We start from the raw sequence: 57061 nt of genomic DNA on the forward strand, positions 1-57061 counted from the left end.
TTATTATCCTTGGGAGATGGAGTGGTTTTTCCGCTCCTGGTTTACAAAAAAACCTCTCGTGCAAACTAAAAAACCACTCACGGTTAAGATGTTTGCGGAATCAGCCAGGGCTGGGAAATGGCTTTATGATTAAGGGGCTTTCGCCCCTTTACAATTATTACGCTATTGCCCGTTCATTCCATGCATCTGTAAACTGGATATTCCCGTCGCAATACTTCCAGGTAATTTTCTCATAACGAAACTGAACGGATTCGATATGACCGGTGCCTGTAACAGAAGAAATATCGTGCATAATGGGCGTTATCGATACGACCTTTACGCCTTCCATGAACATATTGAAATATTCCACTTCCTGACCGGCATCATTGATGCGATACCACTTTAATTCTGCTGAATGGAATGTCTGGCCAGAGGCGACTGCTTTATAGAGATAAGGGCTTGATGAATCGAACTCTTTTTCAATCAGTATCGCTGCGTGTTTACGGGTTCCCGTTAGCTTCCCCGTATTGTTGTCAGTGGGGATATTTAAATTATGAGTAAACCCACGTACCTCAATACTTCCTTCGCGCTTCATGACATCAACAGAACCCTTGATATCCGCTCCGCCATCATCTTTAAGCCATAAATAAGCTGGAATTGCCATTCGTAAAACTCCCTATAAATTTGAAGTTTTACGTTATGCCTGCGAGCAGTCATAAACAATTATCGATTCGTGATTTAGCTTATTTTTCAGAGGTTTGTTATACGCAAACGCATTAGCCGAAATGATTATTTCCCGCCCAGATTCACAAATCCTGCTCCCTTAGTGTCTTCCCGACATTTCCGCCGGGATGCACCTTCAGAAGCCTTTGCTGATCGAAACCGTTGCGCAGCATGATGTTGCCGCACAACGCATCGAACACCGCCAGTACCAGCATGATAGAAGTCGTGGCCAGCATATTGAGCGGGTCGATTTCCTGCTGAATATGCGTTTTTACGACCAGTGTGGCGGCGCGGGCAATGGCCGAATCCAGATTTTCCGTGACGCTGATGATGGCCACGCCTTTGGTTTTCAGCGTCGGTAACAGACGCGTCAGCTCTTCGGAATTCCCGCCGCGGGAAATCAGGATCATCAGGTCGTCACTGCGCAGAAAACCCAGGTCGCCGTGCGCGGCGTCGGTGGCGCTGAGATAGACCGACGGCTGTTCGACACACGCCAGCATGTGCGCAATTTTACGTGCTGCAATGCCGGATGTGCCGACGCCGGTGACGGCAATTTTGCCTTTGCAACCGGTCACCAGCGTCAGTAACTGACGCCAGATATCGGCGTCAAGATGGTTTTGCAGCGCCAGCAGTTCCTGGCTGTACGTCCGCCAGCTCTGGCACGCCAGCTGAAATTCCTCGTCAGCGGTCATTGTTCTTCCCCCTGCATCAGGCGGCGGTATTTCATGCTGTCGTGATACATCTCGTGGAATACGCGGTATTTGCGGTCGTAATACTCTTTGATTTTGTTGGTTTGCGGCGTGACAGTTTTGCCGATGCGGCTCATGGCGGCCATCGCTTCGGGCAGTGAATCGTACGCGCCGGCGGCCACGGTGCCCATCATAGCGCTGCCGAGCAGCATCGCTTCGCTCTCTTCCGGCAACAGCATCGCGCAGCCAGTCGCGTTGGAATGCTCCTGCACAAACACCGGGTTTTTGGTGCCGCCGCCGCTCGCCATCATGGTATCAATGCGGTAGCCGCTCTGATTCATGGTTTCAATGATATGACGGGTGCCGAGTGCCAGCGCCTGGATCGTCGCGAGATAATGCAGCGCCATGTCTTCCGGCGTACGCGAGAGTTTCAGGCCGGTCAGCGTGCCTGTGAGCGTTGGGTTGGCGCGTGGCGAACGGTTGCCGTGGAAGTAGGGCAGCATATGAATGTCTTTGGTCAGGAACGCGATGTTTTCCGGTTCTCCCGCCATTTTGCGCAGCAGACCGTTCAGTATTTCATAAATGGTTTTGCCGCTGTCTTTGCCCTGTTTCAGTAAATCCTGATAGCACGGATGCGACTGAATCACGTGGTCGATCAGCGCGCCGGTCGTGGATTGCCCGCCTTCGTTCAGCCAGTAATCCGGCAAAATCGCAGAATAGTACGGCCCCCAGATGCCGCCGATGTAGCGTGCGCTGCGGGACATGGCCATATGCGCGGTAGAAGTGCCGCCAATCAGCGCGATGCGGTTGTCGAAATCGGCGGACTCACCGGATGCGCCGCTGGCACCGAGAATGCCGAGACTACCCGCGTGTGCATCAATAATTGAGACGCTGACCGCGGTTCCGGCCATCAGCCCCATTTCAGCGGCGGCGCGCTGGGTCAGGCCGTGGCCCAGCGGTTCGCCCATGGTTTTGACTTCGCTGCCGATTTTAGCGGCATTGTTTTCCAGCAGGTCTTCAAGTCCAATCTGGCGGAAATAGCTCGGATCCCAGCGGTCTTCGTGGCCGATATAGGTCCATTTACACACCGTGGAACACAGTGAACGTGTGGTGCTTTGCGTGGCGCGCCAGGTCAGGAAATCCGGCAAATCAAACAAATGCCCGACGTTATTCCACGTCGTCGGCATATGTTGTTTCAGCCACAGGAGTTTGGGCGTCTGCATTTCCGGCGAAATAATCCCGCCGACAAATTCCAGCACGCGGTGGCCGGTGGCGTTGATGCGTTCGGCCTGCGTGATGGCGCGGTGATCCATCCACACGATAATGTTCTGCTCGCTGCGGCCGGACGGGCTGACGGTCAGCGGTTTACCTTCTTTATCGAGCACCACCAGCGAACAGGTGGCATCAAAGCCGATGCCTTTTACCTGAATCGGGTTGATGTCGGCCTGATTCACCGCGTCTTTAACGGCGTTGCAAACGGACTGCCAGATCTCATCGGAAGATTGCTCGACGAAATCAGCTTTCGGGCGGTACAGCGTAATCTCACGGCTGGCCTGACCGACCATGCGGCCGGTCATGTCGAAGACGCCCGCACGGGCGCTGCCGGTTCCTACGTCAACTCCAATAAAATAACTCGCCATGTTTTTTCCCTTCGGTAAAAGCAATTCGCTTAAGATTTTCTGTTTTGTAAGGCGATAAACAGGATCAGGACGCCGCCCCAGAGTGCCATCGTCAGGTAACTGCTGACGCCCATCAGGTTCAGGCCGCTTTCCAGCATTTGCAGGACGATCAGCGCCAGGACCAACCCGATGACCCGCCCGAATCCGCCGTCGGGGTTGATCCCGCCAAGCACGGACGCAAGAATAGTCACCAGCAGATACGAGTCGCCGTAGCCCGCTTTCGCCGAGTTGAATTTTGACATCATCAGCAGCGCCGCGCCCCAGCCAAGCAGGGCGGAAAGTACGTACACCGCGATGGTGACTTTATGTGTGTTGACGCCGCTAAAGCGCGTGGCCTGTTCGTTGGAACCCATCAGATACAAACTGCGGCCGAGCGTGGTGTGTTCCAGCAAAACCCACAGCAGCAGCGCCACCAGCAGGAATAAGAGCAGGGCGACCGGAATACCCAGCAGGCTGCCGTTGCTCAGATACTGAATTGCCGCCGGGAAGCCGGAAATCACTGCGCCGTTGGTAAGTAAAATGTTTAGCCCGGCAATCAGCGTCATGGTGCCGAGCGTGGCCAGAATGGGGGAAACGCCGACGTACGCAATCAGCGCGCCGTTCAGCACACCAATCACCACCGCGACAGCCAGCCCGGCGAACATGGCCAGCGCGAAATAACCCGGCTGATCGGGATGCGCCACCAGAATCGCAGCCATCGCCAGGGAACAGGCGTTGGCACCGGCAATGACGGAAAGGTTAATACCGCCGGTCAGCATGGTGATGCCCATGCCTAACGCCAGCATGCCCAGAATCGGCAGTTGCGAGGAAATCGACTGGAAATTGCCGATGCTGTAAAAACTGCCGCCCAGCGTGAAGGAAAACAGCACGGCGACAGCGACGATGATCAGCAACTGCAGGCGGATGATGCGGTCGCCGGGGAGAATTCGGGTTAAGGTCGTCATGTCACATCCCCTTTGCCAGTTTGCGTTTTTCGTTCCACGCGGTGCTGCTGATGCTGACCAGAATGATCACGCCGCTGAAAACCTGATGCCAGTAAGACGAAATGCTCAGTAATGTCAGCCCGTTTTGCAGGAAGGCCAGCAGCATTACGCCGAGAATGGTGCCGGTCAGCGAACCGCGCCCGCCGGTCATGCTGGTGCCGCCTAACACCACCGCCGCCAGCACCGTCAGCTCATAACCGAGCAGGGAGTTGGGCGCGACCGACTGCGTGATTTGCGCCTGTACGACCGCTGCGATGCCCGCCAGCAAGCCCATAAAGCCGTAAACGTAGAAGTGCAGACGCAGAATGTTCAGGCCGAGGCGCGAGGCGGCGTCACGGTTGCTGCCCATGGCATAAATCTGACGGCCTACGCGGGTGCGGTTCATCAGTACGCCGGTGGCGATAATGACGCCGAGCAGGCTGAGCAGCGGCAATGTCAGGCCATAGTCATAGCCGTCGGCGGCAGTGAACGAGAACCAGCTGATGCCGTTCATAAACCAGTCCGGGAAACCGTACAGCCAGGTGCCGTTGGTCAGATAAACCAGCAAACCGTAAAACAGGTTCAGCGTGGCAATGGTGATGATAATTGCCGGAACGCGCAGCCAGTAGACCAGGAATCCGTTCACCAGCCCGAGCAGCAAACCGGTGCCCATCGACATCGCAAACGCCAGCGGAAAACTGCCGCCGTGGTGAATAATGTAACTCGCCATTACGTACTGGCCGATTGAGGTCACGGCAGGGAAGGAGATATCAATGCCGCCGGCAATCAGCACCACGAACAGGCCACAGGCCAGAATGCCGAGAATGGCGTAGCTGGTGGCGACGTCGGTGAGATTGCCGAGCGTCATAAATTCATTAGTGCGCAGGCTCAGGCCGATGACCAGCAGCAGAACCAGTAATCCCAGCCAGAATTCGTGCTGAGAAAACAATTTGGAGAGCTTTTTGTTATCCATTGATTGCCTCCGCAATCTGCGCTTCGCTGCTCTGGTGCGGAGCAAACTCCGCCACCAGCTGGCCTTTGCGCATCACCAGCACGCGGTGACTGTTGTAATAAGCTTCGGGAATTTCATCGCAAATCATCAGAACGGCCATGCCGGACTCCGCCAGATCGCGCGCAATACGGTAGATGCCTTCTTTGTTGGCGATATCCACGCCAACCGTCGGCGAATCCAGGATCAGAATATGCGGCTGTGTCGCCACCCATTTGGCGATGGCGATACGCTGCGCATTCCCGCCGGATAACGTTTTCACCGGCAGTGCGCTGTCTGAGACTTTAATGTTCAGGTCGCGGATCAGATCTTTCACCACGGCGGCCGCTTTGCGGTGATCCATCAGGCCGGTGGCGGTGTGCAGCTTGTCGAAAATGGACACCAGCGTGTTGTCATAAATGGATTGCTCCATGACCAGCCCTTGCGTCAGGCGATCTTCCGAGACATACGCGATGCCGTGGCGGATAGCGTCGCGGTTACTGTGAAATTTTACCGCATTGCCGTTCACGCGGATTTCACCGCTGTCAGGCTGGCTCATGCCAAACAGGCTCAGGCACAGTTCGGTGCGCCCCGACCCCAGCAGGCCGATAATCGAGGTAATTTCGCCCTGACGCAGCGACAGCGAAATATCCTGATACTGGCCTTTGCGGCTCAGATGGCTGACTTCCAGCAGCGGCGTGGCTTCTGCGGGCGCGCGGTGCGGCAGATGGCTGTAGCTAAAACGTTGCCCGGTCATCAGGAAGGCCAGCTCGTTGCTGTCGAGCGAACTCGCCGGATAGGTGCCGACCAGCTTGCCGTCGCGCATGACACTTATCCGGTCGGCGACTTCCATCACTTCATCCAAACGATGGCTGACGAACACCACGCAAATGCCCGCCGCTTTCAGCTCATTGACCACCCGCAGCAGCCCGTTAACTTCAGTGCGGGTCAGCGACGCGGTCGGTTCATCCATGATCACCAGGCTGGCGTCAGCGGCGATTGCGCGGCATATTGCCACTAACTGACGGTCTGCGATCGACAACTTTTCAACTTTACGGTCCGGATCGAGAGAAACGCCCACCCGTTGCATTGCGGCGAGCGCTTTTTTGCGCATTGCCTCGCGATGTACCCAAAAATCACCGCCTGGTAAATAACGGTGAATGGCAATATTTTCGGCCACCGATAAATTCGGGAATAATGACAAGTCCTGATAAATAACCTGAATACCGTAATAAGAAGAAAGTTGCGGCGTCAGGGTATGAAAGAGTTTCCCATCGAGCGTGATCGCTGCGCCTTTTTCCGGCTGATAGACACCGGAAATGACTTTAATAATGGTGCTTTTACCGCAACCATTCTGACCGGCGAGACAATGCACTTCACCTTTATTCAGCGTCAGGCTGACATTATCCAGCGCTAATACGCCGGGGAACTTCTTACTGATTTTTTCGAGGCTGATAAAGGCCTCAGCAGGGGCAGGGGACGTGCTGAGAGTATTCATCACATGATCCTTACAGCATACCCTTCATACTTCGCGCTGCGGATGCGTTGGCTGCACTCGCTTACCCGAATCACTTACTTATGTAAGCTCACCGGGATCCACTCATTTGCCGCCTTCCTGCAACCCGAATTATTTAGGATATAAGTTTTCAATGTCTGATTAGAAATTCAGATACGGCACAGCAAACATCGCCGTATCTGTTTCTATTTGCCTGGTATGGCGCTGGAGATAAATTTATCTCCGGTAAATAAAATAATTAAAGAGTTAAATCAGAAGCCGAGTGATTTCGCGTTATCCGGTGTGACTTCGAGGATTTTATTAAAGCGAATCACGTGTTTTTCGGTATCCACATCGGCTTTCCCTAAGGTGTCGATGGTCAGATCCTTCGTCACTTCTTTACCCTGCAGCAGCTGGTCGGCAACGGTAACCAGCGCGTAACCGGCATCTTTCGGATCCCACAGCAGGACTTTCTTAATGTCACCGCGCATCAGGTAAGGCGCGGCCTGCGCTGGCATTGCGATACCGACGACGGCGATTTTGTTTTTCGCACGTTTTTGCTGTACGGCCTGACCGGCACCGATCGGGCCGAGTGAACCGAAACCGATAATCCCTTTCAGATCAGGATAGGTTTTCATTAAATCCAGCGTGGTGGAGTAGGACTTGTCGATATTTTCTGCCACCGGCAAACGTGAGGTGACTTCGTGCATATCCGGGTATTTTTCTTTCTGATATTTAATTGCCGCGTCAGCCCAGGCGTTATGCAATGGCACGGTCAGGGAACCGACATAAATAGCATAACCACCTTTGCTGCCCATATCTTTTGCCAGCTCATCCATATTGGCTTGCGCATATTTCTGGCTGTCGATAGTTTCGATATCCCACTGACCAATCTGCTGATCCGGAGATTCGTGGGTTAATACCACGATGCCCTGATCGCGGGCTTTTTTCAGCACCGGTTCCAGCACTTTGGCATCGTTCGGCACCACGATAATCGCATCCACTTTTTTGGCGATGAGATCTTCAATGACTTTCACCTGCTGAGCCGGGTCTGGCGTTGAAGCACCCACCTGATAGGCGTTGACGTCCAGTTTCTGCGCCGCTTCTTTTACGCCAACTTCCATGCGGGTGAACCAGGGAATGCCGGTGACCTTCGCCACGACGGCGATGTCGTAGGGTTTATTGGCGGCGAAAGTCGGTGTCGTGAATAACATGCATGCTGAAACCACACATGCACTGACTAATGCGAGGTTAAATTTCATGTCTGTACCTTTCTTATGAGGGTTTGTGTAGGGGCGGTCGGGGTAAATGCCGCAATCAGAGATTAACTTAACGGGAAAGCGCTTTTCGCGTGCTCGTGAACGGAGTGTGATCAAAGCCCGTAATTGTTAATTTATATAAGTAACAAGGTTAAATTTAGGTTTCATAAATTCGAATATACGGCATGGCGTGGTAGAGAGAACCGAAGTTACCGATAATAAAATCACAAATACATAACAATTAAATAACAACCACGCATCAATAAAACAAAGTTGATGGATTTTTGAGCCCTAAAACTTCCTCACACGTTTTTATTTGCGCAGAATGTGAACACGGTCACGGGGCGGAAATGCCCCAAACGGGTGCGGTCATGCACCGCTACCGGGCAACGTGTTGTCGCGGTGCTTAACCGCATCAGCGCCAGATCACAATCCTGCACAATATCTGCTATCAGAAATCAAAATAATTCCCTGCATACTCATTCCTTCCCCCTCGTTGCTGCAGAAGGGGATTTTTTCTTTTATTCATTTTTTATGCAGTTTAAGTGAATAACAGGCGATATTAAGTGGTTGTTTTTTCTGGATGTGGTCTTTTTTATTCACTTTTTCCCTTTGCTGGCACGAAGACTGCAATCTATGATGTGACTGAGTGAGATTATTTATTAACTTTTAAATAACAAAATAATAACTGCATTCCCTGCCAGTCCGGGGGACGGTAACGGTCACCCTGAATTCAGCCAGTCACAGAGACTTAATAAAGAGGTTTATATGGAACACCAACAGCAGCCGCAAAATGTCAGCCGCCAGAACTTTGATGACTGGATGGTGCCGGTTTACGCCCCGGCCGCGTTTATTCCGGTGCGAGGCGAAGGATCCTGGCTGTGGGATCAGGCGGACAAAGACTATGTGGATTTTGCAGGCGGTATTGCGGTGAATGCGCTGGGACATGCGCACCCTGAAATTCGTAAAACGCTGCATGAGCAGGCCGATAAGGTCTGGCATCTGGGCAACGGCTATACCAACGAACCGGTGCTGCGTCTGGCAAAACAACTGATCGACGCGACGTTTGCCGACAAAGTTTTTTTCTGTAATTCCGGCGCGGAAGCCAATGAAGCGGCACTCAAACTGGCGCGGTTGTACGGGCATAAAGCGGGTGGCGATAAAAACGAAATTATCGCTTTTAAAAACGCCTTCCACGGCCGCACGTTGTTCACCGTCACCGCTGGCGGTCAGCCGAAATATTCTGAAGATTTCGCGCCGTTGCCACCGGCCATTACGCATCTGCCGTTTAACGATCTGGCCGCCGTTGCCAGCCAGATTTCTTCACGTACCTGTGCTGTGATTGTTGAGCCGATTCAGGGCGAAGGCGGCGTGGTGCCTGGCGATGCACAATTCCTGCAAGGGCTGCGCGAGTTGTGTGACAAACATCAGGCGGTGCTAATTTTCGATGAAGTCCAGACCGGCGTGGGCCGCACCGGCGAGCTGTATGCCTACCAGCATTACGGCGTGGTGCCGGACATTTTAACCAGCGCCAAAGCGCTCGGCGGCGGTTTCCCGATTGGGGCGATGCTGACGACTGACCGCTACGCCGCGCTGTTCCAGCCGGGCACGCACGGCACCACCTACGGCGGTAACCCGCTTGCGACGGCGGTGGCGGGTAAAGTTTTTGAGATGATCAATACGCCGGAAGTCCTGTCGGGCGTGCAGAAACGCCACCAGTGGTTTGTCGACGGTCTGAAACGCATTAACGACCGTTATCACGTCTTCAGCGAAGTGCGCGGGCAAGGCTTGTTGCTCGGCGCGGTGATGAGTGAACGCTATAAAGATCAGGCTAAACAGCTGAACACGCTGGCGGCCGAAGAAGGGCTGATTGCACTGATTGCCGGGCCAAACGTGCTGCGTTTTGCGCCGTCACTGATTATTCCGGGTGCCGATATTGAAGAAGGGCTGAACCGCCTGGAACGCGCCGTGGCGCGCCTTTGCGTGTGATGGTCTGGCATAAATAAGCTTTGGGATGAAAGAGGTAGAGCATCATGATGTTGATTCGACCTGTGCGGCCCGGCGATCTCGCCGATATCCTGCTGTTGTCAGGCAAAACCGGCATCGGTTTAACGTCTTTGCCCAAGGATGAAGCGCATTTACGCGGACGCATTGAGCGTTCGGTGGCGACCTGGGAAGGTCGCCTTGAGAAGGCCGATCAGGGTTATTTGTTTGTGCTCGAAGACACGGAACTTGAAAAAGTCGTGGGTGTCAGCGCCATCGAAGTAGCCGTCGGGCTGAGCGAACCCTGGTATAACTTCCGCCTCGGCACGCTGGTTCACGCTTCAAAAAGCCTGAATATCTACAAACCGGTGCCGACGCTGTTTCTGAGCAACGACCACACCGGTTACACCGAACTTTGTACGCTATTCCTCGACCCGGATTATCGCCACGGGAAAAATGGCCAGCTGTTATCAAAAGTTCGCTTCCTGTTTCTGGCGGCTTTTCGCGAATATTTCTCCCGTAAGGTGATTGCGGAGATGCGCGGGATGTCCGACGACAACGGGTGTTCTCCTTTCTGGGACAGCGTCGGGCGGCATTTCTTCGGTATGGAATTCGCCGAAGCCGACCGCCTGACCGGTATGGGGCAAAAATCTTTTATCGCCGAACTGATGCCGAAGCATCCGCTGTACACCGAACTGCTCAGCCACGAAGCGCGGGAAGTGATTGGTGCCGTCCATCCGCAAACCGCCCCGGCGCGCGCGGTGCTGGAAGGCGAAGGGCTGCGCTACGAAGGTTATGTCGATATTTTTGACGCGGGCCCGACGCTGGAAGGCGAAATTGATTCGCTGCGCGCCGTCAGAGAAAGCCGCCTGTTTCCGGTCAGGCTGGCAGAACATCGCGCTGACCGCGACGAGCCACAATACCTGGTCGCCAACGAGCAGTACCAGAATTTTCGCGCCTTGCTGATCCCTGGCGGCGATTCGCCGGAATCTGTTCAGTTAAACGCCCGCGAAGCTGACATGCTCGGCGTTCGTGAAGGCGACAGCCTGCGCGCCGTGGCACTTTTCCCCGGCAGCAGCGCTACCCAACCGACACAATTTCACAAAAAGGAAAGTCTCGCATGATGCAACCAGCACTCTTTATTCAGGGCCAGTGGCGCAGCGGGCAAGGCGCGCAGCTTAGTAAAACCAATCCGGCGGATAACACGTTGCTGTGGTCGGCACTGAGCGCTGACGCGCAAGACGTCGAAATGGCCTGCACGGCAGCACGTACGGCGTTTCCGGCGTGGGCACGTAAAACCGTGGCCGAACGTGGCGAGGTAATTAAACGTTTTGCGGATTTACTGACCGAACATAAAACCCGGCTGGCGGAAATCATCAGTCAGGAAACCAGCAAACCGCGTTGGGAAACGTTGACAGAAATCCAGGCGATGATCGGCAAAGTGGCCATTTCTCTGGAGGCCAGCCAGCAACGTACCGGTGAAAAACATACGGCGATGCCGGACGGCGAAGCGGTATTACGCCACCGTCCGCACGGCGTTCTGGCGGTATTCGGGCCGTATAACTTCCCCGGACATCTGCCAAATGGCCACATCGTTCCGGCGCTGCTGGCGGGCAATACGATCGTTTTCAAGCCGAGCGAGCTGACGCCGAAAACTGCGGAAGAAACCGTGAAACTCTGGCAGCAGGCCGGTTTACCGGAAGGCGTGCTGAATCTGGTGCAGGGCGGGCGCACGACCGGCGAAGCGCTGGCGGCCTGCGGGAATATCGACGGGCTGCTGTTTACGGGCAGCGCGGGAACGGGGTATCAGTTGCATCGCCAGCTGGCAGGGCAACCGGAAAAAATTCTGGCGCTGGAAATGGGCGGCAATAACGCGCTGATCGTCGAACCGGTTGAGGATATCGATGCTGCGGTTAACCTGACGATTCAGTCCGCGTTTATTTCTGCCGGGCAGCGTTGTACCTGCGCACGCCGTTTGCTGGTAAAAGAAGGCGCGGCAGGTGATGCGTTTATCGCACGTTTGCTGGACGTGACCATGCAACTGCGCATCGGCGGCTGGAATGACGATCCGCAGCCGTTTATGGGCGGGGTTATTTCTGATGCGGCAGCACGCAATATGCTGAAAGCACAGGACGAATTACTGGCGCTCGGCGGAAAGCCTTTGCTGTTACTGACGCGTCCGGATCCGCTCAATACCGTGCTGACGCCGGGGATCGTCGATCTGACCGGTGTGGCGGGTATTCCTGATGAAGAATATTTCGGGCCCTTGCTGAGTATTTACCGCTACAGCGATTTTGATCATGCCATTGCGCTGGCTAATCAGACGCGTTTCGGACTGGCGACCGGGCTGATTTCCACAGAGCGTGCTCAGTTTGAGCAGCTATTATTGGAAGCAAGGGCGGGGATTGTGAACTGGAACAAACCGCTGACCGGCGCGTCAAGCAACGCGCCATTCGGTGGGATCGGCGCTTCCGGTAACCATCGCCCGAGCGCCTATTATGCGGCGGATTACTGCGCGTGGCCGATGGCCTCGCTGGAAACAGACAAGCTGGAACTTCCTGCGACGCTGTCGCCGGGTGTTGATTTCCGCACAACCTGAGGAGCGCTGGAATGTCTGGATGTGAAGCTAATTTTGACGGACTCGTCGGGCCAACGCACCACTACGCGGGGCTGTCTTTCGGCAATGAAGCCTCGACTAAAAATCAGAACGCCGTCGCCAACCCGCGTCTGGCGGCGAAACAGGGCTTGCTGAAAATGAAAGCGCTGGCCGATCTTGGCTTTGCGCAGGGGATTTTACCGCCTCACGAACGGCCACATCTCAGCACGTTACGTAAGATGGGATTCGGCGGCAGCGATCGTGAAGTGCTGGAAAAAGCGCAGGCGTATTCACTGCGCCTGTTGTCGTCACTGAGCTCGGCGTCCTCCATGTGGGTGGCAAATGCGGCGACGGTCTCCCCTTCGGCGGACAGCGGAGACGGGCGCGTGCATTTCACCGTCGCTAACCTGAATAATAAATTCCACCGTGCGATAGAAGCCGAAACCACCTCCGCCATTTTGCGGGCGACGTTCCACGCGGATCGTTATTTCGCGCATCATGAAGCGCTGCCGCAGGTGGCCGCGTTAGGCGATGAAGGTGCCGCCAACCATAACCGGTTATGTGGCGCGTATGACAAACCCGGCGTGCAGGTTTTTGTGTATGGCCGAGACGGGCTGGCGACCGGCGAAAACGAACCGGTACGTTATCCGGCACGCCAGACGCGTCTTGCCAGTGACGCGGTAGCGCGTTTGCATCAGCTCGATGAAAAAAGAACGGTATTTATCCAGCAAAATCCGCAGGCAATCGACAGCGGCGTTTTCCATAACGATGTGATTTCGGTCAGCAACGGTAACGTGCTGTTCCATCATCAGCAGGCGTTTGTGAATACGGCCAGTGCGCTCAGCGAAATCCGCCGCAAAATGGCCGCGCTTGAACTGGATTTCCAGCCGATTGAAGTGCCGCAGGCGAAGGTTTCTCTGGATGACGCTGTGGCAACGTACCTTTTCAACAGCCAGCTTCTGACTAAATCTGACGGCAAAATGTTGTTAGTGGTGCCGGAAGAATCACGACAGCACAGCGGCGTCTGGGCCTATTTGTCCGAATTAGTCGAAAGCGGCGGGCCGGTTAATCAGATAGAAGTGTTTGATTTACGTGAGAGTATGCGCAACGGCGGCGGCCCGGCCTGTCTGCGGCTGCGCGTGGCGCTCAACCGGAATGAGCTGAACGCCGTGAATGTGGCGTCGATCATGAGCGACAGCCAGTTTGTGCGTCTGAATACGTGGGTGGATACGCATTACCGTGACCGGATGCAAGCCAAAGACCTGGCGGATCCGCAACTGCTGACCGAAGTGCGCACTGCGCTGGATGAGCTGACCAATATTCTCGGGCTGGGTGCCGTTTACCCGTTCCAGCGCTGACCCTCAAAGGAGTGAGTTATGTTTGATTTGTTAGCGGTGACGATGGCGGGCGGGCCGGTCACCGAACCGGCCGGACAAACCGAAACGCTGGACTGGCAGTGGCGCGGCGAGGGCATTCTCGAACTGTCGCCGCGCGTGCCTTGTGACACCGCCGTTGTGATTTCGGCGGGTATTCATGGCAATGAGACGGCGCCGATAGAATTGCTGAATCAGCTGACCGGCGAGCTGCTTTCCGGCGCAAGAGCGCTGCGGGTCCGGTTGCTGGTGCTACTGGGCAATCCGCCATCAATGCGACTCAATAAGCGGTTTGCTGACGCCGATATGAACCGCATGTTTGGCGGGCGTCACGCACGTTATACCCCGAATGATGAAACGCGACGCGCGCAGGAACTCGAGCAGGCGATGGCGCTGTTTTACCGCAGCGCCACGGCGGCGGGTGCCTTACATCGTTTTCATTATGATTTACACACCGCCATTCGCGGCTCCCTGCATGTACGCTTCGGGTTGTTGCCGTTGCAGACCAGACCAAAAAGCGAGGCGATGCTGGCATGGCTCAGCGCGTGCGGGCTGGACGCGCTGGTGCATCACCGTTCGCCGGGGGGCACATTTACCCATTTCAGCAGCGAGGTGTTTCAGGCCGACAGCTGTACGTTAGAACTGGGTAAAGCGCTGCCGTTTGGCAGCAACGATCACTCACAGTTCACGGGGATCCGCCGCGGGCTGGAAACCCTGGTCAGCGGCGAGCCTCTGCCTGCCCGTGAAACCGGCAAGCCCATGCTGCATTTTCGCGTGGTGCAGGATGTGATCCGCTCGCAGGATGATTTTCATCTGTTTGTTCCCGCCGATGCGCTGAACTTTACGCCTTTTAAAAAGGGTGCGGTCATCGCGAAAGAAACCGGCAAAACGTATCGGGTGGCAGAAGAGGAGGAAGTGGTGCTGTTCCCAAACCCGAACGTCGCGCTGGGGCTGAGAGCCGGTCTGATGCTGGCGAAGATGTAGATTTTTGCGAGACGCATTCCTGAATTGTTCATACAGTATTGCAAGCCGGTTTTATTGTGCGTATTTTGTGCTCAGGAAGTTCAGCAGGATGTTGAATTTATTACATGTTTTCATAACATGAAAACGTAATGACCACAGTTGCCGGAGGATGTCATGGAAGCAATGTTTGATGAATACGACTGGTTCTAAAGGATGTTGACCTCACACAGGCGGGTAAAGCCCGCCTTTTTCATGGATGAGAATCATGGGATTAGATGCTTTAAGGCTACAGTTGCTGAGTAATATCATTTTGCTGATTGGCGTGATCGTAGCCATCAGCACGATTATTTATAATGTCAGTATCGCCAGAAAAACGCAGACGGCTGTTTTTCTGTTTGAAAGCCGTAGCGACGCCCGTTATGTGCATTCCCTGCATGTACTGAAGAAAGCGCATCTCTCAGGAAAATCTTTCCGTTCGTTTGTTTTTGCTGTCGGATCATCGACCGTTACAGATGAAGAAATACGGGAACGGAGCAAATTCCAATACATACTTAACTTCTATGAGCGGGTGGCGGTCACTATCCGTAGCGGTATTTATGATGAAGAGATGATTAAGCGGACTTCGTATTCGACAGTGATCGACACCTGGGATATTGCGGAACCTCTGATAAAAGCCTTGAGAGAGGATGTGAAATCCACAACGACTTATCAGGAATTTGAATGGCTAGCAGGGCGCTGGAAAAAGCGGCCTTTGAATTCTAAACGGCGCTGGTTTATATACTGACTTTCGGCTTGCTGCTAAAGAAAAAGGCCCTGATTTTCATCAGGACCTTTTTCTTTTATATGGCGGTGAGGGAGGGGTTCGAACCCTCGATACGATTACTCGTATACACACTTTCCAGGCGTGCTCCTTCAGCCACTCAGACACCTCACCGGATTTGTTACACCGCAAGCGCTGCAACGGGGCGCTACTATAGGGAGACAGCCCCAAAGGGTCAAGCAGAATTTCGGAGTATTGTGTCAGACGCTCACAGAGCATTCAGGGAGACGTTTTAGTCAACGGGGAGTGGCTAAAAGATCGGCATGACGGAGTGCGAGTAGGTCTGGAAGGGCTGGGATGGCGGATTCCCCAACACCAATGCTGAACCGTTCAGCGGAACATAAGGTCCAAAAATCTCGTTGCTGACAAAGCCATAGACCCCATCCGGTCGGGTCATTTTCATTCACTTTTAAAGCGTCTGCACGCGTCCAGATGCTTGAGTTTTTCGCCGGTTGCTCCTGCAAATCATCGTCATAGTTCTTACTCATAAACCACCTCATCAATTTAAAACTAAAGAATAAAATCCAATTTATTAGCTCACCATTTTTGTCCGTCTGATTTATAAATCCGGGAACGTGTGGCAGGGTTAATATTGAGGAATAAATATAATCTGATAAAGCTGATCAAGTTGTGTAAGGGACGGCAGAGCGCGGCCTGAATTAAACGGAATAAATATGAAGTGGTCTGTTTTCTTATAAAGTTATCCTGGTACATGTTGCGGAGTAGCCTGTCTGTGAGGGGTTGAAATATAAAAACCCATAACAAAGGTCTTATTTCGAGTTACAAAGATGTCAACACTTTAGAGAAATTAATGAATTATCTTTTATCAACCTGAAATCTTTTGAATTCATGGGTGAAATTTTTTAGTTATAAAACCTGCTTTTTCCAGGCTGAAACAATAATATTCTGGAAAAAACGTGTACGCTACGTATACCGGAAAGTCTGTCTTCGGAAAAACAAGAAAATATTCCTGATAAAACGCCAGTTTCTGCCTGACAGGCTTCCTTGTTACTTGTTTGTGGAAAAGATACACTCTTCCGTGTGATTTAATTACAGTGGCTACCTTGTTATGGACTTCATAGAGTTAACGTTTATTAACACGCTCGTGGGGATATGCATTACCTATACTTGTATCTCCATTCCATTGATAAACTACAGATCTGCGCTGAGCGAACACGTATCATTAAAAATATTGCTAGGAATAGTCCTCGGTTTGGCTAGCATTTATTTATTCAGTATCGGGGAACAAAATAATACAAGTATTTATAGTGTTGTTATATCTCCAATCACTTTTGGGCTTATTGTTTTCGGATATCCAACATTCTTTGCAAGCCTGATTATAAGTACTGTATTTTTATTTGGAATGTCGACATTTTATGATGCGTTTTCTCTTGTTTATTTTGTAATGTTGCTGGTTTTTAATCTCAGGGGGCGGATGCGGATCCGTTACGTGATATATGCATACTGCATTGCGCAAGCCTTTAATCTGCTCACGCACGTCAGTGCGCTCAACGAAAATGGCTATTGGGCTCTCGCAATTATCAAAACCATCCTCAGTTTGCTTTATATCTCGCTGGTCTATGTTTTTTTAAATAACTTAATTAATTTATCTAAAAGAGAATTATTTTTCAAAATGGCTTCAAAAACGGATCCACTTACAGGGATTAACAACCGAAGAAGTATTGACGCCTATATTGAATCGCTGAATGAATGCTATGGTGAGAAATTTTGTGTGCTCATGCTGGATATTGACAACTTTAAATATTTGAATGATACCTTCGGGCATCCTTTTGGAGATAAAGTCATTAAAAGAATTGCTTATCTTGTGAAGGAAAATGTCAGAGACAATGATTTCGTTGGCAGATACGGCGGGGAAGAGTTCATTGTTTTTATAAACGCTGACTTAGCAAATGCGGCCAGGATAGCAGAAGACATCAGGCTCCTTATCCAGGATAGCAACATAAAGTTAGACAGCCATGAAGTACATGTCACCGTTTCAATAGGCCTGGCTGAACACAATGACATACAATCTGTGCTTGAAACCATAGCAACCGCTGATAACGCGCTATATAAAGCTAAAACGAGCGGGAAAAATAAGACCATGATACTCAGTGAATCCGCCGCCTGACATTGTTGCTTTTTACGCTGCGGCAGATGATTCATTTATCGTTATTGTCCACAGGATAAGTTAACGTATTTATAAATGAGTTTGACCTTTCCCGGGTATCAGGATTTCGATATCTTCCAGGGGAACGGAAGGGAATAGAAAACCTTGTGCACAGGAGACGCCGCTATATCGCAGGTTTCTTAGTTGGGTGCCGGTTTCAACACCTTCAACAATGATTGAGTTGCAATACTGGTTGATATTATCAATAATGGTTGGCCACATAACGGAATCACCATTTTCCCAAAAGAATTTTTTATCTATTTTGACTGATTCAAATTGAGTGTTCTTCAGAGTATTTATATTGCTGAAATCAGTACCGTAGTCGTCGAGCCATAATTTATATTTTCCGGACAGAGTGTTTACCAGTATATTGCCTTCTAATTTATCTATTTTGGGGAAACGTTCAGATATTTCCAGTCTTATAAAATCATTACTGTCCAGGATTTCTTTTATATGATGATCTTCGAGTATCATAATTGCCATGCTTTGGTCGATATTAAGGGAACAAAGCAATTTATTACGTTTGAAAAACAGGGAGCGCGCGTTAATTTCATTTAGCTGTGCTAGCAATAATTCGTGTTTAGATTTTGTATCCAGGGAACTGATAAATTTTTGAGGTTCGATTTTTCCGCCGCTGTATCCACCTTCGAAGCCCGTTAATAATTCGACTGCGTGTAGTAAACCTCCGACACTATAGATAGGCTCACATCTGAATTTGCATGAGACTTGAAAATTTAAACGCAACATCATTTCCTCCTTAAAAGTCCGCCATTTTGCAGAGGTGATCATTGATCACTTTCGCGAATTAATAAACACATATTGATCGATTTTTCCTATGATAAAACCTATTGATAAATATCTATTGATCGATGAAACAAATCTAATTGACTGATTTTAAGCGTTATATCTTTTTAAAAAACGGATAAAAACATTAGCAATCATAATATTTTCAAGAGTTACACGTGACGGATATTCCCGCACAGACCGCCGGCAGGGGTTTTTTATTAGGAAACCTGTTCACAATACGGTGTGGGCAGCCTGACATAGTTGCCGCCGACATTTACTGGGAAACTTTATGATGTGGCGATAGGATGTGATGTGACGCCATTGTTGTCACCTTTGTCAGGCTAACGAAGGTATGACCACAGGCAAGAGAATAGAAAAGACTCATTATACCGGAGTATTGCTATGTTGACTGATCTCCGCAGCGATGAAAGTAAAAAGCGCGCAGCGATAAACCTGCTTAAGAGCCACGATGAGGTTCGGGACGAGGCGTTAAAAAAATATACACTTCTGGCCTGTCAGCTATTCGATATGCCGATGTGCTTTGTTTCCGTTCTGGATGATGAAAAACAGTACATTAAATCAGCCCAGAATATGACGGTGACGGAAACGAACCTCGGCGAAGCGTTTTGCACAAATACGCTGGAACAGGGCGAAACGTATATTTGTCCGGATACCCACCGGCATCCAGATTTCAAAACTTACGACGCCATTACGGAGGCGCCTTTTGTTCGTTTTTATGCCGGTTGCCCGCTCAAAACGCAGGATGGGGTCGCAGTAGGGACATTGTGCCTTTTAGATACTCAACCGCGCACTCTGTCCGGCGAGCAGATCAATATTTTTGAACAGCTGGCCGGGTTAGTGTCGGGCTTTCTGGCGTCCTGGCATAACGTCGGATATATCGACATTGTGACACTCTTGCCGAACCGGCAGCGGATGCTTAAAGATATCTCTGTGTCAAAAGAGAGCACGTTTAAACTCGTCATCATTGACTGTATCGACATGCCGTTTGCGTACGAAATGGCGCGGTCATTGGGCATGACCGTCGTGGAAAATTTATTGCGCGACATGGCGGTGCAGCTTCAGGCCCGGCTGCAACTGACCGAACAACTTTACGCCGTGGCAGTGGGGCGGTTTGCCTATTTCACCCATGATAAAGAGAATTCGGCCCTCGAAAATGTCGCCAAGCGCTTACGGGGGATACAGGCCAAAATCAGCCCTGAGGTTCCGCTGGATTTGGATATTCATATCGGCGATTCAGGGTGTTGTGATAACGCTATGACGCCGGGTGAAATTCTGCGTCGCGCTGTTAGTGCTTTGCATGAAGCAATAAGTCACGGGCACCGGTATATGACCTACGATGAGGTGCTGGATAACCGGAAGAAAAATGATTTCAGCCTGCTCACGGGTCTGAGAGAGGCACTCCACGAAGACCGGGGATTGTATCTGGTTTATCAGCCGAAAGTTTCTTTGCTGAACGGTCAGATTACGGGCGTCGAAGCGCTTCTGCGCTGGAAACACGCGACGCACGGTGAGGTTATGCCCGGGTTGTTTATCCCGCTGGTGGAGCGAACCAGCCTGATGCGGGAACTCACGGGGTGGGTGATTGATCATGCTATCGCCCAGTTAGGCCAGTGGCGCGGTCAGGGTATTTCTCTGCCTGTTTCTATTAATCTGGCCGCCAGCGATTTTTCGCGGCCAGATTTTGCGGATGAACTCGACCATAAAATGCGAAACGCCGGACTCACTCCCGCGTTACTCGGTGTGGAATGTCTGGAAACGGAGAAAATGCTGGAAAGCCCGGCGGCTCTCAACGGGCTCGAAATGCTGAAGTTACGCGGATTCAAAATATCACTGGATGACTTTGGTTCGGGCTACAGCAATATCAATTATCTGCGTCAGATCCCTATGGACATCATTAAACTTGACCGTTCGATTGTCAGTAAGATTGCCAGTGATAAAGCCAGCCGCATCATTGTGCGCAACGTTGTCAGGTTACTTAAGCAACTTGATTATGTGGTGCTGGCCGAAGGTGTGGAAGATGACAAAACGGTAGAGATATTACGTGCACTGGGCTGTGACGAAGTGCAGGGATATGTTTATGCCAGGCCGATGAGAGCAGGGGATTTGGAAGTCTGGTATCACGACAGAAATAAGAGTCAGTCTTAATGCGAAAGCAAAACGCCCGCTTAAGTTTCCTTAAGCGGGCGTCTCTAATTTGGCTCCTCTGACTGGACTCGAACCAGTGACATACGGATTAACAGTCCGCCGTTCTACCGACTGAACTACAGAGGAATCGTTGGAACGGGGCGAATAATAGCGACTGGCTGTGGGCATGTCAAAGGGTTAACGCAAAAACTTGTCTGAGTGCTCTCTTAATATCCAACTTGTTGACTCTTAAGACAAAGCGATTAAATCCTCTCCTTTTTTACTTCTTTTCTCATCTTACCGGAAAGCGTTTGCACTAAAAACAACCACAAGTTGCCTGATTGTTGTGCGGTGGTTGCGTGCAAGCAGCGTTTTACAAATTGCTTAGCACGTTCTTTGCCACTTTCTGTTCATTAAAACGTCATATTTTCCGATCTGCTCCACAAATTTCACACATTTGTGGGAGTTGGCACACCCCGTGCATTGTTATTTTACTAACAGCGGCTAGTTTTTTGACAATGAAGCAACAAAAACAGCAACAGGGGATTAACCGATGCAGCCAGCGCAGGATGTGATTGAACAAATCGAAGCGTCATTCTCCGCGCAAACGCCGACAGGGAAGCGCATTGCCGGGTATCTGCTGGCGAATCTGGCGCAAATTCCTTTCGAAACTGCCGACAGCATTGCGCGCAGCGCGGCGACCAGCGGCATTTCTGTCGGGCGTTATCTGCGCAGTCTGGGCTATCGCAACCTGGATGATTTCAAACAAACGCTGCGCCTGCAAAGCGGCTCGTCTTATCAGCCCTGGGTGGTGACCGACCGCCTTGGCGCTTACCGCGAACGCAGCAAACAGCCGCAGCAGGAAAAGCTGCAACAGTCACTGGCGCTCGAGCTCGAAGCCATTAATCACGTGTATCAGCTGGCGCAGACCGACAGTTTTGCCCAGGTCAGCCGCCGTCTGGCAGAGGCCGATGCGGTGTTTATTCTCGGCATTCAGTCGGTGCGCGGTATCGCCAATAATTTTGCGAGCTATCTCGAATATCTTCGCCCGAAAGTCTATTTCGCCGACGGGCTTTCCGGCACTTACGTGGAATCGCTCAATTCGGAATTCGCGCAGCCTTATCTGGTGGTGACCGATACCCGCGCTTACTCGAAAATGGCGCAAACCTATTGTGAAGCGGCCTGCGAACGCGGGCTGAACGTGGCGCTGATCACTGACATTTACTGTCCGTGGGCGCGCGATTATCCGGTTGATTTATTGCAGGTGAAAACGGATACCGGTCAGTTCTGGGATTCGATGGCGCCGCTCAGCTGCCTCTTCAACCTGCTGTGTTCTTCGGTGCTGGAACTGCGCGGGAACGATGTGGAGCAGCGGCTGGCGAACAACCGGATTTTGCAGAAACAGCTCGGACAATTTGAATCGTAATTTTCTACCACCCGCGGACAGAGTTTATTGATGAACACAAAAATACCCGACGTTGCCCTGATTGACCTGGCGGAAAGCCTGCCTGACGCGGTGATCGACCTGAAATATGCCACCGCCGATAACCTGACCGGTCAGCCGATTTATCGCGAAGCGCGCTGTTTGTTACATCCCGATGCGGCGGCTGCGCTGGTGCGCTGCAATGAGGTCGCGAAGCTGGCGGGATTCCGGTTGAAAATCTACGACGCCTACCGGCCGCAGGCCGCGCAGGCCTGTTTATGGGCGGCATTTCCGAATCCGGATTATGTCGTGGATATCAAACTCGGTTCGCACCACAGCCGCGGCGTGGCGGTGGATCTGACCTTGCTGGATGAGCGGGGAGACGTGGTGGATATGGGCGCGGGCTTTGATGAAATGACTGAAGTTTCGCATCCGTTTTATCCCGACTTACCGCCAGAAATTCAGCGTAACCGTTTGTTGCTCAATGCCGTGATGGCGGCGGGCGGTTTTAAGGGTATCACCAGCGAGTGGTGGCACTTTGAATTACCGGATGCCAAAACGTATCCGTTGTTGGAGGAGCGGTTCGGCTGCTATCCGCCGGTGAATGCCGCGTAATCATTGCACGTCTCTTCTCACTTTTTGACAGAGCCAGGAGTTCTATGATGAGCAACACAGCAATTAACACGTTCCGCAAAAATACGAAAACGCAGGTCGCCGGTGCCATTTTTCTCGCCCTGTCAGGTTTGAGTTTTGCCACGCAGGCCGCCGTTCCGAAAGACATGCTGGTGATTGGTAAAGCGGCAGATCCGCAAACGCTGGATCCGGCGGTGACCATCGACAATAACGACTGGACGGTTACGTATCCGGCGTATCAGCGTCTGGTGCAGTATAAAACCGAAAACGGCAAAGGCTCAACGCAGGTAGAAGGCGACCTGGCGGCAAGCTGGACGGCGTCGCCGGATCAGCTGGTCTGGACATTTAAACTCAAACCGGGCGCGAAATTTGATGATGGTTCCGACGTCAATGCCGATGCGGTGAAATGGTCGTTTGAGCGCCTGATGAAAATTGCGCAGGGGCCGTCGGAAGCCTTTCCAAAAGACATGGCGGTGACGGTGGTGGATCCCCTGACCGTCACGTTCACGCTGAAAACGCCGTTCGCGCCGTTCCTGTATACGCTGGCTAATGACGGCGCGGGCATTGTGAATCCGGCGATTGCTAAAGCCAATCCGGCTGATGAAGGCAAAGCCTGGCTGGCCGGTCATACTGCCGGTTCCGGCCCGTATAAACTGGATCGCTGGCAGAAAGGTCAGCAACTGGTGCTGGTGCCGAACCCGCATTTCAGCGGCGAAAAACCGGCTTTTAAACGCGTCACGGTTAAGATTATTGGTGAGAGCGCCACACGCCGTCTGCAACTGTCGCGCGGCGATCTGGACATTGCTGATTCCCTGCCGATGGACCAGCTGGCGGCGCTGAAAAAAGAAGACAAAGTCGCGGTGGAAGAATTCCCGTCGCTGCGCGTGACGTATCTGTATCTTAATAACGCCAAAACGCCGCTTAACCAGGTGGATTTGCGCCGCGCGATTTCGTCTGCGGTGGATTATCAGGGCATGGTGAAGGGCATTCTCGGCGGTAATGCCAAACAAATGCGCGGGCCAATCCCGGATGGCATGTGGGGTTTTGACCCGACGGCCAAACAATACACTCTGGATCTGGCGCAGGCGAAAGCCGATCTGGGCAAAGTGAAAGACAAACCTCAGACGCTGGATTTCCTTTATTCCGATAACGATCCGAACTGGGAATCCATCGCGCTTGCCGTACAGGCCAGCCTCGGTCAGGCCGGGATCAACGTGAAGCTGGAAAAACTGGCGAACGCCACCATGCGCGACCGTATCGGGCAGGGTGATTACGATATTTCGATAGGTAACTGGAGCCCGGATTTCGCCGACCCGTACATGTTCATGAACTACTGGTTCGAGTCCGACAAAAAAGGGCTGCCGGGCAACCGTTCGTTTTATTCCAATCCTGACGTCGATGCGCTGCTGAAAAAAGCGGTGTCAGTCACTGACCAGAAACAGCGCACGGACTATTACCAGCAGGCGCAGAAAATCGTCATCGACGAAGCGGCGTATGTCTATCTGTTCCAGAAAAATTATCAGGTCGCGATGAACAAAGACGTCAAAGGTTTCGTTTTCAACCCGATGCTTGAACAGGTGTTTAACGTTGCGCAAATGAGCAAACAATAAATCCCCGTCATACTTCGAACCGCAGGTGCGTTGGCTGCGCTCAGTCGCCCCGGTCACAGGGTTCATCCCTGCTCCCGGGGACTTGTGAGCTGGCCGCCTTCCTGCAGCTCGAATTATTTAGGGCATTTGACCGGAGATATTATGACTTTCTGGACTCTGATCCGTCAGCGATGCTGGGGTTTGATACTGGTGATGGCGGGCGTTTGCGTCATCACTTTTATCATCTCGCACATGATCCCCGGCGATCCGGCGCGTCTGCTGGCGGGCGACCGTGCCAGTAACGAAATGGTCGAACATATCCGTGAGCAACTCGGGCTGAACCAGCCTTTGTATGTGCAGTTTTTCCGTTACGTGAGCGACCTGTTACACGGTGATTTAGGGACGTCGATCCGCACCGGCAGACCGGTGCTCGACGATCTCAAGGCTTTCTTCCCCGCCACGCTGGAACTGGCCGTCAGCGCACTGTTTCTGGCCATCGTGCTCGGCATTCCGCTGGGCGTGTTGTCAGCGGTATATCGCAATAAATTCCCGGATCACCTGGTGCGTCTGCTTTCCGTACTGGGGATTTCCACGCCAGCGTTCTGGCTGGGGCTGGGTGTCATCATCCTGTTTTATGGTCATCTGAATCTGCTGCCGGGCGGTGGAAGACTGGATGACTGGATGGATCCGCCCGTAAATATCACCGGCTTTTATGTCCTCGATTCGCTGCTGACCGGCAACTGGGACGCCTTCTGGAACAGTTTGCAACATCTGGCGATGCCAGCGCTGACGCTGGCGTTCGTCCACATGGGCATTGTGGCGCGGCAAATCCGCTCGGCGATGCTGGAGCAACTGAGTGAGGATTACATCCGCACGGCGCGCGCTAACGGGCTGTCGCGCTGGCGCGTGATCCTCAGCCACGCCTTGCCAAATGCGCTGATCCCTTCCGTGACCGTACTCGGGCTGGCGATGGGCGATCTGCTTTACGGCGCAGTGCTGACCGAAACGGTTTTTGCCTGGCCGGGCATGGGCGCTTATGTGGTGAATTCGATTCAGGCGCTGGATTTCCCGGCGGTGATGGGCTTTGCGGTGGTGGTGTCGTTTGCCTACGTCATCGTCAATTTGTGCGTGGATTTGCTGTATGTGTGGATTGACCCGCGCATTGGCCGGGAGGGGTGAGTGAATGTCTGTGATTGAACCTGGCGTGAATAACCACCGTGCGGGTATTGTGCCGCCGGACGTCAAACCGCGCTTCGCCACCTGGCGGCGGACTTTCCATCTGCTGAGCCGCAGCCCGCTGACGATGCTCGGGCTGGCGATCATGCTCATTGTCCTGTTTATCATGATTTTTTCGCCATGGCTGGTGCCGCACGATCCGAACGCCATCAGCCTGACCGACCGCTTGCAGGCACCGTCTGCCGCGCACTGGTTTGGCACCGATGAAGTCGGGCGCGATCTGTTCAGCCGCGTGCTGATCGGCAGCCAGCAGTCGGTCGCCGCCGGGCTGGCAGTGGTGATCATTGCGGGCACCATTGGCTCACTGCTGGGCTGTTTTTCCGGCGTGGTTGGCGGAGTCGTCGATGCGCTGATCATGCGCTGCATGGACATCATGCTGTCGGTGCCGTCGCTGGTCTTAACGATGGCGCTCGCGGCGGCGCTCGGCCCAAGTCTGTTCAACGCGATGCTGGCGATTGCCGTGGTGCGCATTCCGTTTTACGTCCGGCTGGCGCGCGGACAGACGCTGATGCTGCGCCATCAGGCGTACATGCAGGCCACGCGCACCTTCGGCGCGTCGCGCTGGCATCTGATCACCTGGCACGTATTGCGAAACGTGATGCCGCCGCTGGTGGTGCAGGCATCACTCGATATCGGCACCTCGATTCTGATGGCGGCGACGCTCGGCTTTATCGGCCTTGGCGCGCAACAGCCGACGGCAGAATGGGGGGCGATGGTATCGAATGGCCGTAATTATATTCTCGACCAGTGGTGGTATTCGGCCTTCCCCGGCGTGGCGATCCTGATCACCGCCACCGGTTTTAACCTGTTCGGTGACGGTCTGCGCGACCTGCTCGATCCGAAAAGCAGAGGGCGCTGAAATGGCTGAACAAAACAACGCGCCGGTTCTGGAAATCGACAATCTGCAACTGGTTTTCCCGGTTTACGGCGGCGAAGTGAAAGCGCTGAATCAGGTATCGCTGTCGGTCAGTGCCGGAGAAATTGTCGGCGTGGTCGGTGAATCCGGTTCCGGTAAATCGGTCACGGCGATGATGGCGATGCGCCTGTTACCCCCTGATGGTTTTACCGTGACGGGCGGCGAATTGCGCATGCTGGGCACCGATGTGGTTCACGCCAGCGAAGAACAGATGCGTACGCTGCGCGGTGCGCGGGTGGCGATGATTTTTCAGGAACCGATGAATGCGCTGAACCCGACGCGCAAAATCGGGCGACAGATGTGTGAGGTTATCTGTCTGCACCAGAAGATCAGCAAAGCGCAGGCCTGGAAAAAAGCCACCGGCCTGCTGGAAGATATGCAAATTGCCGACGCGGAGCAGGTGATGTCGCGTTATCCGTTCGAACTTTCCGGCGGTATGCGCCAGCGCGTGCTGATCGCAATGGCGTTTTCCTGTGAACCGGAACTGATTATCGCCGACGAACCGACAACCGCGCTGGATGTTACCGTGCAGCGTCAGGTTCTTCGCCTTTTGCAGCGCAAAGCCCGTGCCAGCGGTACCGCCGTCCTGTTTATCACTCACGATATGGCGGTGGTGTCGCAGCTTTGCGACCGCGTTTACGTGATGTACGCCGGGCATGTGATTGAAAGCGGCAACACGACAGACGTGATCGACTCGCCGTCGCACCCGTATTCCATCGGCCTGTTGCAGGCCGCGCCGGAAAATGGCGAACCGCGCAGCCTGCTGAAAGCCATTCCCGGCACGGTGCCGAACCTGTCAAAACTGCCGCAGGGCTGTGCGTTTCGGGGACGCTGTAATCACGCCGATGACCGCTGCACCCAAACGCCGGGGCTCGCGCCGTTGCCGCAATTTCCGCGTCAGTCGGTGGCCTGCTGGCACCCGCAAATTCCCATCCAACGCACAGAGGAGCTTTCCTGATGATTGCCGAAGCGTTAGTCGAACTCCAGGATGTCCGCGTGCGTTTCCCCGCCAGTTTTAACTGGCGCGGTAAACCGACCGGTTACGTCCATGCGCTCAACGGACTGGATCTGAATATCATCCGCGGTGAAACGCTGGGGATAGTCGGTGAGTCCGGTTGCGGTAAAAGCACGCTGGCTCAGTTGCTGATGGGGTTGCAAAAGCCGAGCAGCGGAGAAATTCACCGTGCGCGTCATGATAATTCCTGGTTCGGTTCCGGCATGCAAATGGTGTTTCAGGATCCGCAATCGTCGCTTGATCCGCGTCTGCCAGTCTGGCGGATTATCACCGAACCGGTGTTTGTGCAGAAACACAACAGCAGCCGCGAACGCCGTGAACTCGCCGCCACACTGGCGGAGCAGGTCGGCATCCGCAAAGAATACCTCGACCGTCTGCCGCATGAATTTTCCGGCGGTCAGCGCCAGCGTATTTCCATCGCCCGCGCGTTGTCCTCAGAGCCGGATATCATTGTGCTCGACGAACCCACCTCGGCGCTGGATATTTCCGTGCAGGCGCAAATCCTCAATTTGCTGGTGGAATTGCAACGACAGCGCAATCTGACGTATGTGCTGATTTCTCACAATGTGTCGGTGGTTCGTCACATGAGCGACCGCGTGGCGGTGATGTATCTCGGGCAAATCGTAGAGCTGGGCGCGGCGGAAAAAGTGCTGACAGCACCACAGCATCCTTACACCCGCCTGCTGCTTGATTCCGTTCCCCGCGCCGGACGGCTGTTAGATGACGGCGTCGTCGATAAAAAAGGGGAATTACCGAGCAACCGGAACCTGCCGATGGGATGCTATTTTCGCGAACGCTGTCCGCTGGCAGGTGACGGCTGCCAGCTGCCGCAGGAGCTTGTCTGCGGGGCAGGGGGTGTGGTGGCGAGATGTCATCGGGTTATGCCGGAGCGGGCATAAAGGCGCTTTTTTTATTATTTCCAGGTCAAGGTCAGGACCTTGGGTTGCCACCCACTCTGGCCTTAAGGTCAAAGTCGTGGGCGTCGGCCCACACCGACTTGGGGGGCGGCCTGTCGCCGCCACCCCCCAAGACCCCCCGGGCTCTTTTACTGCGCGCTGTCGCAGGCACGACGGACATGTTCCGGCGCATTAGCGGGTGGCGCAAATCCAGGTGCTTCGCACTGCCTTCTCTCGGTCTTCGAGCCTATGGTCTCGAAGCCGCTCCGTTCAGCTGAATTTTGAGCACGCCAATCAACCTTTTTAAAAGATGAAAAACAGTCTGCCGTTGATTTTAAGATCGTGCGGGCGATTCAGAAATCTTGCTGAACGGAGCGGCCTGGAGACCAAAGGCTCCAGGACCGGGAGAAGGAACCGCGCAGCGGCAAGATTTCCAGCCTGTCGCTGCGGTACCTGAAATATAGCCAGCGAGCAGAGCGCGCAGTAAAAGAGCCGGAGATTCTTAAGAGGCGCGGCGATAGGCGCCTCTTGAGGCCAGTTTGGGTGGCAACCCAAGGTCTTGACCTTAAGGCCAGTTTGAGTGGCAACCCAAAGTCTTGATTTTGATGTTAAGTCGTCACGATGTACGACCCGACATCAACAGATCCACGGTCCTCTCCCACTCGAACGGCTCCAGATCCGAATACCGGATCCCCTTTTCGGCCAGCGAATCCACCAGCTCTTGCTGGGTCAGCACCGTACCGGCACTCATATTGGGCGCGACACCCACATCCGCGAGCGTTTTCACGACTTCGCGCATTTCCTCGGCGCGGCGCTTGCCGTGTTCCGCAATCCGGCTGATCAGATAATGCGGTAACTGCGCATTCCAGCCGAGTGACGGGAAACTGGCGTGCAGCGAGGCCAGCACTTCTTTTTCGACGCCGTACTGACGCGCAGCGCTCAGGCATTCGGCGGTCAGGGCTTCGAGGCCTTTGATCATCACACTGCGGCACATTTTAATGGCGGACGCTTCTCCGACAGTTGTGCTGTGTACTTTGCTGTTAAAGCCGTTTTCGTTCAGCCATTCGCTGATGGCATACGCCTGCGTGCCGCCCAGCAGCAGCGGAGTTTTCAATCGGGCAGGCGGATAAGGTGCCATCACCGCGACGTCGATATAATTGCCGCCAGCCTGTTCAATTAACGCCATCGCCTCGTGTTTGGTGTGCGGTGAAACGGAATTCAGATCGAGAAAAAACTGGCCGGGGGCGAGATGACCGGCGACGGCTACAGCCACATTCAGCGCTTCGGCGGCGGTGACGGCGGAAAATATAATCTGACTGTCCTTAACCGCATCTTCTGCTGACGATGCAAAGCTCACTCCTGCCGCGCGGGCGCGCTGCCGGATGACTGCGGAACCGGTCTGCTTATCGAATGCCACAATATCCAGCGACGGATTAAGCTTTTTCAAATCTGTCGCCAGGATGGTACCGACCTCACCGAGGCCAATTAAGGTAATGCGCGTAACATTATTCATGATGATTCTCCTGACGCCCGTCCCAGACGCTGGCGGGGATCGCAACACGTCCTTCGAAAATCAGACGGGCGGTGCGTAACAGACCACAACCTGTGAGGCTTTCAGCGCCGGTTTTTGCCGGATCGAGCTGTAATTCCACGCTGAATTCGCCGGTCGGATGTTCGACGCTGATTAACGGCGTGTCGCCGGAAGGCGTATGCGCCAGTCCTTCGGTGATGCTGCCTGGGATCAGACAGGCGCTGGCTACGCTGACCGCGCCGAGTACGCCAATCGAGGCGTGGCAGCGGTGCGGAATGAACGTCCGGCTGGATATTGCGCCGCCGTTTCGAGGTTCGGCGATGAGTGTCATTTTAGGCACTGTACGCTGCGTCACATCGCCGAGATTCATTTTCGGCCCCGCCTGTAAGCGGATCGACTCAAGGCGTTTTTTCAGTTCTGCATCGGTATCCAGCTGTTCGCGGGTTTCATAACCCGTGCGCCCGAAATCTGCCGCGCGCAGCAGAATAACCGGCATGCCGTTGTCGATACAGGTGACGTCGATTCCGTCGAATGTGTCGCGGGCGTGGCCGGTCGGCAGCAATGCGCCGCAGCTGGAACCGGCGATATCGGCAAATTCCACACTGATTTTTGCCGCCGTTCCCGGTACGCCGTCGATGTGCAAATCGCCCTGATAACAAACCTGACCGTCTTCTACCGGGACATGCGCCGTGGCAATCTGACCGGTGTTTTCCATATAAATACGCACCGGCGTGATGCCGTTTCGGGCGGCAATCAGATTCCGTTCGAGGGCGAACGGGCCGACGGCGGCCAGAATATTGCCGCAGTTCTGGCCGTAATCCACCACGGCTTTGTCCACGTTAACCTGCGCAAACAGGTAATCGACATCGGCGTCAGAGCGGTCAGAGGGTCGGATAATAGCCACTTTGCTGGTCAGCGGATCGGCGCCGCCGAGACCATCTATCTGGCGCGGATCGGGAGAACCCATCACCGCCAGCAGCACGCGGTCGCGCAGCTTTTCATTTTGCGGCAAATCATCCGCCAGAAAAAACGCGCCTTTCGAGGTTCCGCCGCGCATCAGCAGGCAGGGAATTCGGGTCTGCGGCATATCGGCTCCTCAGCGCTTTTCGGCTTGTTCTAATTCTTCAGCAGAATCGAAATATTTCAGTCCTTTTTCAGCCAGACGCGGACGCATATTGTAGATATCCAGCCCGAGTTCGCCGTCGGCCATTCTTGCGCGTTTACTCTCTTCCAGCGCTTCGCGCTCCCGGCTGGCCTGCACGACATGGGCGACTTCTTCACGGCGGACGACTGCCACGCCGTCATCATCGGCGACGACAGCATCGCCCGGATACACCAGCTGTCCGGCGCAGACCACTGGCACGTTTACCGAACCCAGCGTTTCCTTGATGGTGCCCTGTGCATGAACTGCCCGCGACCAGACGCGAAATCCCATATCACGCAGCGTTTTGGTGTCACGCACACCGAGATCTGCCACCAGCCCGACCACGCCACGCGCTTTCAGCGACGTGGCCAGCAGATCGCCAAAGAACCCGTCAGAGCAGGGCGATGTCGGCGCAACCACCAGAATGTCGCCCGGCTGACATTGTTCGACAGCCACATGGAACATCCAGTTATCGCCCTGTGCGGTGAGCACGGTGACAGCGCTGCCGGAAATCGCACAATCCTGCTGAATAGGGCGGATGCCCGCATCCAGCAGCCCCTTGCGGCCCTGCGCTTCATGCACGGTTGCGACACCGAAAGCCGCAAGTGCTGAAACGTCGGCTTTATTTGCCCGTGGAATATGGCGAACCACGACGCCTTTTTTACCGACCAGACTCATGCTAAATCCTCCGTCACGCGCGGGAAAATGCTCTGATAACCCTCGCCGTAAACGATGTTTTTGGTGCTGGTGATACCGACGTTGCGCTTGGCCTGCACGCCGCGCTGCTGGGCGACGCGGGTGTAGTATTCCCACAAGTGTTCCTGACCGGCCATGCACTGAATCGCCTGATATTTTTTGTCCCAGACGTCGGTGATATCGAGCAGTACGTCAGGTTTCCATTCACACTGTTCCGGCTGATGCGGCTCGAAACAGTAAACCGGCGGTGCGCCGACGATGGTTTCGCCGGGCTTATAACCTTCGGCCTGGGCGATAATGCGTGCTTCCTGCGCCAGATGGGTGGCCATCGGATGATCGTAGTTGTACGGGTCTTTCAGTGAGTGGGTCAGGACGAAATGCGGCTGCACGCGGCGGTAAACATCGGCCAGACGGAACAGCGATTCTTTGTCTGCGCGCAGCGGGTAATCTCCCATATCAAAAAACTCGACGGTGGCGCCGAGGATCTCAGCCGCGGCCATCGCTTCTTCGCGTCGCGACGCTTTCACAATCTCTTCGTTCATATTGCCTTTGCGCCACAGTTTGGCGGATTCGCCTCGCTCGCCGAAAGACAGGCAAACGATGTGAACGGCGTAACCGGCCTGTGTATGTTTCGCGATGGCACCGCCTGCGCGCCAGACGAAATCGGCGGAGTGGGCGCTGACGACTAATGCACTTTTGCTTTCATCTTTTTTTGGCTGAGTCATGACTATGTCCTGGGTTTAGGGTGAGCTGATTGCCTGAGTTCCATGCTGTCAGTCCGTGCCTGCGGCGGGTAATTCATTTGATTGCAGGGGGTATGCGTTTTATTTATATTGCTGAGGGATGTCACGAAAAAAAGCCTGACGGGAGAAGGGGATGGCACAAGACGAGATGCTGAGTAACCTGATGCAAATACGCGCTTTTTGTCAGGTGGTCGATCAGGGAAGTGTATCGCGTGCAGCCGATGAGCTTTACCGCACGCAGTCGGCGGTGACGAGGGCGATCCGCGATCTGGAACAGGCTCTCGACGTGCCTTTGTTTGAACGTCATGCCAACGGAATGCTGCTCACCGATTTTGGTAAATGCGTGCTGCCGCGTGCGCGCCGGGCGATTGCCGAATTGCGGCTGATCCCGTCGCAGCTGGCGAAATTACACGGCAAAGCCGGGCAAACGCGCAGTGAAACCGAACCGCTGTATTTGTTTAATGTCCGGCGCCTGCAAATTTTCATTTCACTGTGTAAAACGCGGCATATGCAGACGGTCGCCACGCTGCTCGGGCTGAGCCAGCCTGCGGTCAGCGCGGCGTTGAAGGTGTTGGAAAACGGTGCAGGTCAGGCGCTGCTGGAACGCACGCCGCACGGCATGATGCCGTCGCTGGCCGGGCAGGATATCGTGCCGAATTTGCGCCGTGCGCTCAACGAACTGCGGCATATTCCCGCCGATATCGCCGCCCGTCGTGGCGTGCTGGAAGGCACGGTGCAGGTCGGCGCACTGCCGCTCGGGCGCACACGTTTGCTGCCACAAGCGATCATCGGGCTGACACAGCGTTACGGTGGCGTCAAAGTGATCACCAATGAAAGTGCGTTCAGCGCGCTGGCGTCCGAGCTGCGTTCGGGCGAGGTGGATTTTATCTTCGGCGCGCTGCGCTCGAGCGATTATGCGGCGGATATGGTGACGGAAACGCTGTTTACCGAAAGCATGGTCATCCTGGCGCGAAAAGGGCATCCGCTGCTCAGCGAACCGGTAACGCAGGAACATCTGCGTACCGCGCGCTGGGTCTTGCCGCGGGCAGAAACCCCGGCGCGGCGGTTACTGGATAACAGCTTTACCGCGATGGAAATCCCGCCGCCCGATCCGGTGGTGGAAAGCGGCGATCTGGGCATTGTGCGCGGCTTGCTGCTCGGTTCAGATATGCTGGCTGCCGTTTCCGCCCGCCAGCTGGAACACGAACTGGAAAGCGGCGAGCTGATAAAACTGCCGCTGGATCTGGCCGATACGCATCGCGCCATCGGCCTGACTTTCCGCGCAGGAAGCCTGCTTTCCCCCGCCGCACAGGCGCTGGTGAAGGAAATACGGCAGGTTTGCCGCTCATCACTCACCCAATAAACAGGCCATACTGTTGATCAAACGAGTAGAAAAGGATCCTTCAACGTTAGAAAGGCATGCCAATCTGAACTGATTAAAAGTGCATGCAAGGGGAAGAGAACGTTTTCAAAGGATTGCAGATTTGCATAGCTTACGGCCGCTTTCAGAAAGCTTGCTGAATGAGTATTTCGAGACCGAAAGGCTCGAACACCGAAATGAAGGCACCGCGCAGTAAAAAGACGCGGAGATTCAAAAGAGGCCCCGTCCTGGGTCTCTTTTGTCGGTTTAGGCGCAAGGAGTTATGTGATCACAGTTACTGAAAACCGAAACTTTCCCGATCATCTGCCCGCCCTCACGGCGAGTAAAAAACCGTGCCCGTTCCGGTCTAAACGGAAATCTTCCTGACGGTTTGCCCGGATACAGTTTCCTGCCCGTTCGGTCCGTAGAATTTTTGTGTCTGGCTGGCGTTGAGAATAGCCAAAGCCTCGGTGTTGTAAGCAATTTGTTTGCCCAGCAACATGCCGTTGTGACGATTGATCTGACTCAGCTTGGTGGTAAGTTGCACCACCTCTTTCCACATCGCGGCGATTTCCGGCTGACGGGAGTAGGGGGCACTTTGTTTCAGACGTTCGTCATGCTGACGACGCTGTTTATCAAGATAGTCTACCGTAGCGAGCAATGAGCTCTTTTGCTCGGTGATATGCTGCAGGGCCGCTCCGTTCACGCGGCCTGAGCACAGTATCGTTTGTTCGTGATTAATCACTTGATCCAGCGCTTGCAACGTTTCAACCAAGGTAGTCATGGACTTGATAAAATTCTTCATCGGGCCTTATTACCTTCCAACTTTTTCGTCTCCGAGCCGGGTCTGCGGCTTAAAAACCTTTGAGATAATCCTGCGTGTCCTTCAACAGAGCATCAGCAATTTTGCCGGTATCCATGGTCAGTTTGCCATCACGGATAGCTTGTTTCAGTTCGTCGACACGTGCCGTATTGATGTCCTGTGCACTTGACTGAGTCAGAGACGTTTGCGCTGAGCTCAGGGTCACCGCCGTACCGCTGGTGGTGGTACCAGAAACAGTGTCTTCTTTGCGCGTATTCTGAACAGAAGCTTCAGAAGGATCACGCTGCTGGATCGAAGTTAAAGGTGAAACACCTTGAGTACGATCGATAGCCATATAAATATTCTCCGGTAAGGGTATTCAGGGCCTTTAATGTGACGCAAACCCTAAAAATGCCGTCGTGGGACGACTCTGATACGTTTGTTATCGACATGTGGCGAAATAACTTTAGCCTTAATTGCAGCTTTTTCTACAAATACGGTTGCAATTCAACCTAAATTGTCACTGTCACAGACCCATCTGAGCCCACTGTCCCGTTCACAATTACGCCTGACGGCATTCTTATCCGCACGGATTCATTTGCTGCTGCGTTGTTCATTGCCTTACCGGCGCTGGATACGTTAAAACCACTGCCTGTCGCCTGTACCTGCACTTCCTGACCCGCATGCACCATCCACGGACGGCGAAGCATCGACAACGTTAACGGCTGACCGATGTTGATATTGCGCAGCGTAACGCCGTTAATCGCCTGATTACTGTCAAGAATCGCTTTCGGCGGCAGGAGATCCAGACGCCCGTTCCTGGCTTCCAGATCCGTTTGCGCCAGATGCGCTCCCGCAGGCACATTTTTCGCCGCAACCCAGTAAGTTCCGCTCACCTGAACCTTGGTCTGCACATAAATTTTCTGGCCGTTACAGTTCACCGCCACCGAGACATTTCCCCAGGTGCGGCTGTTAGACGAAAGCATAAATTGTGGCGATAAACACTGCGGCTGACGCGCGGCGGGTGTCATCACCACCACTTTCACCTGCATTCCGCTGTCGGCATATTGCTGACGGAAGAACTGCTGGAGCTGCGAGGTCAGTAGTGTATCGCTATTGGCCGACGCAGGCACGCTTTTGGCCGGCGCATTTTGTGCAAAGCTGGTCCCGCCGGATGTCAGACCCAGAAGAATGCAGCCCAGCGTGATGCTTAAACGTCGGAGTTCCAGCCTGTTCATACGCGATTTACCTTTGTGCCCGATGTGTCGGCGAAAAGTCTACTGGGGACAAGTCTACCCTCAGTTTGCAATTCCTAAAGGGACAAATAGCGGACGATTTTGCGCTTATTCAGACGATAGGTTGTTGACACCCGCATTTATGCTGTCGACTCCAAAATCTCACTTTGCGGAGGGCGCATGCTCGACAAATTGAACGCCGCACTACAGTTCCAACAGGAAGCGCTCAACCTGCGCGCCCAGCGGCAAGAAATACTTTCAGCCAATATCGCCAACGCCGATACCCCGGGGTATCAGGCGCGCGATATCGATTTCGCCAGTCAGTTGCAGAAAGTGATGGAGCAGGGCCGCGCCAGTGAAAGCGGCATGTCTTTGTCACTGACGTCTGACCGCCACATCGCGGCGTCAAACGTTTCGCCCGCCGACATGGATTTGATGTACCGGATCCCTGATCAACCGTCGGCAGACGGTAACACGGTCGATATGGACCGTGAACGTACCAACTTTGCGGATAACAGCGTGCGCTATCAGACCGATTTGACCGTCCTTGGCGGCCAAATTAAAGGGATGATGTCGGTGCTGCAAGGATAAAACCTATGTCGATGCTCGGTATTTTTGATATCGCCGGTTCTGCGCTTGCCGCGCAGTCTCAGCGTCTGAACGTCAGCGCCAGTAACATGGCTAACGCCGACAGTGTGACCGGCCCGGATGGTCAGCCTTACAAGGCTAAACAGGTCGTGTTTCAGGTGAACGCGGCGCCGGGGCAGGAAACCGGCGGCGTGAAAGTGGCGCAGATCGTTGATGATCCGGCGCCGGTGCGCATGGTGTACGAGCCCGGTAATCCGATGGCGGATGCGAAAGGGTATGTGCAGATGCCAAACGTAGATGTGGTCAGCGAAATGGTCAACACCATCTCCGCTTCCCGCAGTTATCAGGCCAACGTCGAGGTGCTCAACACCACTAAGTCGTTGATGATGAAAACTCTCACTCTGGGGCAATAGCGGAGCGAAATATGTCTATAACGACGTCGATTAATGACACCACTGATAACACAACGATCACCAGTACCGGCTCCAGCACGTCCACAACCGGAACCAGCTCGGCCGATGATCTCTCCAGTAGTTTCCTGACCTTGCTGGTCGCTCAGCTGAAAAACCAGGATCCCACCAATCCGATGGATAACAGCCAGCTCACCAGCCAGCTGGCACAAATCAGCACCGTGAGCGGGATTGAAAAACTCAACACCACGCTGGGCGGCATCTCCGGGCAAATCTCCAGCGGCACTTCCGTTCAGGCCAGTTCCCTGATTGGCCACGGCGTGATGGTCTCCGGCAGCGCGATCCTGGTGGGCAAAGACACCGACGGCACGGTCAGTACCACACCCTTCGGCTTCGAGCTGGAAACCGCGGCAAGCAGCGTCACCGCCACCGTCAGCGATTCCACCGGCAAAGTGGTGAAAACCCTCAGCCTGGGGTCTCAGACAGCGGGCGTTCACAGCTACACCTGGGACGGCACGCAGGACGATGGCACTGCTGCACCGGATGGCAGCTACACCTTCAGCATCAATGCCCTGAACAACAGTCAGCAAATGGTGGCAACACCGCTGAACTATGCGCTGGTCAATGGTGTAACCAAAGATTCATCCGGGAATACCGCGTTGGATCTGGGCGTGCGCGGAACCGCAACTGTCGATTCTGTACGCCAGATTTTGTAAGAGAGTCACTCAGACCGCTCCCTCCCCTGCGAAGGGGAGGGTTGGGGGGGGCCGAATGGCAACGCAGTCGCTGCCTGCAAAATCCCTTCCCAACCTCCCCCTTCTCAGGGGGAGGAGCTACAAACACTACACACAGTAAAATGGAGCTAACATGAGCTTTTCCCAAGCAGTCAGCGGCCTGAGCGCGGCATCGACCAACCTCGACGTGATTGGTAACAACATCGCCAACTCCGCCACCGTTGGTTTTAAGACAGCCACCGCCTCTTTTGCCGATATGTTTGCCGGTTCTCAGACCGGTATGGGCGTAAAAGTCGCCGCTGTCACACAGAACTTTAACGACGGTACCACCACCAACACCTCCCGCGGGCTGGATGTGGCACTGAGCGGTAACGGTTTCTTCCGTCTGACCGACAGCAGCGGTGCGGTTTACTACTCCCGCAATGGCCAGTTCTCCCTCGATGCGAACCGTAATCTGGTGAACATGCAGGGGCTGAGCGTGACCGGTTACCCGGCGACTGGTACACCGCCAACTATCGCCGCGGGCGCACAGCCTGTTGCACTGAGCGTCCCGACCACCATGATGAGCGCGAAAGCCACCACCGCAGCCACCATGGTGGCCAACCTGAACTCAACCGACACCGTGCCAACCACGGCAACGTTTAGCAGCAGCGATGACACCAGCTACAACTACGTCAACAGCATCACCACCTATGACTCACAGGGTAACGCGCACGATAACAACCTGTACTTCGTGAAAACCTCTGCGAACAACTGGGATGTGTACGCTCAGGACGGCAGCGTTTCAGGTTCAACGGCGGCCAAAATTGGTTCTCTTCAATACGACACCAGTGGCGCACTGGTCAGCACCACCGACGCAACAGGCGCTGCCAACGCGGGTCTGGCACTGACATTGCCGATGAACACCGCCACCAACGGTACGGTGACGCCGCAAACCGTGTCTCTGGATTTCACCGGCAGTATTCAGCAGAGCACCGGCAGCGACAGCATCGGTTCCCAGAATCAGGATGGTTATGCAGCAGGCCAGATGACCGGCTACACCATCAATGACGACGGCACCATTTCCGGGACTTACTCCAACAATAAAACCCAGTTACTGGGACAAATTGTGCTGAGTAACTTCTCCAACCCTGAAGGTCTGAAATCTGAAGGCGATAACGTGTGGACGGCGACCTCTTCTTCAGGTCAGGCCGTGACCGGTATCGCGGGTCAGGGCGGTTTGGCGTCCATGACCAGTGGCGCACTGGAATCTTCCAACGTCGATCTGAGTGCGGAGCTGGTCAACATGATCGTGGCTCAGCGTAACTATCAGTCGAATGCGCAGACCATCAAAACTCAGGACTCCATCCTGAACACGTTGGTTAACCTGCGCTAACGCGCGACTTAAAAACAGGGCAGCACTATGGATCGCGCTATCTACACCGCGAGCGGCGCAGCCAGCCAGACGCTGGTTCAGCAGTCGGTCACGTCAAGTAACCTGGCTAACGCTTCCACACCGGGCTTTCGCGCACAGCTTTTAGCCATGCGCGCCGTACCAGTGGATGGCGAAAGCCTGCAAACGCGTACGCTGGTCACGGCGTCCACACCGGGCGCAGACATGACTCAGGGGAAACTTAACTACACCGGTCGTCCGCTGGATGTGGCTTTACAGCAGGATGGTTTCCTGGCGGTGCAGATGCCTGATGGCACTGAAGCGTACACACGCAACGGTGACATGCAGGTCTCACCTACCAACCAGCTGACCATTCAGGGTCATCCGGTGATGGGGGATAACGGGCCAATCGAAGTTCCGCCGCAGTCTCAGCTCACGATTTCTGCGGACGGGACCATTGCTGTCCTGGAAGCCGGCGCTGATCCCAACACCATGGGGCAGCTCGGCAAACTGAAACTGGTGAAGGCGGCTGGCAATGAAGTGACCCGCGGAGACGACGGCATGTTCCGTCCGACCGCCGCGACGGCGCAAGCCCGGGGCGCGACATTGCAGGCCGATCCGACCATTCACGTGATGCCCGGAACACTCGAAGGCAGTAACGCGGATCCGGTTTCGACCATGGTTGACATGATAGCCAACGCACGCCGCTTTGAGATGCAGATGAAAGTCATCCACAGCGTCGATGAAAATGAACAGAGTGCCAACAATCTGCTGTCAATGAGCTGATGATGGCAGAGGAGTAATGACATGATCCCATCGCTATATATTGCGAAGACCGGGCTGGATGCCCAGCAGACCAACATGGATGTTATCGCCAACAACCTGGCGAACGTCAGCACCAACGGCTTCAAACGCCAGCGTGCGGTTTTCGAAGATTTGCTGTACCAGACAGTCCGTCAGCCAGGTGCACAGTCTTCTGAACAGACGAACCTGCCTTCCGGTTTGCAAATCGGTACCGGTGTTCGTCCGGTTTCGACCGAGCGCCTGTTCTCACAGGGCAACCTGTCGCAGACCAGCAACAGTAAAGACATCGCGATCAAAGGCGAAGGTTTCTTCCAGGTGCAGCTGCCTGATGGCACCACCGCCTATACCCGCGACGGTTCTTTCCAGGTTGATCAGAACGGCCAGCTGGTCACTTCCAGCGGCTACCAGATCATCCCTGCGATCACCATTCCGGCGAATGCCCTGAGCATGACCGTGGGTCGTGACGGTATCGTCAGCGTGACTGTGCAAGGGCAGACCGCCGCACAACAGGTCGGCCAGCTGACGCTGAGCACCTTCATCAACAACAGCGGCCTGGAATCTATGGGTGAAAACCTGTACCAGGAAACCCAAAGTTCTGGCGCACCAACAGACAGCACGCCGGGTCTGAACGGTGCGGGCCTGTTGTATCAGGGTTATGTCGAAACCTCTAACGTCAACGTGGCGGAAGAGCTGGTCAACATGATCCAGACGCAGCGTGCTTACGAAATCAACAGTAAAGCGGTGTCCACGTCGGACGAAATGCTGCAAAAACTTTCTCAGCTGTAAGTTTTTGTGGTGGTAAGAAAAATAAGAGGGCAGGGGCAAATTTGCTTCTGCCCTGAACCGGTTCAGATCCCTACCAGGTCGATTTTTTTAAGGCGATAACTGTGGTGACCAAAAAAATAACGTCGGTAATGACTTCTTATACAGACCGACCAGGCAAGCTGGTGCTGCCGCTGTTAGTCACGTTACTGGCGAATGGCTGTGCGTATATGCCCCATACTCCGCTGGTACCCGGCGCAACGTCCGCCGCGCCTGCACCTGCCGCACCGCCGGTTCCCAACGGTTCGATTTTCCAGTCCGTTCAGCCGATGAACTATGGTTATCAGCCTCTGTTTGAAGACCGCCGTCCACGTAACGTCGGTGACACTCTGACTATCGTCTTGCAGGAAAATGTGAGTGCGAGCAAAAGCTCCTCAGCGAACGCCAGCCGCAACGGGTCAACCACCTTTGGTGCCGCCACTGCGCCCCGCTATCTTGAAGGCCTGTTCGGCAATGCGCGCGCCGATGTCGATATGAGCGGTGCCAACACCTTCGCCGGGAAAGGCGGTGCAGCGGCCAACAACACCTTCAGCGGCACACTGACCGTGACGGTTGCGGAAGTGCTGGCTAACGGCAACCTGAAAGTTGTCGGTGAAAAACAAATCGAGATTAATCAGGGAACCGAATTTATCCGGTTCTCCGGTGTGGTCAACCCACGCACCATCAGCGGTGCCAACGCCGTTATCTCCACGCAAGTGGCTGATGCGCGCATCGAATACGTGGGCAACGGCTACATCAATGAAGCGCAGAACATGGGCTGGTTGCAGCGGTTCTTCCTAAACTTATCGCCGTTATAACGAGGCAATCATGCGAAAATTCCTTTCCGGTGTTATCTGTCTGGCGATGTCCGCCCTGGTGGTACTGCCCGCATCCGCCGACCGTATTCGTGATTTGACGACGGTACAAGGTGTGCGTGATAACGCCCTGATCGGCTACGGCTTAGTCGTTGGTCTCGACGGAACCGGTGACCAGACCACGCAGACGCCATTTACCACCCAGACGCTGACCAACATGTTGTCTCAGTTAGGGATCACCGTACCGGCGGGCACCAACATGCAGTTGAAAAACGTGGCAGCCGTGATGGTTACCGCCAAAATGCCGCCATTCTCACGCGCCGGTCAGGCGATTGATGTCGTGGTTTCCTCAATGGGTAATGCCAAAAGCATCCGCGGCGGAACTTTGCTGATGACGCCAATGAAAGGGGTCGATAATCAGGTATACGCGCTGGCGCAGGGTAACGTGCTGGTCGGCGGTGCCGGGGCTTCTGCCGGCGGCAGCAGCGTAACGGTTAACCAGGTTTCCGGTGGCCGTATTACCGGCGGCGCGACCATTGAACGCGAACTGCCAAGCACCTTCGGCACCGAAGGCGTGATTAACCTTCAGCTTAATGATGAAGACTTCAATCTCGCGCAGCAGGTCAGCGACGCCATTAACCGTCAGGGAATGGGTTCTGCCTCGGCGCTGGATTCCCGCAATATTCAGGTCATCGTGCCGCGCGGCAATACCTCGCAGGTGCGCATTCTGGCGCAGATTCAGAACATCGAAGTCAACGTCGGGCCAATGGATGCGAAAGTGATCATCAACTCCCGTACCGGCTCGGTGGTGATGAACCGCGACGTGACGCTCGACAATTGCGCCGTGGCGCAGGGCAATCTGTCTGTGGTGGTCGATCGCCAGAACGACGTCAGCCAGCCGAATACGCCATTTGGCGGCGGCCAGACCGTCGTGACGCCAAATACCAATATTTCCGTCCGTCAGTCCGGGGGTTCTATTCAGCAGGTGCGTTCGAGCGCCAGTCTGAACAACGTGGTCCGCACACTTAACGCGTTAGGCGCGACGCCTATCGATCTGATGTCCATCCTGCAGGCGATGAAAACAGCCGGCTGCCTGCGTGCTGATTTGGAAATTATCTGATGAGCGATCTGATGTCGATGTCAGGGGCGTTTGACCCGCAGGGTGCGGCGTACGACACGAATTCCCTGAACAAACTGAAGCGGGACGTTTCGCAGGATCCGCAGGCCCACATCAAAGAAGTCGCTAAACAGTTCGAAGGCGTCTTCGTGCAGATGATGCTGAAAAGCATGCGTCAGGCGCTGCCGCAGGGGGGGATCCTCGATAACCAGTCCACCAAGCTTTATACATCGATGTACGATCAGCAAATTGCGCAGGACATGTCCGACAAAGGGTTGGGCATGGCCGACATGATGGTGGAACAGCTGACCGGCGGCTCAAAACAGCCGTCTGAACTGGCGGGCACAACGCCAATGGCGCTCGACGGCGAAGTGCTGAAAACCATGCCCATTCAGGCGATGGAACAGTATCTGCGCAAAGTCATTCCGACCGCGCCGGATCGCACCACCGGCGGCACGCCACTGCCAACCGACAGCGGCCAGTTCGTCTCCAGCCTGAGTATTCCGGCGCAGGTGGCGAGTAAAGACAGCGGCATCTCCCATCAGCTGATTGTGGCGCAGGCCGCACTGGAATCCGGCTGGGGTCAGCGCGAAATTCCAACCGCCGACGGTAAGCGCAGCTACAACCTGTTCGGCATCAAAGCCGGCAGCAGCTGGGACGGCCCGACGACCAATATCACTACCACGGAATATGCCAACGGCGTGGCGAAAAAAGTTCAGGCCAGTTTCCGTGTTTACGGCTCTTACGTGGAAGCGATCAGCGACTACATCAAACTGCTCACCAACAACCCGCGCTACGCCCAGGTGGCGTCCGCGAATACACCTGAACAGGCCGCGCATGCGCTGCAACGCGCGGGCTATGCGACGGATCCGAATTATGCCGAAAAACTGGTGAGTGTGATCCAGAAAATCAAAGGCGCGGGCGAGCAGGCTGTGAAAGCTTACAGCCATGATTTAAAAGATATTTTTTAGTGCCGCAAAAGCGTGTTTTTTTTCTCAAGTTTTAGCCGTACAGGCCGATAACACGTTAAGAATGGGAAAAGGGGAAAGCCCCGTTTCAGTTCCCTTAATTACACGGTGGTAAAAAAGTCACCGGCAGCCAAAAGGTCACTCATGTCCAGTAGCTTAATTAATACCGCAATGAGCGGACTGAACGCAGCGCAGGCCGCGCTCAGTACCACCGGCAACAACATCGCGAACGTCAGCGTAGCCGGTTATAACCGCCAGACTGCCATCATCACTCAGAGCAACGGGACGTCGACGTCTGCCGGGTATATTGGCAATGGTGTGACGGTGACGGGCGTGAACCGTGAGTACAACTCTTTTGTCGTGAAGCAACTGCTGGGCGCGAGCGCGACAGGCAGTGCGCTGTCAACGCAGCTTGATCAGGCCAGCTCCATCGATGATTTGCTGGGTGACAGCTCGACCGGTATCGATGCCACCATGGCAACGTTCTTTACCGGCCTGCAAACGCTGACCAGCAACGCCAGCGACAGCTCGGCGCGTCAGGCCGTTTTGGGTGAAGCGCAGGGTTTAACCGCGCAGTTCAACAGTTCGGCGAAATACCTGAGCGACATGAATACTGCCGTTAACCAGCAAATTACGCAGAACGTTGATCAGATCAACACCTATGCGGCGCAGATTGCCAAGCTGAATAACCAGATTACCGCGACGCGCGGCAGCAGCGGGCAGGAACCTAACGCCTTGCTCGATCAGCGTGATCAACTGGTCAGTCAGCTTAATGACATTACCGGTGTGACCGTCACGCAGCAGGACGGTGATACGTACAACGTTTCCTTTGCTAACGGTACGCCGCTGGTGAGTGGCGGAACGTCGAAAACGGTTGTGGCAATACCGTCCAGCGCGGATCCGTCAAAACTGACGGTCGGCATGACCCAGCCTGATGGCACGGTTTCACAAATTCAGGAAAGCCGTCTGACTACCGGTTCACTCGGTGGCACACTGGCATTCCGCAAAGACAACCTGGAACCGGCGATCAACCAGCTGGGTCAGCTTGCGCTGTCCATGGCAGATGCCTTCAACAGCACCAACAAAGCCGGTTTTGATCTCAACGGTGACGCCGGTACAGATTTCTTCTCGTTCACCGGCGCAACTACGGTGGCGAATACCAAAAACACCGGCACTGCGGACGTGAGTGTGGCTTATAAAGACACCACCGCTGTGAAAGCCAGCGATTACACCATGGCTTACGACGGTACATCGTGGAACGTCACCCGCGTTTCCGATGGCGCAAAAATCACGCCAACGGCAGGCACCGACAGCAGCGGTAATCCGACGATGGACTTTGACGGCCTATCCGTTTCCGTCACCGGAACGCCAGCCACTAACGACAGCATCACCATCAAAACGGTGAGCAACGTTGCCGGCAGCATTAATGTCGCTATCAATGATTCTTCCCTGATTGCCGCCGCAGGCGCAGCAGACAGCGGCGTCAGCGATAACACCAACGCCCAAAAATTGCTGAACCTGCAAACCGCAAAACTGGTGGAAGGTAAATCTACCCTGACCGGCGCGTATGCCAGCCTGGTGAGTAACGTCGGTAACCAGGTTGCCACGCTGACCACCACCAGCACGGCGCAGGCCAATATCGTGACGCAACTGACCACGCAACAGCAGTCTATCTCCGGGGTTAACCTCGATGAAGAATACGGCGATCTGCAACGTTACCAGCAATATTATCTGGCGAACGCGCAGGTTGTGCAGACGGCTTCGACCATCTTTGACGCGATCATCAACATTCGCTGATCTTTGAACTGATAAGGAACTGATGCCATGCGCCTTAGTACCAACATGATTTACGACCAGAACATGAACGCGGTGTTAGAAGGTCAGAACCGTTTCCAGGCGACCGGTTTACAGCTGTCCACCGGCTCGAAAGTCAGCAAGCCTTCTGATGATCCGCTGGCCGCTTCGCAGGCCGTTCTGGTTCGTCAGGCACAGGCTGAAAACAGCCAGTTTTCCGTGGCGCGTACCTTTGCCAACCAGAGTATGAGTCAGGAAGAATCGACGTTAAGCAGCGTGACATCCACCATTCAGGATGCGCAGACGCTGATTGTCCAGGCCGGTGACGGTTCCCTGAGCGACGACGACCGTTCCTCTCTGGCGACCAAACTGGAAAGCCTGAAGTCACAGTTACTGAACCTGGCAAACAGCACCGACGGCAATGGCCGTTACATTTTTGCCGGTTACAAAAGTGATACGCCGCCGTACACGCAGGACGCGACAACGGGCGCTGTAACCTATTCCGGTGGCACAACGGCGCTGACCCAGCAGGTTGATGCCAGCCGTACCATGACCATCAGCCATACCGGTAATCAGGTTTTCAATACCCTGACTGGCGATGCGAAAGCGGAACCCGATGGCTCCGCCAGCGAATCCGATATTTTCAAAACCATCGACGGTGCGCTGACTGCGCTGAAAACACCTTCTGCGGATTACACCTCTGATACAGAATATTCAGATGCGATCGACAAAGCCAACCGCGGGCTGAGCAACTCACTCAACAACGTGCTGTCTGTGCGTTCAGAGTTGGGTACCCAGATGAGCGAACTGGATAACCTGGATACGCTCGGAGATAACCGCGAAGTGGCAAACTCGACCAAACTCAGTAATTTGGTCGATACCGAATGGACATCCGCAATTTCGACGTACACGCTGCAACAGGTCGCACTTCAGGCCTCTTACAAAACCTACAGCGCCATGCAGGGGATGTCCCTGTTCCAGATGAATTCGTAATTCTTCCGGCGCGTCTCCTGACGCGCCCGCTTACTCTCTTCGTTATCGACTGCCGTCTGTGGCTAAAGCAGACACGCAGGCCCTTTTCTGATTGTACTTAAACCGGGTACCTTCAGCTTTGTATGTCACTTTTTCTAAGGTTGAAGTGACATACGCTTTTTCCTCTTCCTATTCCGAACTGGCTCAGCGCTGGAGCCTTCGCTCACCCCGGTCACATACTTATTGTATGCTCCCGGGGATTCGTTCAGTTGCCGCCTCGATCCAATCCGGATTATTTCGGGGAAAAGGTGATCAATGAAACGGCCTAATGACCCAATAAGGCGAGCAGGACGGGGAACAGGAACGGGGCGAGGAGGGAAGTGATAATCCCGCAAATCACCAGCGCCAGCGAACTGAACGCGCCTTCCTGATAATCCATTTCTGCGCAACGTGCGGTGCCGAGTGCGTGAGAGGCGGTGCCCATCGCCAGACCGCGTGAGGCTTTGGTGGTGATCTTCAGCACATTCAGAATGCTGTGGCCGAAGACTGCACCCAGGATCCCGACAAAGATAACGCACACGGCGCTGATGGCCGGAATTCCGTGAATGGATTGCGCGGTGGCCATCGCAATCGGCGTGGTGACGGATTTAGGCATGACAGACGCGGCAATTTCCGGCGTCGCCCCCATCCATAACGCAATTGCAGTACCGGTGGTCATCGCCACGATGCTGCCGATAAAACAGATGCTGATGATGGATTTCCACCGCGCGCGGATCTGGTGCAGTTGCTCATAAAGCGGAAACGCCAGCGCGACGACGGCGGGTTGCAGCAAATCGTTGAGAATTTTACTGCCGGCAAAATAGCGTGTGTAAGGGATATTCGTGACCAGCAGCAGAGGGATGATAATCACCATCGACATCAGCAGCGGATTGAGTAACGGCATTTTGAGTTTGATTGCCAGCTTGCGTGCAGCGAAAAACACCAGCAGCGTCAGCGGAAGTGACCACAGAATATCAATCATTTTTCTTCTCCGCCTTGTCAGTCACCGCACCGCGATCGCCATGAATATAGTGGGAACAATAGGCGACGACCAGCAACACAATAATCGTACTCACCAGACAAGACACCACCAGAGGACCGAACTGTGTCCGCAGCTGTTCGTAGTAATTCATCACCCCGACGCCGATGGGCACGAACAGCAACGCCATATAACGGATGAGAACATTGCAGCCCGGTTTGACCCATTTAAACGGCAGAATTTGCGTGGAAAGCAGCCCGAAGAGGATCAGCATCCCGATGATGCTGCCGGGAATAGTGATCGGTAAAAGAGATGAAATCGCGTTCCCGGCGAACAGACAGAGGTATATCAGGATAAATGCCCGGATATAGTGAAAAGCCAGAGATAATGCGTTGTTCATAGTGATTTGCCCGCTTGAATGATGTATTCATCATACAATTAAGATGTGATCTGCGCCACATAACCAAGTATGAAATTTAGGAATGAAGTGTATTCGATTGCGGAGATCGCCGCATTGCGATTTTCAATTGCGGGCTGGTGCAAGTTTCGGTTTCTCAGTAGCAGGATCACCGCACCAGGCGGTTTTAAAAGCAGTACGGCGCAAGTTTCGGTTTCTCAATAGCAGTGATCACTTAACGTGCTGCGCCGAAACCGACCAAAGAGGCCAGGACGGGGCCTCTTTGGAATCTCCACGTCTTTTACAACACGCGCTGCCGCTCGCAGTTAAAAAGCGCGGGTGTCCGGAGGGCGCGCGCGTTAACGCGCCCTCTGGGCCAGTTTGGGGGGCGAGGCCCAAGGTCTTGAATTTGTTTTTAAACCATCCACCTTTAGCATCACAACCCGGGTGCTTTCCACATCGACGTCGTCAGTTGCCTGTCCACCAGCCTCAGCTGATCCGCGTACACTTCCTGCCAGTTGGCTTTCTGCACCCGATACTTCGCGTGATTCGCCACGTCCGGCTGATATTCCCGTTCCCAGCGCACCAGTGCTTCTCCGGTATCGGCCAGCGAGGCATAAACGCCTGCCGCGACACCGGCCGCAATCGCGCAGCCCAACGCGGTGGCTTCTTTCACGACCGGCACGCTGACCGGAACGCCGGTGACATCACTCAGAATCTGACACCACAGCTTTCCTTTGGAACCGCCGCCGGAGAACACCAGCGATTTTGCGCGCACGCCGGAAAAGCGGGCGATCATATCCAGATTACAGGCCGAGACGATGGCGGCATTTTCCTCGAGCGCGCGGAACAGCGTCGGTTTGTTGCACTTTTCCGGGTCGATGGACAGATTGATAAACGACGGCGCGGCGTGATACCAGTTTTTAAAATGCATTGCATCGGAGAAGACCGGCGTCACGCCCCACGAACCCACCGGCACGCGCGCGGCCATGTCTTCCAGCAGGCTGTAAGCATCTACGCCCAGCCGTCCGGCGAGGGTTTTCTCTTCGGTGCAGAATGCGTCGCGGAACCAACGCATCGTCAGGCCGGTAAAGAAACTGATGGATTCGGCCTGCGCCATGCCGGGAATGACGTGCGGATTGACGCGGATGTTCATCTCCGGATCGGTGACCGGCTCCGGTAAATTCACAATCTGCTGCCAGAAAGTACCGCCTAAAACGGCGGTCTGACCGGGGCGCACCAGCCCTAAACCGAGGGTGCCTAGCTGGGCATCGCCGCCGCCCATGCCGACAGGCGTGCCGGCTTTCAGGCCGCTGAGTTCCGCCGCGCTGGCGGTGACATAGCCCAGACGCGTGCCGGTTTCGGCGACGGGGGAAAGCATATCGGCGCGCAGCCCGGCCATGTCTAACAGCTCAGGCCGCCAGTTGCGGGTCGCCAGATCCAGCATGCCGGTGGTGCCGGCGTTAGATGGGTCAACTGCCAGCTCGCCGCTGAGCATACAGGCCAGCCAGTCGCTGATCATGGTGACGGTCGCGGCCTGACGGTAAATGTCTGGCCGATGGTGCGCCAGCCACAGCAGACGCGGCATAGCGCTGAGCGCCAGCGTCTGGCCGGAGCATTCATACACTTCGCGTTCAAATTCGAAATCGTGGATTTCTTTCAGCTCGGAAACTTCACGGCTGGCGCGGGCATCAACGTTAGCGCAGGCCCAGATCGGTTCACCGGATTTATCGTAAAGCACAATCCCTTCGCGCATTGAACAGGCGGCGACAGCACGGATGGCTGAGGCGGGGAGATGCGCTTCGTGCAGCGCCTGGCGGATACACTGGCAGGCGAGCTGCCAGTTTTTATGCAGATCAAACTCCATCGAACCGGGCACATCCGGCAGTGCCAGATGGATCCACTCGGCCTGTCCGGCGGCAATCTGTTCGCCTTCGAGATTGAAAATCACCGCACGGATACTGCCGGTACCGGCATCCAGCGCCATTAAATAGCTACGATCGTCGTCAGAATTCAGGGTAGAGGTCATCGCTACGTTCTCTCGTGCCAGTTTATCGGGCACCGTTTACCTGACCGCCACACCCCTCACTCCCTGCGGGTCAGTCGAGCAACGCCAGCATGGCTCTTGCTGTGCTCTCTTCAGTAACCAGTGCGTTAATTCGTTTGCCTTTCAGCGCCGCGACGATGGCTTCGGCTTTCTCGACGCCGCCTGCCACCCCTAAAACGGTCGGAATACTTGCCAGATCCGCGGGCGCGACGGCGATCAGTTCATCGTGGATCGCCATGTTTTCCGCCAGCTCGCCGCTTCGCTGCATAAAGAAGCCGAGGATGTCGCCGACCGCGCCTTTGCGACCAAACAGCAACTGCTCGCCTTCGCTGATATAACCGGAGCGCAAGATCGTCGCTTCCTGTTTCTGGTTCAGCGAACCGATGCCGACCACCGCAATATCCGCCGCGCAGGCCGCCAGCATCACGTCATGAACATTGCGTTCCTGCCGGAAAATCGCCGCCACGCTGGCCGATGAGGCACGCAGTGGCGCGGGAATAATGCTGACACCGCAGGCCGCGTCGAGCTGCCCGATGCCGGTCATATACGGGCCGACACCGCCGGAAAGCGTGACCATCCTGATTTGCTGTGAGGCGATAAAGCCGCTCAGATGTTGCAGCGTACTCATGGCCGTTTCGCCAAATCCGACCGCCAGCAGTTGTTCAGGTTTCAGTAAAGTCATCAGCATATGCGCCGCGCCGACACCCAGACGGGCACTCAGCGAACCGTCGGCAAGCTGCGGCAGGACGCGGATCTGCTGTAAACCAAAACGTTCGAGCAGAGTGTTTTCCAGCGCCAGACACCCCTCAAAACGCGAGTTGATTTGCACGCGGATCACCCCGGATTGCCGGCCTTTTTCCAGCAGACGCGACACTTTCAGCCGCGTCAGGCCAAGTCGTTCACCAATCTCATTCTGGGTCAGACCGTCGTGGTAATAGAACCAGGCGGTGCGCGCCAGCAGTTCTTCTTCGCCCATGCTGAATTCCGGAAGGTTAGTCAGATCAGAAAGCGTTGTCTTATCATTCATAGTGAACACTTATCAAAATGTAGATCAATTGTTCGTTAACGAAATGTTGTTAACTGTGATGTGTTTGGCAAATTCCAAATGAATTCTGGTTGAATCATATCGCAGACTCTATGAGTTGAACAAACTGTGATCAGCGCAAAAGTTTTCCTCAGCGCGTCAGACTAGTTTTATGAACAATGTTAAATGATAAATACATTTGTTCATTAAATGTATCCGGCCTGAGGTTGATGTATGCAACACAGCGAGCATTCAGCACATTCCCCGATATCTGCCGCGCCACTGCTGGAAGTGAGCGGTGTCAGTAAAAGCTTTTCCGGCGTGGCGGTGCTGAAAGATATCGATTTCAGCCTGCAACGTGGAGAAGTGCATGCGCTGCTCGGCGGCAATGGCGCGGGGAAATCCACGCTGATGAAAATCATTGCCGGTGTTGAAACCGCAGACTGCGGCAGGATGCTGTTAAACGGTGAACCGCTGCTGGCACGCTCGCCTGCGAAAGCACATCAGGCCGGAATCTATCTGGTGCCGCAGGAACCGATGCTATTTCCCAGCCTGACCGTGCGCGAAAACATCCTCTTCCGTTTACCGGCGCATCAGAACAGCGAGAAAAAGCTGCAACAAACCCTGACGGAACTGGGCTGCAATCTGCCGCTCGGCGCGCTGGCGGGCACATTAGAAGTCGCCGATCAGCAACTGGTGGAAATCCTGCGCGGGCTGATGCGCGACGCCCGTCTGCTGATCCTCGATGAACCGACCGCCTCGCTGACACCGGCGGAATCCGCCCGCTTATTCACTCAGGTTCGTCATCTGACGGCCGGCGGCGTGGGAGTGGTGTTTATCTCGCACAAACTGCCTGAGATCCGCGCCATCAGTGACCGTGTCAGCGTCATGCGCGACGGCAAAATTGCCCTGAGCGGTACGCTCACCGAAGTGGATAACGACGCCTTAATTCGTGCCATTACACCCCACACGCAGGATGCCGCCTTACCGGCAGAACAAAAACTGTGGCTGGATTTACCCGGCACGCGTCGCCAGGCGTCAGCAGGAAACAGGGGGGTGAGCGAGCCGGTTTTAGAGGTGCTTAATCTCACCGGTGAAGGGTTTATCAATATTTCCTTTAGCGTCCGCGCCGGGGAAATCGTCGGGCTGGCAGGCGTTGTGGGGGCAGGGCGCACCGAACTGGCGGAAACGCTTTACGGCCTGCGTGATGCCCAAAGTGGTCAGGTTCTTCTGATGCAGCAAGACATCAGCGGGCTGAATACCGTACAACGCCTGAAAAAGGGGCTGGTTTATCTGCCGGAAGACCGGCAGGCGTCCGGCTTATACCTTGATGCGCCGCTGAGCTGGAACACCACGTCGCTGACGTTTAACCGGCAAAGCTGGTGGCTGAATATCAAACGTGAAGCGGCGGTACTGGAGCGTTATCACCGCGCGCTGGGCATCAGATATCGCGACGGCGCACAAACGGCGCGCACGCTCTCCGGCGGGAATCAGCAAAAACTGCTCATTGCCAAATGTCTGGAAGCGCAACCGGCGGTGCTGATTGTCGATGAACCGACGCGCGGCGTTGACGTTGCCGCCCGCGCCGACATCTATCAGCTGTTGCGAAACGTCGTGGAACAGAACGTCGCGGTCATTCTGATTTCATCGGATCTGGACGAAATAGAAGGGCTGGCCGACCGCGTTTTCGTCATGCATCAGGGCGAAATGAGTGGCGAATTGCAGGGCAGTGAAATCAACGTTAACAACATCATGCACATTGCCTTTGGTAATCATCCCCAGACGGCAGACACCGGAGGAACCTCATGCTGAAGCGGATCCAAAACAACCGTGAACTGACCGCGCTGATGGCGATTATTGCGCTGTTTGCGCTGCTCGGGGTGATGGACAACCAGTCGTTCAGCTTCCAGACGCTGAGCATGATTTTCGGCAGCGCGCAGATCCTGATGCTGCTGGCGATGGGCGCAACGCTGGTCATGCTGACGCGCAACATAGACGTCTCGGTAGGGTCAATCACCGGCCTTTGCGCGGTGACGCTCGGCGTTTTGCTTAACAGCGGCGTTGACCTGACGCTGGCTTGCCTGCTGACGCTCGGCACCGGTTTGCTGGCGGGATTGTTCAACGGCGTACTGGTCGCCTGGCTGCGCATCCCGGCAATTGTCGCCACGCTGGGGACACTCGGTTTATACCGCGGCCTGATGCTGCTCATGACCGGCGGTAAATGGATTGAAGGCTTACCCGCCGGGCTGAAATCCCTGTCGGCCCCGGTGTTTCTTAACGTCTCCGCGCTCGGCTGGCTGGTGATTGTTCTGCTGGTGGCGATGTTCTGTGTACTCAGCCGGACGGCGTTTGGCCGCAGCTTTTACGCGGTGGGCGATAACTTACAGGGCGCACGCCAGCTCGGCGTGGCGGTTAACCGGGTGCGCATTCTCGCGTTTGGCATCAACGGCGTGATGGCCGCCATCGCGGGGATTGTTTTCGCCTCGCAAATCGGTTTCGTGCCTAACCAGACCGGCAGCGGGCTGGAAATGAAAGCCATCGCGGCCTGCGTACTGGGCGGGATCAGCCTGCTCGGCGGTACCGGTTCGATTCTCGGTGCAGTGCTGGGCGCGTACTTCCTGACGCAAATCGACAGCGTTCTGGTGTTGCTGCGCCTGCCTGCCTGGTGGAACGATTTTATCGCCGGACTGGTATTGCTCGGCGTTCTGGTGCTCGACGGTCGGTTGCGGCAGGCCTTGCAGAAAAACCTGCGCCGCCAGAAATATGCCCGTTTTCTGGCAGCCAGCCCGCCGGTTCAAAAGAAATCTGCCGGATATAAAAGCCAGCAGCCGAAACATCTCACACGCCGGTTAAGCACCGGTAAAAAAGCGGGGTGATGTGATGAATTCCTTACGCAACTACGGCTGGGAAGCAGCATTACTGGTACTGCTGATCCTTGAAATTGCGCTATTCGGCATCGCAAACCCGCGCATGCTGGATGCCAATACGCTGCTGTTCAGCACCAGCGACTTCATCACTATCGGCATTGTGGCGCTGCCGTTAACGCTGGTGATTGTCAGCGGTGGCATTGATATTTCGTTCGGTTCGACCATCGGATTGTGTGCCATCGCGCTGGGCGTGTTGTGTCAGGCGGGGATTCCGCTGGTGGTCGCTATCATTCTGACGCTCGCGCTCGGTCTGGCCTGCGGCCTGCTCAATGCGGCACTCATTCTTTATACCGGCGTCAATCCGCTGGTGATCACCCTCGGCACGCTATACCTGTTTGGCGGCAGCGCCTTACTGCTTTCCGGGCTGGCGGGCGCGACCGGTTTTGAAGGAATCGGTAACTTCCCGGATGCGTTTACAAATTTTGCGAATCAGGTGATTTTCGGCCTGCCGATGCCACTGCTGATTTTTCTGCTCGCCACGCTGTTTTTCTGGCTGCTGATGCACCGCAGCCGCACCGGCCGCAACGTCTTTCTTATCGGCCAGAATGCCCGCGTGGCACGCTACGGCGCGCTGCCGGTCAGCCGCACGGTGTTTGCGTTATACGGCATGACCGGGCTGGCGTCGGCGTTGGCGGCGATCGTCATGACCTCCTATTTCGGTTCCGCGCGTTCTGATCTCGGCGTCTCCTTGCTGATGCCCGCGATCACCGCCGTGGTGTTAGGCGGAGCCAATATTTACGGCGGCTCAGGTTCCATTCTCGGCACGGCGCTGGCGACGCTGCTGATCGGGTACTTACAGCAGGGTTTGCAGATGATCGGCGTATCCAGCCAGGTGTCCAGCGCGCTTTCGGGTGCGCTGCTGATTCTGGTGGTGATTGGCCGTTCTGCCAGCCTCAACCGTGGTCTTATCCGCAGTGTTTTCCAGCGTTATCGCCAGCGCGGGTCTGCGTCTTCTCCTTCTTTATCCACCAAATGAACCGGGGTGCAAGATGAATACAAAAATGCTGAAAACCATGCTGATCGCCAGCGCCGTGAGCCTTGCGTGCCTGAGCGCGCAGGCCGCTGAACGTATCGCGTTTATCCCGAAACTGGTGGGTGTCGGCTATTTCACCAGCGGTGGCAACGGCGCAACGGCGGCGGGCAAGGCGCTGGGCGTCGATGTCACTTACGATGGCCCGACCGAACCGAGCGTGTCCGGTCAGGTGCAGATGATCAATAACTTCGTCAATCAGGGCTACAACGCCATTGTGGTGGCGGCGGTTTCTCCGGACGGCCTGTGCCCTGCGCTCAAACGCGCCATGCAGCGCGGCGTGAAAGTGCTGACCTGGGATTCCGACACCAAACCGGAGTGCCGCTCAATTTACATCAATCAGGGCACACCGCAGCAGCTCGGTTCCCTGCTGGTCGATATGACCTCCAGCCAGGTCACCAAAGAAAAAGCCAAAGTGGCGTTCTTCTACTCCAGCCCGACGGTCACCGACCAGAACCAGTGGGTGAAAGAGGCGAAAGCCAAAATCGCCAAAGAGCATCCGGGCTGGGAGGTGGTCACCACGCAGTATGGCTATAACGACGCCACCAAATCACTGCAAACCGCCGAAGGGATCCTCAAATCTTATAGCGATCTGGACGCCATTATCGCGCCGGATGCCAACGCATTACCGGCCGCCGCGCAGGCGGCAGAAAACCTTAAACGCACCAATGTGACCATTGTCGGCTTCAGCACACCAAACGTTATGCGCCCGTACGTTGAGCGCGGCACGGTGAAACAGTTCGGCCTGTGGGACGTGGTCAGTCAGGGCAAAATTTCGGTTTACGTCGCCGATCAGTTACTGAAAAAAGGCGAGCTTAACGTGGGTGACAAGCTGGATGTGCCGGGCGTCGGAGCGGTGGAAGTGGTGCCGAACAGCGTGCAGGGCTACCAGTATGAGGCCAAAGGCAACGGCATCGTGTTATTGCCTGAGCGCGTGGTCTTCACCAAAGACAACATTGCGAAATACGATTTCTGACGATAACGGTTTGCAGCTAAGGAGATACTGAAATGGCAGATTTGGACGATATCAGAGACGGTAAAAACTTCGGCATCGGTACGCCGCAGGATAACCATGCGTTTTTCCTCAAGGGCAGCGGACAGCTCGACTGGGGAATGCAGTCGCGGCTGGCGCGGATTTTTAATCCGGATTCCGGCCGGACCGTCATGCTGGCGTTTGATCACGGATATTTTCAGGGGCCGACCACCGGCCTCGAACGCATCGACATCAATATTGCGCCGCTGTTTCCGCATACCGATGTGCTGATGTGTACCCGCGGCGTGCTGCGCAGCGTGGTGCCCGCCGCCATCAATAAACCGATCGTGATGCGTGCCTCCGGCGGCAATTCGATCCTGACTGAGCTTTCCAACGAAACGGTGGCGGTCGCCATTGAAGACGCGCTGCGCCTGAACGTTGCCGCGATGGCCGCACAGGTTTACATCGGCAGCGAACACGAACATCAGTCGATTAAAAACATCATTCAGCTGGTGGATCAGGGGATGCGTTACGGCATGCCGACGATGGCGGTCACCGGCGTCGGCAAAGACATGGCGCGCGACCAGCGTTATTTCTCTCTGGCAACGCGCATTGCGGCAGAAATGGGCGCGAACATCATCAAAACTTACTACGTGGACAGCGGTTTCGAGCGCATCGCCGCCGGTTGTCCGGTACCGATTGTAATTGCCGGAGGTAAGAAACTGCCGGAACGCGAGGCCCTGGAAATGTGTTATCAGGCCATCGATCAGGGCGCATCGGGTGTGGATATGGGCCGCAACATCTTCCAGTCTGAATCGCCGGTCGCCATGCTGCACGCGGTCAAAGCGGTGGTGCATGAAAACGCCAGCGTGGCGCATGCCTACGAACTGTTCCTGAGTGAAAAGGGGTAAATCATGGAAGTGACGCTGGTTGAGATTAATGTGAAACCGGACAAAATTGACGAATTCCTGGAAGTGTTTCACGCCAATCATCTGGGCGCGGTAAAAGAAGAGGGCAACCTGCGGTTTGACGTGTTGCAGGATGAACACGAACCGACAAAGTTCTTCATCTACGAAGCCTACCGGGATAATGAAGCGGTGCTGGCGCACAAGAAAACGCCACATTATCTGAAATGCGTGGAGGCGCTGGAGGGGATCATGTCGGAGCCGAGGAAGAAAACGGTGTTTAAAGGCATATATCCGTAAGTGCCGGTCAACACCTTGGGCTCGCCGCCCAAACTGGCCCAGAGGGCGCGTAAGCGCGCACCCTCTGGACTCCCGCGCTTTTTCACTGCGCGCTTCCGCTCGCTGGCTATTTTCCAGCGGCTCCGGCTATTGCCGCAAAATCCCGCCGCTGCGCGGTTCCTTCCATTCGGATTACAAACCGCGCGAAAAAATACGCGGTTTTCCACCTCTGGTCGGTTTCGGCGCGAACCGCTGAGTGA

At 54.8% G+C, this 57061-nt stretch carries 54 protein-coding genes and 2 tRNA genes; 34 read left to right on the forward strand and 22 right to left on the reverse strand.

What is annotated here, in order from left to right:
• Positions 1–133 (forward strand): DUF1493 family protein (locus J1782_RS18665; protein ID WP_217153750.1); only part of this gene is annotated, 133 nt, incomplete at its 5' end.
• A 24-nt stretch (positions 134–157) separates the two neighbouring features.
• Here J1782_RS18665 and J1782_RS18670 read toward each other — a convergent pair.
• From J1782_RS18670 to J1782_RS18700, 7 genes are all read right to left on the reverse strand, one after another.
• Positions 158–643 (reverse strand): Hcp family type VI secretion system effector, encoded by a 486-nt coding sequence (locus J1782_RS18670; protein WP_217153716.1) that lies wholly within the window; start codon positions 641–643, stop codon positions 158–160.
• A 142-nt stretch (positions 644–785) separates the two neighbouring features.
• Complete coding sequence (locus tag J1782_RS18675) at positions 786–1394, reverse strand: SIS domain-containing protein (RefSeq protein ID WP_217153717.1); 609 nt, start codon at positions 1392–1394, stop codon at positions 786–788.
• Complete coding sequence (locus J1782_RS18680) at positions 1391–3031, reverse strand: FGGY-family carbohydrate kinase (RefSeq protein ID WP_152326884.1); 1641 nt, start codon at positions 3029–3031, stop codon at positions 1391–1393. Before J1782_RS18680 ends, J1782_RS18675 begins: the two co-directional genes overlap by 4 nt.
• A gap of 29 nt (positions 3032–3060) precedes the next feature.
• On the reverse strand, positions 3061–4014 hold the full coding sequence (locus J1782_RS18685) for an ABC transporter permease (RefSeq protein WP_165057972.1): 954 nt from the start codon (positions 4012–4014) through the stop codon (positions 3061–3063).
• Position 4015: 1 nt separating this feature from the next.
• Entirely contained in the window at positions 4016–5005 is a 990-nt protein-coding gene (locus J1782_RS18690; protein WP_165057971.1) for an ABC transporter permease, read from the reverse strand.
• A complete protein-coding gene (locus J1782_RS18695; protein WP_152326887.1) occupies positions 4998–6518 on the reverse strand; it encodes a sugar ABC transporter ATP-binding protein in 1521 nt (506 codons plus the stop codon). Before J1782_RS18695 ends, J1782_RS18690 begins: the two co-directional genes overlap by 8 nt.
• A 269-nt stretch (positions 6519–6787) precedes the next feature.
• Positions 6788–7777, reverse strand: a complete 990-nt coding sequence (locus J1782_RS18700) for an autoinducer 2 ABC transporter substrate-binding protein (protein ID WP_152326888.1) — start codon at positions 7775–7777, stop codon at positions 6788–6790.
• Positions 7778–8542: 765 nt separating this feature from the next.
• Between J1782_RS18700 and J1782_RS18705 the strand changes: the two genes are divergently transcribed.
• The 6 genes from J1782_RS18705 to J1782_RS18730 all read left to right on the forward strand — a co-directional run bounded on the left by J1782_RS18705 (position 8543) and on the right by J1782_RS18730 (position 15473).
• Positions 8543–9763 carry an aspartate aminotransferase family protein gene (locus J1782_RS18705; protein ID WP_217153718.1) on the forward strand — a complete coding sequence of 407 codons (1221 nt, stop codon included), beginning with the start codon at positions 8543–8545 and terminating at the stop codon, positions 9761–9763.
• A 44-nt stretch (positions 9764–9807) separates the two neighbouring features.
• Positions 9808–10881 carry an arginine N-succinyltransferase gene (astA, locus tag J1782_RS18710; RefSeq protein ID WP_165057967.1) on the forward strand — a complete coding sequence of 358 codons (1074 nt, stop codon included), beginning with the start codon at positions 9808–9810 and terminating at the stop codon, positions 10879–10881.
• Positions 10878–12356 carry a succinylglutamate-semialdehyde dehydrogenase gene (gene astD / locus J1782_RS18715; protein ID WP_217153719.1) on the forward strand — a complete coding sequence of 493 codons (1479 nt, stop codon included), beginning with the start codon at positions 10878–10880 and terminating at the stop codon, positions 12354–12356. The genes astA and astD overlap by 4 nt, the downstream gene beginning before the upstream one ends.
• A gap of 11 nt (positions 12357–12367) precedes the next feature.
• On the forward strand, positions 12368–13711 hold the full coding sequence (gene astB, locus J1782_RS18720) for an N-succinylarginine dihydrolase (RefSeq protein WP_217153720.1): 1344 nt from the start codon (positions 12368–12370) through the stop codon (positions 13709–13711).
• Between the two features lie 18 nt (positions 13712–13729).
• Complete coding sequence (gene astE / locus J1782_RS18725; protein WP_217153721.1) at positions 13730–14710, forward strand: succinylglutamate desuccinylase; 981 nt, start codon at positions 13730–13732, stop codon at positions 14708–14710.
• Between the two features lie 244 nt (positions 14711–14954).
• Positions 14955–15473, forward strand: coding sequence for a DUF4760 domain-containing protein (locus tag J1782_RS18730; protein ID WP_165057960.1), 519 nt, complete (start codon positions 14955–14957; stop codon positions 15471–15473).
• Between the two features lie 60 nt (positions 15474–15533).
• Here J1782_RS18730 and J1782_RS18735 read toward each other — a convergent pair.
• Positions 15534–15623: transfer RNA gene (locus J1782_RS18735), tRNA-Ser, on the reverse strand.
• 136 nt (positions 15624–15759) lie between these two features.
• The gene (locus J1782_RS18740; RefSeq protein WP_371819799.1) at positions 15760–15912 is read right to left on the reverse strand and encodes a glycoside hydrolase family 68 protein; all 153 of its coding nucleotides are present in this window, start codon (positions 15910–15912) and stop codon (positions 15760–15762) included.
• 810 nt (positions 15913–16722) lie between these two features.
• Here J1782_RS18740 and J1782_RS18745 point away from each other — a divergent pair.
• Positions 16723–17637: a GGDEF domain-containing protein gene (locus tag J1782_RS18745; RefSeq protein WP_217153722.1), complete on the forward strand. Its 915-nt coding sequence runs from the start codon at positions 16723–16725 to the stop codon at positions 17635–17637.
• Positions 17638–17706: 69 nt separating this feature from the next.
• Here J1782_RS18745 and J1782_RS18750 read toward each other — a convergent pair whose 3' ends face one another.
• The gene (locus tag J1782_RS18750; RefSeq protein WP_217153723.1) at positions 17707–18465 is read right to left on the reverse strand and encodes an EAL domain-containing protein; all 759 of its coding nucleotides are present in this window, start codon (positions 18463–18465) and stop codon (positions 17707–17709) included.
• Between the two features lie 399 nt (positions 18466–18864).
• Between J1782_RS18750 and J1782_RS18755 the strand changes: the two genes are divergently transcribed.
• Positions 18865–20628 (forward strand): EAL domain-containing protein, encoded by a 1764-nt coding sequence (locus J1782_RS18755; protein ID WP_217153724.1) that lies wholly within the window; start codon positions 18865–18867, stop codon positions 20626–20628.
• A 50-nt stretch (positions 20629–20678) separates the two neighbouring features.
• On the opposite strand, the gene J1782_RS18760 is transcribed toward J1782_RS18755, so the two are convergent.
• Positions 20679–20754, reverse strand: a tRNA-Asn gene (locus J1782_RS18760).
• A 406-nt stretch (positions 20755–21160) separates the two neighbouring features.
• Between J1782_RS18760 and J1782_RS18765 the strand changes: the two genes are divergently transcribed.
• From J1782_RS18765 to J1782_RS18795, 7 genes are all read left to right on the forward strand, one after another.
• Complete coding sequence (locus J1782_RS18765; protein WP_152326898.1) at positions 21161–22033, forward strand: MurR/RpiR family transcriptional regulator; 873 nt, start codon at positions 21161–21163, stop codon at positions 22031–22033.
• Positions 22034–22063: 30 nt separating this feature from the next.
• The gene (gene ddpX, locus J1782_RS18770) at positions 22064–22645 is read left to right on the forward strand and encodes a D-alanyl-D-alanine dipeptidase (RefSeq protein WP_165057954.1); all 582 of its coding nucleotides are present in this window, start codon (positions 22064–22066) and stop codon (positions 22643–22645) included.
• Positions 22646–22689: 44 nt separating this feature from the next.
• Positions 22690–24273, forward strand: coding sequence for an ABC transporter substrate-binding protein (locus J1782_RS18775; RefSeq protein WP_217153725.1), 1584 nt, complete (start codon positions 22690–22692; stop codon positions 24271–24273).
• Between the two features lie 141 nt (positions 24274–24414).
• On the forward strand, positions 24415–25431 hold the full coding sequence (locus tag J1782_RS18780) for an ABC transporter permease (protein WP_208952444.1): 1017 nt from the start codon (positions 24415–24417) through the stop codon (positions 25429–25431).
• 4 nt (positions 25432–25435) lie between these two features.
• Positions 25436–26347 (forward strand): D,D-dipeptide ABC transporter permease, encoded by a 912-nt coding sequence (gene ddpC, locus J1782_RS18785; protein ID WP_152326901.1) that lies wholly within the window; start codon positions 25436–25438, stop codon positions 26345–26347.
• Position 26348: 1 nt separating this feature from the next.
• Positions 26349–27362: an ABC transporter ATP-binding protein gene (locus tag J1782_RS18790; RefSeq protein WP_217153726.1), complete on the forward strand. Its 1014-nt coding sequence runs from the start codon at positions 26349–26351 to the stop codon at positions 27360–27362.
• Positions 27362–28318, forward strand: a complete 957-nt coding sequence (locus tag J1782_RS18795) for an ABC transporter ATP-binding protein (RefSeq protein WP_165057948.1) — start codon at positions 27362–27364, stop codon at positions 28316–28318. Before J1782_RS18790 ends, J1782_RS18795 begins: the two co-directional genes overlap by 1 nt.
• A gap of 613 nt (positions 28319–28931) precedes the next feature.
• Here the strand turns inward: J1782_RS18795 and J1782_RS18800 are convergent.
• The 4 genes from J1782_RS18800 to galB are packed head-to-tail and all read right to left on the reverse strand — an operon-like array spanning position 28932 to position 32411.
• The gene (locus J1782_RS18800) at positions 28932–29828 is read right to left on the reverse strand and encodes an NAD(P)-dependent oxidoreductase (RefSeq protein WP_217153727.1); all 897 of its coding nucleotides are present in this window, start codon (positions 29826–29828) and stop codon (positions 28932–28934) included.
• Positions 29821–30933 carry a 4-oxalomesaconate tautomerase gene (locus J1782_RS18805; protein WP_217153728.1) on the reverse strand — a complete coding sequence of 371 codons (1113 nt, stop codon included), beginning with the start codon at positions 30931–30933 and terminating at the stop codon, positions 29821–29823. The genes J1782_RS18800 and J1782_RS18805 overlap by 8 nt, the downstream gene beginning before the upstream one ends.
• A 9-nt stretch (positions 30934–30942) precedes the next feature.
• Entirely contained in the window at positions 30943–31668 is a 726-nt protein-coding gene (locus J1782_RS18810) for a 4-carboxy-4-hydroxy-2-oxoadipate aldolase/oxaloacetate decarboxylase (protein WP_217153729.1), read from the reverse strand.
• Positions 31665–32411, reverse strand: a complete 747-nt coding sequence (gene galB / locus J1782_RS18815; protein WP_165057940.1) for a 4-oxalmesaconate hydratase — start codon at positions 32409–32411, stop codon at positions 31665–31667. The genes J1782_RS18810 and galB overlap by 4 nt, the downstream gene beginning before the upstream one ends.
• Positions 32412–32562: 151 nt before the next feature.
• Here galB and J1782_RS18820 point away from each other — a divergent pair, with 151 nt between their 5' ends.
• Positions 32563–33792 (forward strand): LysR family transcriptional regulator, encoded by a 1230-nt coding sequence (locus tag J1782_RS18820; RefSeq protein ID WP_152326909.1) that lies wholly within the window; start codon positions 32563–32565, stop codon positions 33790–33792.
• Between the two features lie 364 nt (positions 33793–34156).
• Here the strand turns inward: J1782_RS18820 and J1782_RS18825 are convergent, their stop codons facing one another.
• From J1782_RS18825 to flgA, 3 genes are all read right to left on the reverse strand, one after another.
• Positions 34157–34594 (reverse strand): flagella synthesis protein FlgN, encoded by a 438-nt coding sequence (locus tag J1782_RS18825; RefSeq protein ID WP_152326910.1) that lies wholly within the window; start codon positions 34592–34594, stop codon positions 34157–34159.
• Between the two features lie 49 nt (positions 34595–34643).
• Positions 34644–34946: a flagellar biosynthesis anti-sigma factor FlgM gene (gene flgM / locus J1782_RS18830; RefSeq protein ID WP_152326911.1), complete on the reverse strand. Its 303-nt coding sequence runs from the start codon at positions 34944–34946 to the stop codon at positions 34644–34646.
• A 157-nt stretch (positions 34947–35103) separates the two neighbouring features.
• A complete protein-coding gene (gene flgA, locus J1782_RS18835; RefSeq protein ID WP_165057936.1) occupies positions 35104–35829 on the reverse strand; it encodes a flagellar basal body P-ring formation chaperone FlgA in 726 nt (241 codons plus the stop codon).
• Positions 35830–36006: 177 nt separating this feature from the next.
• On the opposite strand from flgA, the gene flgB reads away from it, so the two are divergent.
• From flgB to flgL, 11 genes are all read left to right on the forward strand, one after another.
• Entirely contained in the window at positions 36007–36417 is a 411-nt protein-coding gene (gene flgB, locus J1782_RS18840) for a flagellar basal body rod protein FlgB (protein ID WP_104922288.1), read from the forward strand.
• Positions 36418–36422: 5 nt separating this feature from the next.
• Positions 36423–36827: a flagellar basal body rod protein FlgC gene (flgC, locus tag J1782_RS18845; protein WP_152326913.1), complete on the forward strand. Its 405-nt coding sequence runs from the start codon at positions 36423–36425 to the stop codon at positions 36825–36827.
• Between the two features lie 11 nt (positions 36828–36838).
• The gene (gene flgD / locus J1782_RS18850) at positions 36839–37540 is read left to right on the forward strand and encodes a flagellar hook assembly protein FlgD (protein ID WP_152326914.1); all 702 of its coding nucleotides are present in this window, start codon (positions 36839–36841) and stop codon (positions 37538–37540) included.
• 151 nt (positions 37541–37691) lie between these two features.
• Entirely contained in the window at positions 37692–38933 is a 1242-nt protein-coding gene (gene flgE / locus J1782_RS18855) for a flagellar hook protein FlgE (RefSeq protein ID WP_165057934.1), read from the forward strand.
• Between the two features lie 27 nt (positions 38934–38960).
• Positions 38961–39716, forward strand: a complete 756-nt coding sequence (locus tag J1782_RS18860; RefSeq protein WP_152326916.1) for a flagellar basal body rod protein FlgF — start codon at positions 38961–38963, stop codon at positions 39714–39716.
• 21 nt (positions 39717–39737) lie between these two features.
• The gene (gene flgG, locus J1782_RS18865) at positions 39738–40520 is read left to right on the forward strand and encodes a flagellar basal-body rod protein FlgG (protein WP_152326917.1); all 783 of its coding nucleotides are present in this window, start codon (positions 39738–39740) and stop codon (positions 40518–40520) included.
• 128 nt (positions 40521–40648) lie between these two features.
• Positions 40649–41353, forward strand: coding sequence for a flagellar basal body L-ring protein FlgH (locus J1782_RS18870; protein WP_152326918.1), 705 nt, complete (start codon positions 40649–40651; stop codon positions 41351–41353).
• Between the two features lie 10 nt (positions 41354–41363).
• Positions 41364–42470, forward strand: a complete 1107-nt coding sequence (locus tag J1782_RS18875) for a flagellar basal body P-ring protein FlgI (RefSeq protein WP_152326919.1) — start codon at positions 41364–41366, stop codon at positions 42468–42470.
• Positions 42470–43438: a flagellar assembly peptidoglycan hydrolase FlgJ gene (gene flgJ / locus J1782_RS18880; RefSeq protein ID WP_217153730.1), complete on the forward strand. Its 969-nt coding sequence runs from the start codon at positions 42470–42472 to the stop codon at positions 43436–43438. Before J1782_RS18875 ends, flgJ begins: the two co-directional genes overlap by 1 nt.
• Before the next feature lie 141 nt (positions 43439–43579).
• A complete protein-coding gene (flgK, locus tag J1782_RS18885) occupies positions 43580–45232 on the forward strand; it encodes a flagellar hook-associated protein FlgK (protein WP_165057929.1) in 1653 nt (550 codons plus the stop codon).
• Between the two features lie 27 nt (positions 45233–45259).
• The gene (gene flgL, locus J1782_RS18890; protein ID WP_152326922.1) at positions 45260–46222 is read left to right on the forward strand and encodes a flagellar hook-associated protein FlgL; all 963 of its coding nucleotides are present in this window, start codon (positions 45260–45262) and stop codon (positions 46220–46222) included.
• A 304-nt stretch (positions 46223–46526) separates the two neighbouring features.
• Here the strand turns inward: flgL and J1782_RS18895 are convergent, their stop codons facing one another.
• The 4 genes from J1782_RS18895 to lsrR all read right to left on the reverse strand — a co-directional run bounded on the left by J1782_RS18895 (position 46527) and on the right by lsrR (position 50690).
• The gene (locus J1782_RS18895; RefSeq protein WP_152326923.1) at positions 46527–47222 is read right to left on the reverse strand and encodes a CidB/LrgB family autolysis modulator; all 696 of its coding nucleotides are present in this window, start codon (positions 47220–47222) and stop codon (positions 46527–46529) included.
• On the reverse strand, positions 47215–47619 hold the full coding sequence (locus J1782_RS18900; protein ID WP_152326924.1) for a CidA/LrgA family protein: 405 nt from the start codon (positions 47617–47619) through the stop codon (positions 47215–47217). The genes J1782_RS18895 and J1782_RS18900 overlap by 8 nt, the downstream gene beginning before the upstream one ends.
• Positions 47620–48052: 433 nt before the next feature.
• Positions 48053–49645: an autoinducer-2 kinase gene (lsrK, locus tag J1782_RS18905; protein ID WP_165058729.1), complete on the reverse strand. Its 1593-nt coding sequence runs from the start codon at positions 49643–49645 to the stop codon at positions 48053–48055.
• Positions 49646–49715: 70 nt separating this feature from the next.
• Positions 49716–50690 (reverse strand): transcriptional regulator LsrR, encoded by a 975-nt coding sequence (lsrR, locus tag J1782_RS18910; RefSeq protein WP_152326925.1) that lies wholly within the window; start codon positions 50688–50690, stop codon positions 49716–49718.
• Positions 50691–50921: 231 nt separating this feature from the next.
• On the opposite strand from lsrR, the gene lsrA reads away from it, so the two are divergent.
• Genes lsrA through lsrG form a run of 6 tightly spaced genes read left to right on the forward strand, consistent with a single transcriptional unit; the run spans position 50922 to position 56822 of the window.
• A complete protein-coding gene (gene lsrA / locus J1782_RS18915) occupies positions 50922–52499 on the forward strand; it encodes an autoinducer 2 ABC transporter ATP-binding protein LsrA (RefSeq protein WP_152326926.1) in 1578 nt (525 codons plus the stop codon).
• Positions 52493–53563, forward strand: a complete 1071-nt coding sequence (gene lsrC / locus J1782_RS18920; protein WP_217153731.1) for an autoinducer 2 ABC transporter permease LsrC — start codon at positions 52493–52495, stop codon at positions 53561–53563. The genes lsrA and lsrC overlap by 7 nt, the downstream gene beginning before the upstream one ends.
• Positions 53564–53567: 4 nt before the next feature.
• A complete protein-coding gene (gene lsrD, locus J1782_RS18925; RefSeq protein WP_217153732.1) occupies positions 53568–54590 on the forward strand; it encodes an autoinducer 2 ABC transporter permease LsrD in 1023 nt (340 codons plus the stop codon).
• A 25-nt stretch (positions 54591–54615) separates the two neighbouring features.
• A complete protein-coding gene (lsrB, locus tag J1782_RS18930; RefSeq protein ID WP_371819801.1) occupies positions 54616–55620 on the forward strand; it encodes an autoinducer 2 ABC transporter substrate-binding protein LsrB in 1005 nt (334 codons plus the stop codon).
• Between the two features lie 32 nt (positions 55621–55652).
• Positions 55653–56528 carry a 3-hydroxy-5-phosphonooxypentane-2,4-dione thiolase gene (gene lsrF, locus J1782_RS18935; RefSeq protein ID WP_152326930.1) on the forward strand — a complete coding sequence of 292 codons (876 nt, stop codon included), beginning with the start codon at positions 55653–55655 and terminating at the stop codon, positions 56526–56528.
• Between the two features lie 3 nt (positions 56529–56531).
• A complete protein-coding gene (gene lsrG / locus J1782_RS18940; RefSeq protein ID WP_152326931.1) occupies positions 56532–56822 on the forward strand; it encodes a (4S)-4-hydroxy-5-phosphonooxypentane-2,3-dione isomerase in 291 nt (96 codons plus the stop codon).
• Positions 56823–57061 lie beyond the last annotated feature (239 nt).

Origin of the sequence: Rahnella sp. BCC 1045, assembly GCF_019049615.1 — a bacterium.
GTDB lineage: Bacteria > Pseudomonadota > Gammaproteobacteria > Enterobacterales > Enterobacteriaceae > Rahnella > Rahnella contaminans.

Excerpts from the sequence above, each read along its gene's own strand:
- J1782_RS18795 (WP_165057948.1), top strand. The coding sequence starts at position 27,362 with ATGATTGCCGAAGCGTTAGTCGAACTCCAGGATGTCCGCGTGCGTTTC.
- J1782_RS18690 (WP_165057971.1), bottom strand. The coding sequence starts at position 5,005 with ATGGATAACAAAAAGCTCTCCAAATTGTTTTCTCAGCACGAATTCTGG.
- J1782_RS18755 (WP_217153724.1), top strand. The coding sequence starts at position 18,865 with ATGTTGACTGATCTCCGCAGCGATGAAAGTAAAAAGCGCGCAGCGATA.
- J1782_RS18900 (WP_152326924.1), bottom strand. The coding sequence starts at position 47,619 with ATGAACAACGCATTATCTCTGGCTTTTCACTATATCCGGGCATTTATC.
- lsrC (WP_217153731.1), top strand. The coding sequence starts at position 52,493 with ATGCTGAAGCGGATCCAAAACAACCGTGAACTGACCGCGCTGATGGCG.
- flgC (WP_152326913.1), top strand. The coding sequence starts at position 36,423 with ATGTCGATGCTCGGTATTTTTGATATCGCCGGTTCTGCGCTTGCCGCG.
- J1782_RS18895 (WP_152326923.1), bottom strand. The coding sequence starts at position 47,222 with ATGATTGATATTCTGTGGTCACTTCCGCTGACGCTGCTGGTGTTTTTC.
- J1782_RS18670 (WP_217153716.1), bottom strand. The coding sequence starts at position 643 with ATGGCAATTCCAGCTTATTTATGGCTTAAAGATGATGGCGGAGCGGAT.
- J1782_RS18700 (WP_152326888.1), bottom strand. The coding sequence starts at position 7,777 with ATGAAATTTAACCTCGCATTAGTCAGTGCATGTGTGGTTTCAGCATGC.
- flgL (WP_152326922.1), top strand. The coding sequence starts at position 45,260 with ATGCGCCTTAGTACCAACATGATTTACGACCAGAACATGAACGCGGTG.
- J1782_RS18730 (WP_165057960.1), top strand. The coding sequence starts at position 14,955 with ATGGGATTAGATGCTTTAAGGCTACAGTTGCTGAGTAATATCATTTTG.
- astD (WP_217153719.1), top strand. The coding sequence starts at position 10,878 with ATGATGCAACCAGCACTCTTTATTCAGGGCCAGTGGCGCAGCGGGCAA.
- J1782_RS18825 (WP_152326910.1), bottom strand. The coding sequence starts at position 34,594 with ATGAAGAATTTTATCAAGTCCATGACTACCTTGGTTGAAACGTTGCAA.
- J1782_RS18685 (WP_165057972.1), bottom strand. The coding sequence starts at position 4,014 with ATGACGACCTTAACCCGAATTCTCCCCGGCGACCGCATCATCCGCCTG.
- J1782_RS18790 (WP_217153726.1), top strand. The coding sequence starts at position 26,349 with ATGGCTGAACAAAACAACGCGCCGGTTCTGGAAATCGACAATCTGCAA.
- J1782_RS18875 (WP_152326919.1), top strand. The coding sequence starts at position 41,364 with ATGCGAAAATTCCTTTCCGGTGTTATCTGTCTGGCGATGTCCGCCCTG.
- J1782_RS18810 (WP_217153729.1), bottom strand. The coding sequence starts at position 31,668 with ATGAGTCTGGTCGGTAAAAAAGGCGTCGTGGTTCGCCATATTCCACGG.
- J1782_RS18675 (WP_217153717.1), bottom strand. The coding sequence starts at position 1,394 with ATGACCGCTGACGAGGAATTTCAGCTGGCGTGCCAGAGCTGGCGGACG.
- flgA (WP_165057936.1), bottom strand. The coding sequence starts at position 35,829 with ATGAACAGGCTGGAACTCCGACGTTTAAGCATCACGCTGGGCTGCATT.
- lsrR (WP_152326925.1), bottom strand. The coding sequence starts at position 50,690 with ATGAATGATAAGACAACGCTTTCTGATCTGACTAACCTTCCGGAATTC.
- J1782_RS18800 (WP_217153727.1), bottom strand. The coding sequence starts at position 29,828 with ATGAATAATGTTACGCGCATTACCTTAATTGGCCTCGGTGAGGTCGGT.
- ddpX (WP_165057954.1), top strand. The coding sequence starts at position 22,064 with ATGAACACAAAAATACCCGACGTTGCCCTGATTGACCTGGCGGAAAGC.
- flgB (WP_104922288.1), top strand. The coding sequence starts at position 36,007 with ATGCTCGACAAATTGAACGCCGCACTACAGTTCCAACAGGAAGCGCTC.
- J1782_RS18870 (WP_152326918.1), top strand. The coding sequence starts at position 40,649 with ATGACTTCTTATACAGACCGACCAGGCAAGCTGGTGCTGCCGCTGTTA.
- J1782_RS18750 (WP_217153723.1), bottom strand. The coding sequence starts at position 18,465 with ATGATCACCTCTGCAAAATGGCGGACTTTTAAGGAGGAAATGATGTTG.
- J1782_RS18695 (WP_152326887.1), bottom strand. The coding sequence starts at position 6,518 with ATGAATACTCTCAGCACGTCCCCTGCCCCTGCTGAGGCCTTTATCAGC.
- lsrD (WP_217153732.1), top strand. The coding sequence starts at position 53,568 with ATGAATTCCTTACGCAACTACGGCTGGGAAGCAGCATTACTGGTACTG.
- lsrB (WP_371819801.1), top strand. The coding sequence starts at position 54,616 with ATGCTGAAAACCATGCTGATCGCCAGCGCCGTGAGCCTTGCGTGCCTG.
- astB (WP_217153720.1), top strand. The coding sequence starts at position 12,368 with ATGTCTGGATGTGAAGCTAATTTTGACGGACTCGTCGGGCCAACGCAC.
- lsrA (WP_152326926.1), top strand. The coding sequence starts at position 50,922 with ATGCAACACAGCGAGCATTCAGCACATTCCCCGATATCTGCCGCGCCA.
- J1782_RS18775 (WP_217153725.1), top strand. The coding sequence starts at position 22,690 with ATGATGAGCAACACAGCAATTAACACGTTCCGCAAAAATACGAAAACG.
- flgK (WP_165057929.1), top strand. The coding sequence starts at position 43,580 with ATGTCCAGTAGCTTAATTAATACCGCAATGAGCGGACTGAACGCAGCG.
- J1782_RS18705 (WP_217153718.1), top strand. The coding sequence starts at position 8,543 with ATGGAACACCAACAGCAGCCGCAAAATGTCAGCCGCCAGAACTTTGAT.
- flgJ (WP_217153730.1), top strand. The coding sequence starts at position 42,470 with ATGAGCGATCTGATGTCGATGTCAGGGGCGTTTGACCCGCAGGGTGCG.
- lsrG (WP_152326931.1), top strand. The coding sequence starts at position 56,532 with ATGGAAGTGACGCTGGTTGAGATTAATGTGAAACCGGACAAAATTGAC.
- astE (WP_217153721.1), top strand. The coding sequence starts at position 13,730 with ATGTTTGATTTGTTAGCGGTGACGATGGCGGGCGGGCCGGTCACCGAA.
- J1782_RS18780 (WP_208952444.1), top strand. The coding sequence starts at position 24,415 with ATGACTTTCTGGACTCTGATCCGTCAGCGATGCTGGGGTTTGATACTG.
- flgD (WP_152326914.1), top strand. The coding sequence starts at position 36,839 with ATGTCTATAACGACGTCGATTAATGACACCACTGATAACACAACGATC.
- J1782_RS18820 (WP_152326909.1), top strand. The coding sequence starts at position 32,563 with ATGGCACAAGACGAGATGCTGAGTAACCTGATGCAAATACGCGCTTTT.
- flgM (WP_152326911.1), bottom strand. The coding sequence starts at position 34,946 with ATGGCTATCGATCGTACTCAAGGTGTTTCACCTTTAACTTCGATCCAG.
- ddpC (WP_152326901.1), top strand. The coding sequence starts at position 25,436 with ATGTCTGTGATTGAACCTGGCGTGAATAACCACCGTGCGGGTATTGTG.
- J1782_RS18805 (WP_217153728.1), bottom strand. The coding sequence starts at position 30,933 with ATGCCGCAGACCCGAATTCCCTGCCTGCTGATGCGCGGCGGAACCTCG.
- flgE (WP_165057934.1), top strand. The coding sequence starts at position 37,692 with ATGAGCTTTTCCCAAGCAGTCAGCGGCCTGAGCGCGGCATCGACCAAC.
- J1782_RS18740 (WP_371819799.1), bottom strand. The coding sequence starts at position 15,912 with ATGAAAATGACCCGACCGGATGGGGTCTATGGCTTTGTCAGCAACGAG.
- lsrF (WP_152326930.1), top strand. The coding sequence starts at position 55,653 with ATGGCAGATTTGGACGATATCAGAGACGGTAAAAACTTCGGCATCGGT.
- J1782_RS18860 (WP_152326916.1), top strand. The coding sequence starts at position 38,961 with ATGGATCGCGCTATCTACACCGCGAGCGGCGCAGCCAGCCAGACGCTG.
- astA (WP_165057967.1), top strand. The coding sequence starts at position 9,808 with ATGATGTTGATTCGACCTGTGCGGCCCGGCGATCTCGCCGATATCCTG.
- J1782_RS18680 (WP_152326884.1), bottom strand. The coding sequence starts at position 3,031 with ATGGCGAGTTATTTTATTGGAGTTGACGTAGGAACCGGCAGCGCCCGT.
- J1782_RS18765 (WP_152326898.1), top strand. The coding sequence starts at position 21,161 with ATGCAGCCAGCGCAGGATGTGATTGAACAAATCGAAGCGTCATTCTCC.
- flgG (WP_152326917.1), top strand. The coding sequence starts at position 39,738 with ATGATCCCATCGCTATATATTGCGAAGACCGGGCTGGATGCCCAGCAG.
- lsrK (WP_165058729.1), bottom strand. The coding sequence starts at position 49,645 with ATGACCTCTACCCTGAATTCTGACGACGATCGTAGCTATTTAATGGCG.
- galB (WP_165057940.1), bottom strand. The coding sequence starts at position 32,411 with ATGACTCAGCCAAAAAAAGATGAAAGCAAAAGTGCATTAGTCGTCAGC.